We start from the raw sequence: 56,469 nt of genomic DNA, 5'->3' as shown, positions 1-56,469 counted from the left end.
GGGGGGGGGTATTTCGACATAATCATGTATCCTCTCTGTTTTTTATGCGTAACGGTATCTCCGACAACTAGTATGCTGATCTTACAGGTGATCCAGGGATTCCTGTACGATAGCAATTCCTGTCTTATAAGATGATAGCAGGAATAATAGTACACTGTCAACACCAATCGAGAAAGGGCACTCTCACAGAGGCAATTTGAAAGGCGATAGAGGAACGCGTGCCGCCGAAGGCGCTGGAAGTGAACATTCAGACATTCGGGAGAGGAAGGGAACTCTTCGGGAATTAACAGGAAGAATTATAGACAGTTATCGGAACCTATACCTTTTATTGTTTCAAGGACTTCACTCCGGCTAATCGATGTACTCACTGTTCCATTTGCCGCCGGAGGTCAGAAGATCACTGTTCTTTCCGTTTTCTATTTTTCTGAATGCCTCTCCCAGGAAAGAAGCGATGTCGGTTGCGATAAGACTTCGTGCGGAAGAACTCTCTACGGCAATATCCGCTGCCAGACCGTGTGCGTACACACCTAGGATTCCGGCATTGAATGGTTCCATACCCTGGGCCATAAGTGATGAAATTATTCCCGTAAGAACATCGCCGCTGCCGCCGGTTGCAAGCCCGTTGTTACCCGCTGGAATTGTGCAGGAGCCTTTTTCCGGATGGAATATCATGGTCGGCCTGCCTTTGAGCACAACCGTTACTCCCGCCGATTCGGCAAGTTTGGCGGCTGCTCCGGATCTGCTTGCTATATTTGACGGATCGCAGTTCATAAGCCTTGACATCTCTCCGGGATGCGGGGTGATCAGTAATTTCCCTCGATACCTTTCCAGAATTGCAACAGGATTATCAAGGACGTTAAGAGCATCCGCGTCCAGAACCAGCGGAATCGTCCAGTGATTGATTACGTAGTTCACAACTTTCCTGGTTGCCGGATTATCTCCCATTCCCGGGCCGATGGCTGCTGCATGGAAATTCTCAGTATCAGGTATACCCGTAGCATCCCCCGGAAGGAAGTACGACGAAAGCGCTTCTGGAATGCGTCCTGCTATAAGCTGATGGGCGGAAAGAGGTACCGCAAGGGTAACAAGGCCTGCTCCGGAACGCAAGGCACCTAGTGACATCAACTGTGGGGCACCGGGCATTGCCTCCGAACCACCGACAAGCAACAGCTTTCCGAACGTTCCCTTGTGTCCGTCCACAGGTCTTTCGGGAAGAAGCTCGTAAGCGTCTCTAAGACCGGGGATCATGCGGTTTTTCGTCTTATCAACATCTATGCCGATATCAGCTGTGAAAATACTTCCTGAATAGCCGCAGCCCGGAGGGAACAGAAGCCCTGCCTTCGGAGCGGCAAAAGTGACGGTTGCGTCCGCTTTTAATGTAAGGGGATCGGTTTCACCCGTTCTTCCGTTTATACCGGAAGGGGTGTCCACGGCAAGTACTCTGCAGCCATAATTTCTAGCTTTTTCAAGGCATTCAGCGAATATACCCTCGATCTTTCCCTTGAAACCCGTTCCCAGAAGGGCATCGACGATCAGAGAGGGGGAATCAGGTAATCTGTCCATCTCGTCCGGTGGCACAACGATACCGCCATCCTGCACGAATCGGCTCAGATTTGCCTGGCAGTTATGTGAAAGACTCTTCCCCGGAACAGTTGCGAGAACCACATGAGCGTAATACGATTTTTCACGCAGTCTTCTCGCTAAAACCAGTCCGTCACCGCCGTTGTTTCCCGAACCCGCGAATACAATGACCGGTCCTTGGTCGGGGGCAGTCATTTTCATGGCTCTCTCGGCTGCACAAGTTCCAGCTTTCTCCATCAGAACGTCTCCAGGAGTTCCACTCTCAATGGCCCTCCTGTCGTATTGAGCCATTTCCTCAGGTATTACCCAGTATTTCATAACCTTCCCCCTGTTCTTCAAGTAAAACAATTGCTACCGCGGTGGTTTCTGTCCGGGAGACGCTTACAAAAACTTTTCTGCCTCTAAGCAGTTCCCTGGATTTTCCGCTGATAACGGGACTCGGACAGGTATTATCTTCGGGAGGGAGGAGGAAATCGTGCCACCGTACTCCCCCTGTAACCCCTGTTCCCAGAGCCTTGAAAAAAGCCTCCTTTGCCGCGAATCTGGTTGCGAGAAAACCTGTGTCTTCCCGCATGTCCAGTTCGCCGCCATCGAATATCCTTTTCAGAAAAGCTTTACCGCTTCTTTTAAGAGCTTTTTCGACACGCTTGATGCTGACAGAATCAACACCATGAGTTTTTAAAGCAGCTGTCATAAAATCATCTCCTGAAGAGTAATAACCGCTTTATTATATATTATTGATCTCTTGAGGTCAGCAGCAAGTTATTGGAGAAAGATTTTTTCCCGACCATCTTGCGAAAGCGTTACAGTAAAGAGGTGAAAATGCCTCAGGATCTCGTTCAAGAATGGCCGCGGCGGCACGTCCTACCATTAGCGCATTATCCGTGGCATGCTCTTTGTCAGGAAGAAACAGATTCAAGTTACGTTCCGAACATTCCTTTCGCAGAACCTGTCTCAGAAGGCTGTTGGCAGAAACGCCACCCGCTGCAAGAACACTTTGCGCGCCAAGTTTCTCACTCTGGTACATCAGTTTCGATACCAGGATATCCACAATGGTCTTTCTGAACGAAGCCGCGAGGTTACAGCGATCTTCTCCTTTCTCCCAGAGGAGTTTGGCCGCTGTCTTAAGACCGCTGAAACTGAATTCGGGCAGAGACGGATCGGCCAGCGGGGAGGGCAGGCGTACTTTGTCGGGGTCTCCCCTGTCGGCGGCAAGATCAAGAGCAGCGCCCCCCGGGTAGCCGAGACCGGTCAGTTTCGCGGTTTTGTCAAAAGCCTCTCCGGCAGCGTCATCCCTTGTTGAGCCGAGAAGAAGAATCTCCTCCCATGAGTTCATTGTAAAAAGGCTGGTGTGACCACCGGAGACAAGAAGGGCAACGGCTGGAAAGACAACATGTCGATTTCCTCCATAATGAATGTAAAGATGTGCCGCAAGGTGATTTATCCCCAGGAAGACTTTACCGGAAGCCCATGCGGCCGCCTTGGTCCAGGCAAGACCTACAAGTAAAGAGCCTGTCAATCCCGGACCTGCGGTAGCAGCGAAAGCATCGATTTTTTCGAAACTGTTCATCCCTCCGGCATGCAGAACTTCTTTCACAAGCTCCGGAAGTACCTTCATATGATTCCGTGACGCCAGTTCGGGGACGACACCCCCGTGTCGCGAGTGTATTTCCTGGCTGTGGACGCGTTCAGCGATTACACTGCATCCATCGAGCAGTGCAACCGCTGTATCATCGCAGGATGTTTCTACTGCGAGAATTCTCAAAGGGATTACTTGTTCTCTTCGGGGAGAATCCTGACCAGTACGTCTGTACGGATGTCTCCGTAAATTTTAATGGAGACAGAATACTCTCCCGTTTTTTTAAAGTGCTCATCGAGAAGTACCTGTTCAACATCTATATCGAAGCCGGATTCGTTGATAATCTCGCAGATGTTTCTTTCACTGACACTTCCGTAAAGATGTCCGGTGTCATCCGCAGCGGCTGTAATCTCGACAACAAAATCCTTGAGTTTATCCGCGAACTGCCTGGATTCTTCGGATATTCTGACCTGTTCCTTCAAGGCTTTTGTCCTGTAGATTTCGGTCGATTTAACGGCAGCGGGAGTTGCTTTTACCGCGAAATTTCGAGGGAAAAGGTAATTCCTGGCGTATCCATCGGCTACATCCACAACATCCCCCCCCAGGCCGAGGTCTTCCACACTCTTTATAAGTAGTACTTTCATTATGAATTTTTCCTTTCATCCATTCTGTTTAGACGTGTTCTGAAATCAAACCATGTATCAAGGATACCGGCAATCATGAGCAATCCAACGGCAATCGGAGGGAAGATTATTCCCACAAGGATTGCCAGTATAAAGCTCTGGGGATAAATAGACAGTACTTTTCTGCACACAGCCAATCCCACAGCTGAGTAAGGTAGAATCATGAAGATCGAAATATTCACGGCAGCCTGCTGAAGGTACGGGGGAAAACTGCTGCCGGTGAGATTCACCGCCAGGGCCGCTATCAGTATCCAGGCGGGAAGCAGACCCAGCCTCAGGGAATCTTCACGGGGCAGATCCGGCCATACGCCTCTCCTTCTGCTTACAAGCCTGGCTGCAACTGCTGAGGTGATAACACCTGCCACTGCCCACAAAGCCAGAAGGGCCGGCAGTATATAGAGTAACAGGTCCATTACGAAAAGTATTTCAGATGAGCTCATTCCCGCCGAACCGTAGAACTGCATGAGAACCTGAACGTTCTCGCTGGACAGCATGGACTTCTGCAGAAGAAGCAAAGTCCCGAAAATGCAGGCCAGCGCCGTAGCTGCCGCGGCAACTGTCAGAGAGAATCTGAAACTTCTGCCGGACCTTACAAAGGTAACGATGATTCCTGATCCGGTCGCCGCGATAAGAGCACCCGAGAAGTCGGAGATAAGAAAAACCACAAAAAGAGTCGCAAGCGCCATGGGCAGACCGAATTTAGAGTTCCGGGCAACCATCATGACCGACATTATGGTCATTCCAACGAATGGAACCCCCATGAGAACAAGAATTATCCCAACGGCGATGATACCGAAGAATCCATTTCCTGCTCCTCCCGACGTCTTTTGCATCTCAGGTATGCTGCAGGTTTATCTGTAGTGTTCTCTAACGTAGGGAACAAGGGCAAGGAACCGCGCGACCTTGATGGAGTTGGCGACCATTCTCTGGTGTTTGGCGCAGTTGCCTGTAACTCGTCTTGCTACGATTTTTCCTCTGTCCGAAACGTACCTCTGAAGCATCCTTTCGCTCTTGTACGATATTTCCAGATTAGGATTTCCGCAGAAACGGCATTTCTTTTTACGTCCGAATTTGCTGCTCTTCTTTTTCATCCTTTTTTTTGCCACTTAATCGATTCCTCCTGACGGTCTTTATGATCAGGTTCCTAACGCTGTTACGTCGGATGCCTTTACGACCATTCTATGGTGTAATCCTTTTGATCTGTCTTCGTAAGTTCTGCTGACGAGACTGCCCTCGATTAATACGAACATTCCATTTGAAATACTGCGGTCAATTCTTTCCGCCAGGTTTCCCCATGCTTCAATACTGATGACGTAGGTTTTCTTACTTTCTTCCGAGTTCGCGTCACTATATGAAACGCAGTTTTCTACATCGAACCTTATTACGAAAATGCCGTAACTGGACGATTTAAGCTCACTCTTCTTACTTATCCGTCCGGTTATGACGATGTAGTTCAATTCAGGGGTTTCATGAAGGTCAGTCATACTGATTAGAACGGGATATCGTCATCCTGCGCCATTGAATCCGACGCGGAATCGTTCTCGTTACTACTCGAAGCTCTGCTGGATTGTTCCGGAGAGTCATCCGTGTAGGAAGAACTTTGACCACCCTTTTTCTCGAGAAACTGTATTCTCTTGGCGTTTACTTCCAGCCTGCTTCTTTTACTGCCATCCCGGTCTTCCCAGGAACTGTAGATAAGCTCCCCCTCAATCAATACAGGGGAACCCTTTCTGCAGAATTCGCCTACCAGTTCTGCGGTTTTTCTCCATGCTACAACATTAACGTAGCATGTCTTTTCCTGCCATTCCCCACTTCTGTCGCGGTAGCGCTGGTTGTTTGCTATGGACATTTTTGCAAGGTGAGTTCCGTTCTCCAGAATTCTTGTATCCGGGTCACGGACAAGATTCCCGGAGATTATGACCTTATTGATGCTGGGCATTCTCAGATCCATTACTAATCCCCGCTCTCCATATCTTCTTCCGCATTTCCATCATCAAAAGAACCATCGGAGGCAGGTTCTTCGAGGTCAGTTCTAAGGGTAAGATACCTGAGGCAGCTGTCATTGATCTTCAGGGTCTTCTCTATAGCAGCTGTAGTATCACTGCTGCCGGTCCATTTCATAAAATGGTAAATACCCTCGGTCTGTTTCTTGATGGGATAGGCAAGAATGCGGCGGCTCCATTTGTCAGAACCAATGTACGTGCCTCCGTCATCCTTGATGATCTCGACAACACGATCGTGTTCCTTTTCGATTTCAGCTTCGGGGATGCTGGCACTCCAGATTATTACGGTTTCATAGTCTCGCAAATCAAAAACTCCTTCCTGAAACGGTTAAAACGCTATTTAACCCGACCGGAAGGAGTACACTATTTAGAGTACAAACATCGTTTCCGGTCCGGTAACATGCGTTACTTCGGGCTGCGCAACTGTTGCGCAGCAAACGACAGGGCAATCATCGGAAATATTCTTCTCCGGGTCAAGTCCTCAAATCAAAGAACCTTTGAGGATAAGCTCATATTCTCAGTTACCGTAGAGCCTGTTGCTTGCGAATAGCGGGTCGCATGTCACATTAATACCCAGTGTTCTCAGACCACTTTCATCCCCGGACGCAGGCATATGGGTAAGATGGGCTTCGCAGTTTCTCAGTTCGGGAAGCTTCGCCATTCCATCCGCGGCAGGGGCGAAGACGGCGGCGTTAACGCTAAGCGCGACAAGAACTTCCTCAAGATCAAGTCGAAGGGGAAATGATTTCACGGCTCTCTTCAGCTTTCTTATCGATTCAATGGTGGCAGGCGAAAGAAGGTGAATATCTTCACTGATTCCGGCAAGTTTCTTAACAGCGTTGAGAACAACGGCAGCGGACGCGTGCATGAGCTCCGAACTCCTGCCTGTTATTACAGTCCCGTCTTTCAGCATCAGTGCGGCTGCTTTCGTGAAATCTGAATTATCCTTTGATTCATTTGAACAGATATTGCTTCGGGCAGGCTCAACGACCGGCCTGCTTTCAGGAGTCAGACCGTAATCGTTCATGAGGAGTTCAGCTTTTTGAACCGTTTCCCGGTCGGCAAGACCCATGACGTACTCGCAGCTGTACCTGAAATACCTTCTGACAATTTCCTGCTCTGCGGCTTTGCGGACAACAAGATCATCGGTTATTCCGAATCCGGCCCTGTTCACTCCCATATCCGTGGGAGAAGCGTAAGGGGACCTGTCGCCAATAATCTTCTCAAGGATTCTCTTGAGAAGAGGGAAAGCCTCCACATCCCTGTTGTAGTTTATTGATACTTTGCCATAGGCCTCAAGGTGAAAGGGATCCACCAGGTTCACATCGCGAAGGTCAGCAGTTGCCGCTTCGTACGCGGCGTTCACCGGGTGATTTATAGGAATGTTCCATATAGGGAAGGTTTCGAACTTCGCGTATCCGGCGTGTACTCCTCTTTTAAAATCATGGTAGAGCTGTGAAAGACATGTGGCAAGCTTTCCGCTGCCAGGCCCTGGTCCGGTAACAACTACAAGAGGCTTTGAGGGTTCGATGTAATCGTTCCTGCCGTACCCTTCCTCGCTTACGATTAGATCAACATCGGTAGGGTAGCCTTTGGTGTAGTAGTGCCTGAAGACATCGACACCTCTTCTTTTAAGGCGGTTTTCGAAGGAGATGGCGGAGGGCTGCTCTTCGAACCTTGTAATTACCACTCCTCTGAGGTTGATCCCCCTGGATCTGAACCCGTCTATCAGCATAAGGGCATCCGCGTCGTAAGTGATGCCAAAATCACCTCTGATCTTTCTCTTCTCGATATCTCCTGCGTATATGCATAGTATGATCTCAGCCCTGTCACACAGTTTCTCAAGAAGACTGATTTTTACGTTCGGGTCGTAACCTGGAAGAACCCTTGCGGCGTGATGATCGAACATCAGCTTGCCGCCGAACTCCAGATACAGCCTTCCTCTGGAATTTTCCACTCTTGACAGAATCTCCCCGGACTGCTCCTCGAGGTACTTTTCGTTGTCGAACCCTTTGTTCTGCATACTATCTAACCTTTTGATTTATGTAATGTGGTCAGTGCGTATTCCGTTTAATGAGAACTATGGTCATGTCGTCGTCCTGTATGGCTTTACCTGCGTGCAGGACAACCGCTGAGTGTATTAAATTTACAACTTCATTCATGCGAAGCATGCTGTTATCACTGATTATACCAATGGTTCTATCCACACCGAACTGCTCCCCGTTGTTATCTACCTGTTCGAAGATACCATCGGAGATAAGAGCGAAAATATCCCCTTTATCCATGCAGATAGGTTCCGGAGCCTCAAGGGGAATATCCGGCATTATACCAAGTGGCAGAGCCGATGCCGTCAGGATGTCCACTTTCCCGGTTGAACGGTGGTAATGAAGCAGAGGCGCCTGTCCGCAGGCATGGTACCTGATGGTGTTATCCTCAGCGTTCAGCAGACCTATGAAAGACGTAATGAATCGTTCCGCGGTAAGGTCTTCTACAAGCTGGTTATTCGTATGACGGTGTAGACTCACGAGATTGCTCTGTAGACGGAAAGCCATCCTTACCATCGCAAGAAACTGGGTTACGGAAAGCGCGGGGCCGAGCCCATGTCCGGACGCGTCGGCGAGAAGCAGCAGAACGCTTCTATTGTCAAGGCTGATAGCGTCGAAAATGTCACCGCCGGTCTGATCCGCGGGTTCGTTCCAGCCTGACAGATCGTACCCTTCTATTTCGGGCATACTGTCGGGTAGAAGCTCCCTCTGGATTTCTCTGGCAAGGGCCAGGTCATGCTCTATCTTCTGCTTGATAATGTATTCCCGCAACAGTCTGGCCCTCTGAATGGCAACAGCGCACTGGGAAGCCAGAACCTCCGCTACCCTTTCATCTTCCGTGCTGAAGGAACCTTCGGTTTTATTGATAAGCTGAAGGACGCCGACAAGCGAATCGTCCAGTCCAACAAGCGGTACGGACAATATGCATCGGGTCAGGTATCCCATCCTTCTATCGATTTCCGGGTTGAACCCTCCATGGGAATAGGCATCGGGAACGTTAACAATGCTGCATGTACGGGCACATATGCCGGCTATGCCCTGATCGGCCGGAAACCTGATTTCCTCAACCTCAAGACCGGTGCCGACTTCCGCGAATAGTTCATGGTTCTCTTTATCGTAAAGGAAGACAGTTCCGCGCTCTGCCCTTAGAACATCACGGGCAACATCAACGACTTGAACGAGCATATCGTCCAGCTTAATCGGGGTGCTGAGCTGACGTGTGACATCCAGTATCCGCCACAGGATATCAGCGGTGAAATTCAGTTCTTCAGTCAAATTTACCCCTCAATGTACCGGGACTTATCGTGTCAACACTTTAGTATACGCCCTTAAGAGGCAGCTGAAAACCTTCAGTCCTATAGGAACGGTACTTAACTTACCTGATGACCATAACCTGTCTTGAAACGGACCCGTCTTCAGTATCCAGCTTGACGAAGTACACTCCATTGGAAACAGATCTCCCGGGATTCCATTCAACCGAGTGAGTTCCCCCTTCAACCTGTTCGTCGAAAACCGTTTCCACCATTCTTCCGGCGACATCGTAAACAGATATACGAACGCTTCCGCCCGCGGGTACTCCGAACGCCAGAGACGTTGCCGCCGTAACAGGATTAGGCGAGGGATTCCCAAGATGAAGAACAGTACTATTTCCGGACGAACCCTCTATTCCTGTTCCTATCGTAACCCATTTGATGTCGTACCTGTAATTATGAAGATAAGCTCCTGTGTAGACGGTTCCGCTGGAGGGAACGGTAACGTTTATGGTAACCTCTCCCGAGGAGTTGGTTGTTCCCTCTTCGTAGAAAGTCATACCGCCACCGTAGTTGTCAACGCCGTCTGTAAGAGTAACGTTAACGCCTTCTACGGGGGACCCATTATCTGTAACGGTGATGGTTATGTCCTGGTTTCCCGGAAGAATAATCGCGGGTTGGGAGATATTCAATTCTCCCGGCTGTCCCGCGGAATCGAATGTCCAGATATCCATTGCCGGGTCTCCGAACCACATGTAACACCTGGCATTTGTTAGAGCAAGGCCGCCATGCTGGATTATGGTATAGGTTGTGGCTTCCATGATAGCTTCACATACGCGATAAGTTCCCGTATCGTAAAGCGCTATATAAATCTGTTTCATGTAGTCATGATTTGGCTCAGTGTAGGAACTTCTGGTTGCTCCCAGATTGCCGCTGGCTCCGTTCTCGGCCCATTGCCATGCCTCGCTGAGACATGTCGTGCCGTATTGATACATGCCGTTGTTGCAGGCGATATTGAAAACGGGCGGCATATAGCTGTTGGTGAGGGCATAAACGATCGAAGGCACCCAGCCGGGGGACCATTGCCAGGAATAAAAACTGCCATGTCCCCTGTAGCCTACCGTCCCGACACCCCCGTTTATGGCGTCAATAACATCATTTCTTGTACCGCCTTCATCCGGAAAGACTTTAGTGAAAGTAATGTTGCAGAGGCTGTAGGAATAGCCGGCTACCTGATTACAGCACAGAGTATATTTGCCGGGATAATCTTCCTGGTGCGCGGCGAGAACAGTTTCACTTGGAATGATGCCAGGGGTTCTTAGAACACTGAAATCGTAGTCGGCGTAGCCATCGATAATTTTCTCCACCTGGTGTACTATCTGTGCAGAATCGCCCGTTATGCGTCCTACCGATATATCAGGATAATTTCCCGCATCCATAAGAGCGTAGTAATAATCCCCCTCTACACCAGCGTAGGAATATGAAGGCATCTCATCGTGGGTCCCTACAATACAGGCGAAACGCGTTACGCCGCTATGGTAGTTGCTTGAAATGGCACTCTTTATCTGGGTGCACGTGGCAGGGGCCGCCAGGGTTTCCACAATTGTATGCAGGCCGAGGTAATGATGGGTTTCGAAGAGCTCGCTGACCCATTCTACATTATCCTCTGTGCACACGAAAATGTACTCTACTCCGTCATCCCGTGAAACGTCAATCGGATTCGCCGTGATCTCAAATACATCCCAGTTAAGCACATATCTTTCCATTGCCGGAACCATCGAAGGGTTCACCGGGCCGGCCATGTGAGAAGCGGTTCCCTCGAAGTCAATCCTTAAAGTAATGCTGTTTACAACTTCCAGGTTTCCGGTGGAAGGATTGTAACTGAACGGATTTAAAACGAGTCTCGCCACATTCAGTCCCGACCAGGAGCCCTCGTTGTCAATGTTTGCCCATGAAGAGGGATAACTCTCACCGTTCAGGTAGAAATCTTCGCTGATAACGAATTGGAACGATTCGCTGTCCATTTCGGGGGTTTGTCTTGGAAGGATTTCCATGTTAGCGTAAACAGTCGAAGTGACTCCCCCTACAGTAACCACAGCTTCCGTTCCGAATGGAAGGGCGAACATCTCCGTTACTGATGGCAGGTCAGGCAGGCCAACGGGGCCCTGAGAGTAGCAATCCGGAAGTTCAACGCTGTTCCATATTCTGCCACCGGCAGGGGAATCGTACAGATTGAATCCTGGAAGATTCACCTCTACAACCATATGGTAACTGTCCGATTCAAGAACTGTCACCTCAGGAATCTCACCGGCTGAGCCACCGAAGGATTGCCAGCTGGAAACACTTCCGGGTCCGGTCGCGAAGGCAAAAGCGGTAACGATGAAAGCGGAAAAAAGAAATCTCATACAAATCATCTCCATCATGGAAAAGTGATAAAGCGTTTTCCTGAAATCCAATACAGCATGAACCCTAACTGATTTGGGCAGGCAAGGTCAAGCACATAAGAAAAGGCGGGCCGTAACAGCCCGCCAAAGTTCGAAGTTCTGCAGTCAGCCTGCTATCTGATGATCATAGCCTGCCGCGTGAGGGTTCCTCCCTCGGTTGAAAGCCTGACGAAGTAGACGCCACTGGCTATTTCAGCCCCTGGAGCCCACGTCATACTGTGGCTTCCAGATTCGACCGCGCCGTCAAGGATGGTTTCAACCATTCGGCCTGACAAATCGTAGACCGCAAGCTCAACCCTTCCGGATACGGGAACGCTGAACCCGAGGGACGCATTTTCCATAATCGGGTTAGGGTAAGGGCTGTCAAGGGAAAGGATAGATGATGCTCCCTCTGACGCGGCCACACCGGTGCCGATGATTACTTCAGCGATGTCGTAATTGTAGTCATGAAGGAACGCTCCGATATGTACGGTTCCACTTGAAGGAGCTGTGATATTTATGGTTACCTCTCCAAAGGAATTGGTTGTGCCCTCTTCGTAGAAGGTCATGCCGGTTCCGTAATTATCAACTCCGTCGGTAAGGGTAACGTTGGCTCCCGCTACTGCGGAACCGTCATCGGTCACTGTAACCGTAACGTTCGAGTTCCCGGGGGGAATGCTTGCGGGGGGTGATATCTCAAGCACGCCGGGCTCAGAGGCGGTATCGAATGTCCAGATGTCCATTGCGGGATCGCCGAACCAGATGTACATTTTGGCGTTCGAAATACCGATACTGCCCTGATTGTTTATCGTATAGACGGTAGCGGCGTTTATCCCCTCACCGATACGGAAAAGCCCCGTATCGAAGATTTCCTTGTATATCTGCTTGATATAAACGTGGTTTGCTTCTGTATAGGAAGGATCGGTAGCCGCGAGGTTCCCGCTGGATCCGTGAGTGGCCCACTGCCAGGCTTCCGCAAGGCAAGTTCCCCCACCGGTGTAATCACCGCAGTAACATGCGATGTTGAAAACGGGAGGCATGAAAGTATTGGTCAGTGCGGTGATATTGGAATTGTTCCATCCGGGGGACCATGTCCAGGATGTCTGGCTTCCATGGCCTCTGTAGGTAACTGTGCCTATTTCGTTGTTGATACCGGTTGATACCATTGCAGCGGTTCCGCCCTCAGGGGGGAAAACCGTCGTGAAGTCGAAATTGATAAGGCTGTATGAAAACGCAGCGAGTTCATTCATGCAGGCTGTGTACTTGCCGGGATATTGTTCTCCATGGGCGGCAAGTATGCACTCGCTTGGAATGATGCCGGTGGTAGGCGTATCATCGAAGTCGTAATCCATATAACCGCCGATGATCTTTGCTACCTGATTTTCGATCTGAGTCTGGTTACCGGTCAGTCTTCCAACGGCTATCTCGGGGAAATTGTCGCTTCCGATGAAGCAGGCGTACCAGTAATCACTTGTAAATCCGTCCCAGATGTGAGAAGGAAGCTCCGCATTCGTACCGACAATACATGCGAAGCGAGTAACACCAGTATCATAATTATCAGTTATGGCAGTTTTTATGGCACCAGAGGTTGCGGGAGCAGTAAGGGTTTCAACCCTTGTATGAAGCCCCAGATAGTGGTGTGTTTCTATGAGTTCTGAAACCCAGTCCACATTGGTATCGGTACATACAAAGACATACTCAACACCGTCATCGCGGGAACCGTCAAGCGGGTCCGCCGCGAATTTGAATACGTCCCAGTTGATTACGTTCTGTTCCATTGCGGGAACCATCGATGGATTTACCGGATATGCGAATTCTGTCGCGTTTCCTTCAAAATCCACTCTCAGGATGATGCTGCTTGCTGCTTCCAGGTTTCCGGTATAAGGATTGTAGCTGAACGGGTTTACCACGAGTCTCGCTACATTGAGTCCCGACCAGATGCCCTCGTTGTCAATATTTACCCATGAAGAGGGATAATTCTCGTTACTACGGTAAAATTCATCGACGATGACAAAGGGGTAAGGTTCGTGGTCCATGTCAATTTCGGGGGTCTGTCTTGGAAGGATCTCCATGTTACCGTAAACAGCTGAATTTACTTCTTCAACCGTTACAATCGCCTCTGTTCCGAAAGGAAGGGCGAACATCTTTGTTACGGATGGCAGGTCAGGCAGGCCGATTTTTCCCTGTGAGTAAAAATCAGGCAGGTCGATACAGTCCCATATTCTGCCCTCAGCCGGGCTGTCGTAGAGCCAGAAACCCGGGATGGAGATTTCCAGAACCATATGGTTCTGGTCCGATTCAAGAACAGTCACTTCAGATATTTCGCCAGCTGAGCCGCCGAATGACTGCCAGCTGGAAGCATCCCCCACTCCAGAAGCGAAAACCGCAGCCACTGCCAGTAAAAGGATAAAGAAAGATCTTTTCATATTTCGTTCCTCCTTTATAATAGTGAAAATTGGAAATACACATTATTACAATAATACATTATACTTAAAGGTACAATGCACAGAATGTTAGGAAAACCGTTAATCCTGTGCCGGGTTTAAAGCAATAATCGAAAGGAGCTGAATGTGAACAAAATTATGATATTGATGCTCATCTGTGGCATATCAACTGCGGGGGTAAGGTTCGGAGGCAGGATAGGCTATTACAATGGAAACGACCCCAGAACAGGCCAGAGCGCGTCAGGCGCTGTTTTCGGCGGACAACTTAGTTTTCCTCTCCTGAGCCTTGTAGAACTTGAAGTAAGCGGTTCGTACGCCGGAAGCGAGAGCGATATTACGATGGAACAGTATCTGGTGACCTATATCGAAAATGAATACGGCCAGAATTTTCGGGAAGATACCACCGGTCTTTATCAATACCTTGAGAACGAATGGGGATGGTCTCCCGACAGCATCGAAAGCCAGATGCTTGGCGGTTACACGGCTACCTTTCATGATATAGATCTCGGCGCAACCATGAAAATTAGAATACCTATCGGGGCTCTTCCCCTGAAACCGTACATTGGCGCGGGAGGAGGAGCCCATATACTCTTCAGTGACGCTGATGTTCTGCTTCAGGTTATCAACGAAGAAACCGGCGGTTCTGTGAGCATCGATCCTTACGATCATGTGCATCCGGGAATTCATGGCGTTCTGGGAGTTTCCTTCGAACCTCCATTGGTTCCCCTGAGCGTTTTTGCCGAGTACAAGTACACCAAACCCATTTCATCGGATAAAGAGGTAGACGGCATCAGCATGTTCTACGGAGGCGTGAACCTGGGCTTCTGACAGTATAGCCCCGGATAGACGGCGACAGGTGAAGCCGATCAGATTCTGTTTCACCTGTCCTTTCTATTGTCCGATTCCCAGGAGCATTTTATTGTGAATTGGCCTGCCTGAAGCTACCGCTCCACATGAGGCAGGGGACCATTTTCCCCCTTCGTATGCGGATACTTCCCCGCCCGATTCTGTTACAAGAAGATAACCCGCGGCCATATCCCAGGGCTTCAGATGTTCTTCCCAGAAGCCATCCAGCCTCCCGCAGGCTACATATGAGAGATCAAGAGCCGCGGAGCCACCCCTTCGTATTCCCTGAACTCTTCCAAGGAAATACTTGAGGACTTCAAGATCAAGGCCAAGATTATTCTCTTTCCTGTGGTAAGGGAAACCTGTTGCGAACAGGCAGTCCGACATTTTTTCTGTCACGGTAGAGAACACCTGATGCCCGTTCAGCCATGTTCCCGATCCCTTTGAAGCTGAGAAGGTTTCTTTTCTGCCAGGGTCGAATACGCAGCCATGCTCTATTTCACTCCCGTTCCAGTAGGCTATGCTCACGGACCAGACTGGGTGACTGTGGGCGTAGTTATTTGTGCCATCCAGCGGGTCAACGATCCAGAAAGGAGGTTCGGGAAAATCTCCTTCCCAGCTCTCCTCCCCCAGAAAACCGGCTTCCGGTTTTATTTCCTGAAGACGATTTTTCAGGTGCTTCTCCGAGAGCAGATCCGCTTTGGTTACCAGTTCATGATTGTTTTTCTTCGTTACTTCCATATCCCTCCCGGCTGCGTCAAGAAGGATTGATCCGGCCTCATGGGCCGCCCGAATTATATCATCGATCATATTCACATCAGCCTTTCTGAAAGCCTTTCGATAGTATTTCCGCAGGAGAAAGCGGATTATGGGTCAGTCTTGTTTTTTCTCTATTAGTTTGATACTTTAATTAATACTTTCAAACAACGTATTCAGACAGGGGTTAAAATGAAAAGGAAGAATCTTATTTCTCACAGTCTTTCAATCTGGCTTTCCTGGGTTCTCGGTGTTATTGCGATAGTAGCGGGATCCACGATAATTGTCGTGGCATTTACCGCCTGGGGGCCGGTCAGGGGTAGCCTTGTATCAATAGCGGATGGACTTCACAGCGCTAACTCAGCGGTGGAGCTTATAGGGAAAGATTTCGGCACATCATCTTCTCTGGTAAGCGAAGTGAGCAATTCCATAAGAAGCACGAAGGATATAGTCCACGAAACCTGGATAACGGTAAACAACATAAAAGAAACCACGGAGGAGATAAGGGGTCTGGTGCTCATAGTGGGGGAAAGCCTCGAAAACCTGCCCGTTACGATTACTTCGATGATAGGCAGAAATTACTTCTCAGAAGCTGTTTCCAGCCTGAATAACACCTTCTACGCGTCGGGAGAAATGATAAGTCAGATGGAGCATCTTTCCGCCACGCTTGAACCACTTGAGCCGGTTCTTGAAGAAGTTGCCGGCGGGGTAGATTCTCTTGCGGGCGACCTTTTCACCACCGAGGAAGCTTTCAATAGAGCCACACAGCACCTTTCGAAGGCAGCCGGAGCCATCGAGAACGCCGCGGATTCCAGCATTCTTCCTCTGATAATCGCAGGAACGGGTCTTATTCCGCTGCTTGTGGGCTTCTACCTGACAATCCAGGGAGTAGCTCTTCGAAGGTTATATTCAGCCGGTGCTGCTGAAGTGGATAAAACTGACTGAATGTCCAGGAAAACCCGACGGATTCCATTGAGGTATTTTGTTCTTGCGATTCCGCTCACGTTCAATTCGCTGTATGCCGGAAGCCTGGCTCTGTTGCGGCAGGAAAGCCTCGAAATCCCTGTAGCCCGGTACAGGACCGTCAATTTTGTGCTGCCGGAGCATAAATCGGACAGCGCAAGCCTTATTGGGACTGTACAGATATTTCCTGACACAGCATCCGTTGAGTTGATACTGCTTCACGTGGATGACTATCTGAGGTGGCGTAACAACGTAGAACCTGTTGATACCCTGGAGTTCATGTCAGTATCCTCAGGTTCATTTGAATTGGAAGTGCCCGGTCTGGGCAGTTATTCTATTATAGTAAGCAATAGAGGCAACTATCGGCCAGTTACAGTTATCCTTGATCTGGATGTTACCTTTGCCGGCGCGGGAAAAACGGGAGATCCCCTTCCTTCCGCCCTGAGACTAGCTCTCGTTCTGATGATGGCGGGAACGGTAGCGGTGGCAGTGGGAAGCGTGCTGTCAAAATATCTCTACAAACGAAAACATGTTACTTGACGCAAAATAATATCTGAATATACTCATATTCCTACAGGAAAAGGGGGAAATATGCTTATTTCTACGAGAAGCCGGTATGCCCTCAGGGTTCTTGCCCGCATGGCCAGCATGATGGGTAAGGATGACAAACAGCCCATATCTCTTTCGCTGTTATCGGAGCAGGAGCATGTATCTGTGCGTTACCTTGAGCAGATATTCGGTCTTCTCAGGAGAAACGGAATAGTTAAGGGGAAACGTGGGCCGGGAGGAGGGTACGTTCTCGGGTTGCCTCCGGAGAAGATCAATCTTTTCAAAGTTTTTGAAGTTCTTGAAACCAATTTTCTTCCGGCGAGCTGCATGTCCGGAGAAGCGACGTGTTCTCCGGAGAACCTTTTCGGCCAGGAACACTGTTCTCTTGAGGATACATGTGTAACCAGACCGTTGTGGGTGAAACTCAGGAACATGTTCTGTTCCTATATGAGCGAAAAAACTCTGAAAGACCTTATAGAGGGGAACATATAGGAGAAATATCCGATGTGGAAGTATTCAGAAAAACTCATGGATCATTTCATGAATCCAAGGAATTCAGGGCAACTGCCCGATCCGGATGGGCATTCCGAGATTGGTTCTCCCCAGTGTGGCGACGCCATGACCCTTGATATCCGGGTGGATGACGACAATAGAATCGCGGATATAAGGTTCATGACCTTCGGCTGCGCTGGAGCCATTGCCGCGGCCTCCGCCCTGACGGAAATAGCCAGAGGAAAAACGCTGGAGGAAGCTCTTGAGATCACAAACGACCGGATAGTTGAATTCCTCGGCGGAATGCCGGAGGAGAAGTACCACTGCTCCGTAATGGGGCATGAGGCGCTTTCTGCGGCGGTTAGCAATTTCAGACATCGAAGCGATAACGTTGCTGAACATCTCAAAGCCATCATCAGTGAAATGCCTGAAGACCTTGCAGAAGCCGCCGGGAACGGAGGGATTTCGATCACACATGTTCATCCGGAGCGTGTACATGTCAGGCTTGCGGGAGGTGACTCTATATCCGTCATCACTATTCTGGAAAGAGAAATGCGTAAGAGAACGGGAAAAGCAGTGAAAGTGAGCGTCACCGAATGAAAGTATATCTCGACAATAACGCTACCACAAAAGTTGCTCCTGAGGTTCTCGACGCGATGCTTCCATTTCTGACGGAGAGGTTCGGAAACCCATCCAGTTTTCATTCTTTCGGAAGCGATATAATGGAAGATATCGAAAAGGCCAGGAATAAAGTTGCTGAACTCATAGGAGCCGATGCCGAAGAAATTTATTTCACGTCAGGGGGAACCGAAAGCGATAACACAGCTCTGATAGGCGCTGTCGAGATCAATCCTCTGAAACCAGGCTTTGTTACATCCAGGATCGAGCATCCGGCAGTGCTTGAGACAGCGGAACACATTGCTGAAGAGAGACATCTCGTTGCCTTTTCCGAAGTTAACAGTGACGGAACACTGGACATGGATTCTTTTGACAGTTGTATCAGCGAGAAGACCGGTCTGGTTTCAATAATGATGGCCAACAACGAAACCGGCGTTGTAATGCAGGTAGAAGAAGCAGCTCGCAAAGCCCACGAAGCGGGAGCTTTGTTTCATACGGACGCTGTTCAGGCTGTAGGAAAAATAGCCGTGGATGTAAGATCAATCGGAATAGATATGCTCAGCCTCTCCGCTCACAAATTCCATGGACCGAAGGGAGTGGGAGCCCTTTACATCAGGAAAGGGATAAAAATCCCTCCGCTCATGCTTGGGGGCCACCAGGAAAAGGGAATGAGGGCCGGCACTTTCAACGCTCCGGGAATTGCGGGACTCGGAAAAGCAGCAGAACTTGCGGTAGAGCACCTTTCGGAGAAGATCGATGAAACAGGATTACTTCTGGAAAGATTGGAGAAAGGCATACTTGATAACTGTTCCGGAACTGTCATAGCGGGCGCGAACGCAAGGAGGCTTCCCAATACAGCTACAGTGATGTTCGGGGGAGTTGAAAGCGAAGCGATAATGACCATGCTGGACGTAGAAGGTATTTGCGTATCTTCCGGTTCTGCCTGCAGCACCGGAGAAGGAACCCCCAGCTACGTTCTTTCGGCTATGGGGATTGACCCGGTTGATGCCAGCACCGCTATTCGGTTCAGTTTGAGCAGATATACAACCAATAGAGAGATAGATTACGTGATGGAGATTCTTCCTCCAATCATTGAAAGGCTCAGAAGAATATCTCCCTATGCGAAGTAACTTTAAAATCCCGACAAAGTCCAGGATGCTCCCGCTGAAAGTCTGAACGATTCCCCGCCGCTCAATCCCGCTCTCAGGGCTCCGAACAATGAAATACTGTCGAAGATATAAATAACTCCGGAACCACTCAAACCGAGGTCACCGAATGTGTTCCCGTCCATACCGCAAATTATCTGAACATCTTCCGCAACGTAACTGGCTCCTCCAATAGAGAAATTCATGTAATCGATGATACTATTCTCAAACGGGTTCTGACCTCCGTTCAGTACGTACGAAGCGGAGCACTGAAGGCGGAAAAGGCGGAAGGTTGTGCCTGTTGATATTCCAAAATCAAGCTCTGAACCGCGATCGCGACCCTCTCGGCCCGCAGGAAGCCTGAGGTGTCCATTCAGAACAAGGGATGACCCCCCCCTGGCGGTTTCGTACAGCCAGGCGCAGCCCAGTGTAATATCTCCCAGAAAATGACTTTCATCAGCGGAATCATCGAGATAGAATGGAATCTCTCCTCCAAGTTCAAGCCCTTCCATACAGCCCCAGGTGACATTCAGCGGAAGGATAAGGTAACTGTTGGAAGAACCTTTCATATCCATGTAATCAAAATGTCCCTGGATACGCAGCTCACCCATTTGCAGAAGATCGCTTCCGGGCAGAAAAAGGTACCCGCTGAGCCCCCCCTGTGTTGATGTTCCGTGAGCTGAATCTCCAGTTGAAGTTCCAGCCACTGAAAGAACAAGAACGGTAAGAAATACTTTTATCATGATACTCCCTTTATATTTCAACTTGACTTGACATACGATGAAGAGAATCTTCTTTCTGTCAGAAGTTTGGCAACCTGGATGTACCGGAGGAAAATAATAGAAAATGAAATTGAGTGAAATAGGCCTTATCCTTCTTGCCGTAGCTGCGGTGATCGGATTACTTTCTGTCGTCACAGCCGGGCAGGATGTTGTTGAGAACGATAATGAATTTCCAGAGGAGACCGATCCTCTGATACTTCTGGAACATGACTTTGTAACTATCTGCATCGGGTCGGGTTTAAGAGATGTGCCTTCATCATCGGCGGATACTGTTGTAAGGTCCATGGATCTGTTGGATACGATTTCGTTACATCAGGCTAATCTGCATATAACCAGAACAATTCGCGATCACGGTTTTGATCATGAGGTAACATACCTGGTGCCTGATAAGGGGTTGTCATTTCTTTGTCATACACTTGAGGGAGAGCCTCTTCGATTCGAATTGAATAATACGAGCAGATAAAAAAACAAAGGAATTCACCTTGTTGACACATTCTATTTCAGTCGCTATTCATCAGTTCCCGTAGAATTGTTATATTCCAGCTGATTTGAACTGAATTAGAGAATCACATAACGGCAGGTTATCGGATACCAGCCGTATTTTCTCGGTATGTCAAGATTGACTGACATCTGATGAATGTTCCCGGAGGTTATTACGTATGACTAAGTCCGCCAATTGGCGTAACTGGAGTTCGATTGCTTTATTTGTAGTGTCAATCCTTATGGTTTGGCCGACTTTTCACTGGTATACACTGCCAACCGCTGAAAGAGACCGGGCGGAGGCCAGCGTTCAACCTGAAACAGACAACCCTCATCTAAGGGCGGTACTTGACACCCTGCAGAGCCAGGGCGGAGAAAGCCTGCTGGAGGAATACAGGAACCTTTACCGGACCAGTGAAGGTACAATAAAACTGGGGCTTGATCTCCAGGGCGGAATGTACCTGTCCTACATGGTTGTCCCGACTCCCGGCCTGGATGAGGAAGAAGCTATCGACCAGGCTCTTGAGGTTATAAGGAACAGGATAAATGAGTTTGGTGTTTCAGAACCCTCAATTACCCGTCAGGGCAGCGATAGAATAGTAGTACAGCTGCCGGGAGTTCGTGATCCGGAAAGAGCCAGGGCAATTGTAGAGCGGCAGGCTATGCTGGAGTTCAAACTCGTTGCATACCCTTCGGAGGAACACCCCACCGTATCCAGCGTGCCGGTTCTGAGGCAGGTTGACAACTTCCTGACCGGTAAGGAGGAGGAAGAACCCGCATCAATTGACAGCCTTATTGGCGAGTCCTCCGATACAACAGGAATTGAAGCCACTGAAATTTCTATTCAGGACACAGATTCATCAGTTCAATTCGATTCACCGGAAGGATTTTCTCTTCCTCAACGGGAGACCGAGGGAGAAAATTTAGCGGATGAAATCACTATTCCGGAAATGGAAAGGCCTGGAAGCCTTGCCAGCCTCATCGAGATGGCATCAGAAGACATTTCATATAGCACTGTCGGAATAGCGCCGGGCGACTGGATCGTTTACGTTGGCGACAAAATGGATAGGTTAAATGACGTTATCAATACACCGGCCGTTGACTCGATCATGGCTGAAGCCAATCTCAGATTCGTTTTCGGCAGGTTGGAAGAAACTCCCCAGGGATCACTGAGAGCTCTGTACATACTTCCCCGTGACATGACCCGTGGCTGGGAACGCCAGATCGACGAAGTGAGGGAAGAGTATCTTCTTACGGGAGCGAGTCTTACCGATGTGAGAATCCGTATGGGAAGCGCCCAGTCACTTTCAAACAATCCTTATCTCATTCTGGAATTCGATTCGGACGGAGCCAGGAACTGGGAACAGATTACAGGTAACAATGTAGATAAGCGGGTAGCCATAGTACTTGACGGCACAGTATACTCCGCCGCGACAATTCGCGAGCGGATATCCGGTTCCGGAACCAGGTTGTCCGGAGGGTTCTCAACGGAAGAAGCAAGAGACCTGAGACTTGTTCTGAAAGCCGGTTCACTGCCGGCGGAGCTTGTAATCGCCGAAGAACAGACCATAGGCCCGAGCCTTGGACAGCAGTCCATCAACAACGGCATGCTGGCGGGAATAATCGCGATATGCCTGGTGGCTGCCTTCATTATCATTTATTACGGAACGGGCGGGGTAATAGCAATTCTGGCACTTATCTTCGATATGCTGATTATCATGGGAGTTCTCTGCTTCCCCGGTCCACTGGCTCAGCTGGGAGTCAAGGGTCTTAACGCAACCCTTACTCTACCGGGAATAGCAGGAATCATTCTGACCATAGGCATGGCCGTTGATGCCAGCGTTCTTATTTACGAGAGAATCAGAGAGGAAAAGAGAGCCGGCAAGGGTATAAGGGCAGCCGTGAGGTCAGGATATTCCAGAGCCTTTGTTACCATCCTCGACGCTAACCTCACCACTTTGATTACAGCGCTTGTGCTGTACAAATTCGGAACCGGCCCGATAAAGGGATTTGCCGTTACTCTTTCAATTGGTATTCTGGCCAGTATGTTCTGTTCGCTTGTTTTCTCAAGGGCTGTTATAGAACTTCTCCTCAAGAGCAAGAAGAAAAAAGACCTGAGTTTCGGGAAATTTTCTGTTCTGGGCGACAGACATTTCTCCTTTGTGGAAATGCGGAAGAAGACGTACCTGATTTCTGCCGTAGTGATTCTCATAGGAATGGGAGCATTCTTCATCAACGGTGGCCTTGATCTTTCGATTGACTTTACGGGCGGTCTTGAAACGAACGTAATCAGCAACACCGCCTCAACAACCGGAGAACTGAAGGAAGCGCTCACCGAAGACGGCCTTGGGGATGTGCAGGTTCAGAAACTTATGGATTACCAGGGGGATGGAGCCGCCGCATTCGTTGTACGGACTTCGGAGGTAGACAAGGATATTGTCTATACCGCTCTGGAGGAGAACGGATGCGTTCCAATGGAACTGGAGGCTGATACCGAAGGGCTTTCCTTCATCAAGCAGATCGGTCCCAGGGTGGGAGAAGAACTGAAAGCCAAGGCGCTTAACGCCATTTTCATGGCCATGATATTCATCATCTTCTATGTCTGGTACCGATTCCAGTTCAAGTGGGGAGTAGCGGCGGTGGCCGCCCTGGCACACGATACCATTATAACCATAGGTCTGCTTGCTCTTATCAGGCTTGATATATCACTTACCATTATTGCGGCTATTCTGACGATAGTGGGTTATTCGATAAACGACACCATAGTAGTTTTCGACAGGATCCGTGAGGATAGAAGGCTCAGAAAGGGCAAAACTCTGGCGGAGACGGTGAACATATCAATAAACGAAGTTCTGAGCAGAACTGTGATAACATCTCTTACAACGTTCGTGGCGGCATTCATACTCTTCATAATATCGGGAGGAGTCCTGTCCCGATTCGCGCTTACACTCATGATAGGGATAATTGTAGGGACCTACTCTTCAATATTCATTGCCAGCCCGATACTTGTCGACTGGCACGCGAAGCTCAAGAAGAAGTAGAACTCGGGCACTGAAATACTGAAGTGGAAGCGGAACGGGTTAACGCCCGTTCCGCTCAGCTATGTATGATGTTCTTCTATTGGTACAGGCAAATCTGATTCAATTTCAATAACGGCTTCGGCGCCTCCCAGCTCATCGCTTGAACCGAAGAGCAGTTTCCCTCTGTGCAGGACTATTATTCTTTTGGCGATGGCCAGTCCCAATCCCGTTCCTTTACTTGAGTGACCCTTTGTGAATGGTTCTCCCAGCCTGTCGATAATCCCTGCATCGTAACCCCTGCCGTTATCGGCAACCGAAACCCGGACACTCCCGGAGGAAAGATCATCAGCTATACTCACTACCACCTTAGATTCGGCATGGTTCACCGCGTTACGGATGAGGTTGCCAACTGCCCTGCCGAAAAGGGAGATATCTCCCTTGCAGCTACCTTTGCCGCGAAGCGTGATATCAATTCCATCTCTGGACCAGGACTCAGCTTGAACCATCTCCCTGCAGACCCCTTCAAGGTCAATATGTTCAAGGTTGATATGACTTTCCCTCCTGAGTTTGTTGAAATCCAGAAGTTCCGTTACCAGGTTATCCAGAGAAATGAGATCCTTTTCCATCCTGTCGATCTTGGAGAAGTTCTCCTCCCCTGAATCCTCCCTGATAAGCTCGAGAGCCAGCCTCATCCGGGCCATAGGTGTGCGCAATTCATGGGCAACGATTCCAAGAAGTTCCTGGTGCGATTCGATCAGAGATTTGATCTGTTTCGCCATACTGTTGAAAGTTCTACCAAGATTATCTATGAGATCTCCCTTTTTCTTCACCTGCAGCTTTATTCCAAAACTGCCGGAACCGATTTCAGAGGCAGCCCACTGAAGTTTCGACAGCCTTTTTCGAACAGGCTGGAGAGATACGAAAAGAACCAGCCCCTCCGTAAAAAGGAGTATCAGCACTATCTGCCAGAAGCTTTTCCTCACAAAACCCGCCGGACCTCCCCGGGGACCACCCGACAGGTCTATCCTCCATGGATAATCCCATGGCAGCGCGGGAAGAGTATAAAAACCTTCCTGTGGAGGAATACGGCGAAGGTGTCCTGCGTTGGGATATACAATTATCTCAAGATCCATTGATTCCGCGACAGCGATGATGGAATCCTTTTCGAGCGGATGCGACGCGAGCAGCAAATCCCTGAATTCCTCTACATTTGCCCTGTGGGCGTTTAACTGTGCGGGAATGATTTTCATCATAGCCACTACTGACAGAATCAGTGTCATTACAATGCATATGGCCAGGGGCATGTAAACCTTAAGAAAGAGTTTATGCATCAGTGTTCCTCCGGAATTATCATCAGGTAGCCTATTCCACGGACAGTTTTAATCAATTCCCCGGATGAAGGGTCTTCAAGCTTTCTGCGGAGGCGTGAAATAATTACATCCACGGTTCTGTCAAAGGAATGAAAATCGATTCCCCTCAGTTCCTCAACAAGCTGGCTTCTTTCCTGAACCCTTCCCGCTCTTCTTGCCAGAAGGACAAGCAGATCGAACTCAGTGGTTGTAAGATCAACGGGATTGCCTTTTAACGTAACCTCCCTTGAGGGAACGTTTATATGAAGATTTCCCCGTCGAATGATTTCAGCCTTCGCATCTGCGGAACCCCTTCTTAGAAGAGCTCTGATCCTGGCGAGCAGAACCCTGGGAGTAACCGGTTTACCGACGTAATCGTCCGCTCCGACTTCCAGCCCTACAACGATGTCAGCGTCGTCCTTCATGGCAGTAAGCATGAGAACGGGCCCCCTCCAGGAGGATCTCAGTTCCCTGCAGATATCAAGGCCGCTGGCATCGGGCAGCATCAGGTCTAGTATTACAAGGTCGGGTTTGGTTTCCAGAACGGTTTCAACAACATTGGAACCTTTGTAGAGAAGACTGACTATGAATCCATGTCGCTGAAGGTATTCCCGCAATAGAGACGCAAGGGCCTCATCATCTTCAACAATCAGAAGTTTGTTACTGTTGCGCATAGGATTCCTTTCTGTTGTTGACAAAAACGAAACTACTTCTATTCTATTGTGAATCCGTAAAGATGCCAATTAAGAAAAAAGGACAGTAAAATGCTTACAATGCTTACAATAGTTGCTCTATCCATTACAGGTTCCGAACAGACCGAACCTGTATACGTCCTCGAAGCGCCCGGAGTAGCGTTCGGCTTGCTTCCCGAAGAATTTGATCCTCCTGTTGAAGGAACGCTGACCGATGAAACCGGAGTCATAGCAAGCAGTCCCAACGCAACCGGGGTTGAATATCATCTCCATTACTGGAAGGAAAACCTTGAGCCCGACACCAGGAAGGCTGACTGGCTTGAAGCAAGGTTCCGAAATATCATCTCTCCCGATATCTTACCGTCCCTTCTGATAAGCGATCCTGAATGGATGGAGGGAAGCACCGATTCCCCCCACTGGGAAACCAGTTCTATAGGTCTTGTTACGGTACTGAGTTTCAACGTGATAACTGAACGAGGTAATATTACCGGCAAGGGTAGAGCCTGTGCGATATTTACGGAAGATCACTCGATACTTTTCTACATGATCACTCCGGCCGACGCCTCCACCGATGTGGCAACAGGGTTTGATAATGTAGTTTCACATATGTATCTGGCCGGGGAATAGCTACCTTCTCTTCGAACCTATATCGAAAAGTATCCTGCCCAGTATAAGAACAACTACCGAGTGTAAGATAAGAACTATCGTCTGAATAAGGCCCTGCGGATATATAAGCCCCAGGGTCATTATTCTTCCGACCGGAGGAATAAGGAAGTAGACCAATTCTGGAAGCCTTACGATTGGAAGCCCGGTCAGGAATCCAAGAAGCAGCAATGCTGTGAAGAACATCGAGCCTGCGGTGCCTTTTGTAAGTATGCCCAGAAACGCTCCGATGGATACGGCCCAGACTACAGGGATATAGGATTCCGCGATTATCTGCAGGAGAGGATATCTTCCAGGTTCAGGAAGAGCTGCCGCCACTGCTCCAATTGTCAGTATGAAGATGATTGATACAACCGAGAGCATCGCGAGATAGGGTCCCCAGAACCCGGAGGATCTGCTGACCGGAAGTGACAAGGAATTTCTGAACCATCTGGATTCCCACATTTCCGAAAAGAACATGCAGGACTTGATACCGGCAAAGAGAGTGAGAAGAAGGGAACAGTTCCAAATAGCCAGTACGGTTCTCTGTTCCAGATTGAATATTCCCGTTACGCCGTGGGAGGACAGGAACGCTTCCGCATATACCATGAAAGCAAGCATTGGCGGAATAAGAAGGTATGGACCGATCCACTTCGTTTTAAGAAGAATGCTTATGCTTTCCCTGAAATGGTAGGTGTTCCTGCCTTTCATAATAGGTTCACCACCCTGTCAGCTCTCTTAACCAGAGGAGATTTGCTTTGCACCAGCGCGAGCACGGAAGCATTTTTTTCAAGCAGAGACAATATGATGGAAAGAGCCGAACTGATTGAAATTGACGACATATTTACCAGAGGTTCATCAAGTACGGCTACCAGGGGATCTGTAAGAGCCAGGGGAGCGAGTGAGAGCATCTGGAGTTGAGAGCGGTTCATCTGCTGGGGAACGTATTGAGCAATTTCTGTTAGCTCCATTTCCTTACACCAGTTCTCAATATCCATTCGAACATCCCTTACCGGGACCCCGCGAAGGAGAGCTATTCTGCGTTCAAGTTGGGTTCTGACAGCTAAATCCGGAGCGAAATTGAAATTCTGAAAAACAAAAACAGCTTCCTCTCGGGCTCTCATGGAATCTGGTTTAGCCCCCATAATTCTGATGGAACCCCCGCTTACGGACCTGATACCCGCAATGGATTTGATTAGATTACTCTTACCGCTTCCCGGACAGCCGACGAGAGCTACAAGCTCTCCTTTGCCTGCTTCAATGGAGAGGTAAGATATCCGGGGCGGATCGGAGTAACCGCCAATGGAAATGTACGGAGGCATATGTTCCTTTCAATATTCAGCAGAAACGAATAAATACCCCATGAAAACAATTGCGACCACCCTCATGCTAACTATGCTGATTGCGGGATGTGCTGAAAAGGAAAGATACGCTGAACGTTACCTCGATACAATCGCTCTTGTAATTCACATGGACAGGCCTGCTGAAGTTGCCGGGCTTCTCAGACAGGGAGCCTCTCTCTGTCATGCGATTGAGTATCCCGATCTGTCAGGAATAAGCCGATTATCATTCAACTGCGGATACGAGGATTCCACAGAACTTCTTAAGCAGCTGCCTGACGCTGAAATTCCATTCAGAGTCTCAGCGGGAGCATACAGCGGCTATCCATCAGTTGAGTACTGGCAGGAGGGAATAACCTGGCAGCCCTTGTATAGCTGGACTCTAAGTGAGAAGACCTGCGAATTTGCAGCGACAGTCAAGGTAAGTAACAGTACAGGCAGGGAGTGGTTCTCACAGAACACGATAATGAAGGATAACTCGGGCAATCCTGTCTGTATGGTATCTGATACGCTGATAATCAGGAATGGTGACATGGAGCTGGGATGGTGGAATGCAGCGGGGGAAGTACTCCCTCTTACATTGAGATACGGATGGCCTGTTAATTCTCAGTGGAATCAGCTTGTGCCGTGCATTGTTCCGAATTCGGGCGACCTTCTTGCGGGAACAAGAGAATGGCCCCTCAGAACTGGAGATACGCTTTGGGTTCAGCCGCACAGAGAGATAGAGATAACGGAGACCATTCATCAGAACACAACCGGGTACGAGTGTACCCTCATGATCTATAATCAAACCGGGAAATACACGGAAATCAGAATATCGCATCCGGAGACAACGCCGCGGGGGGCCATCTTTCAGAGGGAGGAAGACTTTCCGTCATTTGTCGGCCTGCAGCCGGGTGATGTGGTAATTCTTGAATACAGAATACTTTACAATCGATCGTCTTGACCTTGGGGCATTTGATTGGTTAGAATAGCCGTCCAACCCTTGTTCTATGTGCGCCCGTAGCTCAATTGGATAGAGCGTCTGGCTACGGACCAGAAGGTTCCGGGTTCGAGTCCTGGCGGGCGTACCAGTTAAGCAGAGAAGGGGGTCGGACTTCACTTGCGACACTTGCAGACTTCTACAAATAGATTCTCCCTGCTGAAGGGGGTAGGACGCCACTTGCGGCACTTACGAAAGAAAATTAAGCTGAACCCGTGTTCTTTCATAGTAAAAGTTCATTGATGTGCTGCATGGAAGTTCTATAGCAAAAGGAGATCGCCGTCGGTCCATGAAAATTTTTCCTTTATCACTGCCCAGGTAACGGTCTCCTTGTTTTCCGAAAGATCGTACCACTGCCATACATACCACTCACCAGTGGAGTCCTGTCGGCATACGAAAACGGAAGAGCCCATGGCCCTGTAATATCCTGCCTGAGCTTGTTCGGTATACACTGTGAGTTCAAATACGCGTTGAAGCGCATATGACTGCCCCGTTGAATCACCCGTCCAGGGAGTCACATGATTACCATCAACTACAAGTTCAATAGAATCTGTAGACTCGAACATGTTCTGGTGGCACAGCTCTTCGAACTCGTATCCCCAGCAGCTGTCCTGTCTGGCAGACTCGCACCACAAGGAACCCACAAGTAATGGATGAAACTCAAAATCTTCCCTGAAGCAGCTCATATAAAGATCAACATCCCTGATATTGTACGAGAACTCAAGATTGTCGATAATCTTCCAGGAGCTATCGACGGGTGACCACGGTGGTCCCTGAGGTGCTTTTCCTACCGGTCCGGTGGTGTCGGTGCAGGCTACCGAAATCAGTATAGCGGATACTGTTGCAGAGATAATGCCAAAGGAGTTTATTCTTTTGCCTCTCATGATATCTATCTTCCTTTCAGCAAGTGCGGATTACAGATGATCCCTTCAAAAAAGACCCTCCGCCGATTCCGCACACTTGTGTCATGCACTTCTGAAAGAATAATAGTCTCAGAGAAAACCTCCCCGGATAGGGTTGAAATACATTAACAGAAACCTCAACCAGTTTAATTACGCTATACAGTTGTCCTTCAGTCAAGATTTGTAGGGATCTATAGCTGATCATTCACAATTTCAGTTGTTTATTCCATAATCGGGGCCCAGTATGGTTACCTCATCATCGTCTTCCGCGGGGGGAGTCGACTTCTTGAGTTCGCGGGTTGAAATCCCCTGTGAATCATTGCTTTCTATAACGCTCTCGGAGAATCCCAAATTACGTATGGTCTCCTTCAATTGCTGAATAAGATATTTATCAATTTTGCTTTTCTTTAAGAAACCGCCCTCCACTTCATGCAGCAGTTTCTTCAGCACCGGTAACTCGTTCGCGTCCCCATATCTCCTGATGACCTGTAACGCCCCGGCGATAAGCTCAGGATCATCGTCAAGCATATCAGAAAGCCCTTTCTTGAGGCATTTTGATATGAATTCTATAACAGCGTGGTGTTTTCCGAGCATACTGAAGGATTCCATAATCTCAGGCCTGATATCTTTGTTCTTCCTGTATGCCTCTGTTATTTTTGGAACGAAAGCAGGATTCAGCATGGCTCGCTTTGTGAGGATATCAAGGGCTATCTCAGCGACTTCACTTTTCTTGTCCATGATCAGGTACATCGAAAGGCTTTCCGCGGTTGTTGCAGATACTTTTGTCAAAGCCAGGAGACATTCGCGCCTGATTCTGTGATCAGGAACTTTACAAAGTTCTGCGAGAATGCTTTCACTTGTGGGAGAGCCAATGTCGCGGAGAACCTGTATCATGTTTCTTGCTTTGTACCAATCTGTTTCCGGGAGTGAATAGACCGCCCCGCTTTTCAGAGAGTTGAAGGATTCTACCGTCTCGGAGAGGTTTCTATGGATAGCTGTTAATCCTCTGTTGCCCATTTTAAGAAGCATGCGAAAAGCCCTGGCTCTGAGCCTCCTGCTATCCTCGTGGAAAATATTGACCAGTTGAGATACAAGATTATCCTGGGGGGCTATCATCGCGAGACGGCGAGCTTCCCTGGAAACAGTTTCGTCCTCTGAAAGGATCTTCTGAACAAGAACCTCCGCAGCGTCTATAGTGTCCATCTTCCTCTTGGCTTCTATCAGAGATCGCTTTCTTGCTGCCTCCAGCTCTGTCCTGGAGAATTGCATTGACTCAAGGTTCAAAAGGATCTTTCCAGCCTCAAGGGCTATTGCCATCATTCCTCTGGAAAGAAGAGCTTCCATCAGTGAAGCGATCAGGATTACCCCTTTGTATAGAACGTCCGGATCCTGTTCCCTTTTAAGGAGCATGGAAATACTATCGATTATCTGTAAAGTCGAGTTTTCCTTTCCGCGCTCTACGGCCAGCAGAGACATATCCTGCAGCTTGCTCACCGCACGGTGTCTTGTGTCCGGATCGGGAGAAGAAAGACTTGTAAGAAGCCTGTCAATGATTTTACGGATGGCTTTCCAGGCCATTCCCCTTTGAATTATGCGGTTTGAAAGAAGGCCCTTTTCAAGGAGAGTTGGATCAAGAGCAATTACAAATCTGGCTATCATCTCCCTTTGTTCTTCCTTATTTTCCTTTGCGGCGGCAAGTACTGATTTCAGGGCGTCACCGATTTTGCTGCCCGGAAAGGAATCTATGCTCTCTCCCCGTTCAAGCCTGTCTATCAGCTCTGAAAAAATAGCGTCCTCAATTGTAACTTCTCCCCGCGCGAGAGTCTGTTCTGAATCTCCATCCTCTGAGATCAACTCGTAATGAAAACGGTTAATGGAAATAGAATCAAGCCCTCTGAGTTCAAGGAGCCTGTCCATACCGCCATGCTCAGAAATGTACACGGGAGGTCTGTTGAAGATCTTGGCGAAGGTCTTTACGTTTTCAGCTGTTACCCCGGGTTCGAAAGTCAGGCTGCTCATTCTTCTTTCAGTAAAGGCCCTGATGAACGCGCTCATCCCGGGGCTTTTTTTTTCCACCCTTATGTCGTTAACCATGACGGTATCACCCATTACTGAAATTGTAACCTGTTCCTTCTCTTTATAGAATTTGGATAGGGTGCTCAGGAAAGATTCCGTTGAAGGATCTATTGAAGGATGACCTGAGGGGAACATCTGAAGAACCTTTATAAGTAGCTCAAGTCTTTTTACGAGATTCTCCGCGTTCCGCTGGGCTACGGCCTGGGACATCTGGCCCGCTCCCATGTGAGCTAAAAGATTACTTCCGGAAGAGTATTTATCAAGTGTTTTAGAACTCAGCGCGAACTGCCATGTACCGGGGGTTTTTTCTATAAAATCAAGCTCGGCAAGAATATCCTTCATGAATTTACGCATTTCTACAGGATAGGAACTGAGTTTTATCCTGAAGGTTGGATCTTCTTTGCCTGCCCCCTTGAGGACGGTAAGCGCGATGTCAGCACCTGAACAGTCAATATCTAAATCGGGATCAAGGAGGTCATCGTCAATTAGCATGAAAATAACCTCGGTAAGCATGGATATCTTGGCAATAACGTATTTGGAGGCTCCTGAAGGAACCTGGTCGAAAAGGTTCCATGCTTCTTCGAGGTTGGTTTTTGTGAACCAGTTTTCCAGCCCCACCCAGTTCCAGTCCGGAATAATTTTTTTCAGGAGAGGTTTGTTAATAAGAGAAATGAAAGTTATGCCAGCTTCCATGCGCTGGGATGAATCCGCCACTATCGACCCCAGGACGGGGCCGATTATCCCCGGTTTGTAGCCGGAGACAAATTTGGCAAGCGCATTGTTACGATCCTCAGGGGTTTCCTGGGAAGAAACTGCAGTTACCAGCCTTGCAGCTATCCTGTCCGGATCACCAGAATTCTTCATGATTCGCTCCTTATACACTGAACATAATCATATACGATAAACAAAACGTATAAAGAAGGTCAACGTTTAAACGAACGATCTAAAACCGGCGATAGAGTCCTATTCCTGTATAGCGGTTATCACGAACGTATAGTTGTTGTTTAATGTCCAGTGAAAATTGCCCTTGTAAAGGTCGTCGATTGCCTGAATCAGCGCCCGGTCTCTGGAAGTAACAGAGAATCCGAGTATCGTTCCTGTCCAGGGGTACCAGGGATTTCCGGGTGATCCCCATTTATCCCAGTCGTACCTCGCGTCGAGTTCAGGTCGAAGGTTATACTCGAAGCCCTCGGGGAGGTAATCCACGAGTTCCGGAACCGGCCTGCCGGGATACTGGTCTCGAGGGTATTCTCCCGAATCGAGATGGTAACTAAAAAGAGCTGTCTGAAACATGCTGAAATCGCTGATGATCCTGGCTGCGTGAGCTTTTAGCGACATAGCGGAGAATTTAGGGATTGCAATAGCGGCGATGATACCGATGATAATTACGACTATCATTAGTTCCACAAGAGTGAAACCGTTCTGTTTTTTCATTCCCGCCCCTCTCCGAAAACCTCTACTGCGAGTTCTTCGCTGACCAGTTCCGCGGGATCATCGGTGGAATAGAAAACCAGAGTAGTATCCTGGGATTGGTAAGTAAGAGTATATAAACCATCAGAATCAAGATCGTATTCCAAACCGTAAGTTTGCATCTCAAGATCGAGTGTATCCGGAAACCCTCCGTTGATCTGCCTGTAGTTTTCCAGTTCAAGAGACAGGAAGAACATACTGGTCCTGGCATTCTCAATCTGTGTTATCACAGGTACTTCGGGATTGTGAAGCTTATGCATTTCATTAAGGGAATTGATGATAACAAGAATCAGTACGATAACTCCGACCGAGATGAATATAAGCTTCCACTTCATGGGCTTTTTTTCTGAGTTTCTCATCGATGTTTCGGAAGAAGCCCTTTCTTTAAGAAATTTGTCTTCAGCACTGCTGAGATCCTCAGCCTCAGTCTTACTGTAATCAACCATCAGATGATCTCCCGTCACATCAAAAAATTGTATTTATCTATCCAATATTATCAACATAATTACATGAACCTGAGTACGCAATCCCGCCTCTTGTCCGGTATGTAGAAAGGGAGAGAAGGATACACTCCCTCTCTCCCCGTAAAGCACAGAAAACGCTATCTGGCGACGATTATGGAACGAGTTTCCAGTAACTCGCCGTTCTGAAGAGTAACAATGTACTGTCCGTTGGGAAGGGGTGTGCCATCACTACCCACTGCCCCCCAGAAACAGTTTCCGTTACTGTTCGGCATAATTGATTCGCGGAACACAACGCGTCCGCTTAGATCAAATATCTTTACCAGTCCGCTGGATTCACCTGTGAATATCCACGCGCCTGCAAGAACAGGATTAGGATAAACGCTTAAACCCTGTACCTGAATTCCATCCGGGCTATCACCTATAGCAACCGGAGGCGCGTATGACGTGTTTCCAGAGAACCATATCTCGTGAGCTGAAGAACGCGCGGCTAAAGAACCATGACCTCCAGCGGAGCCGTCACTGTCAATCTTCGTCCAGGTAAGGTCAAACCCCGGACTTGAAGTTCCGGCCTTCTTGGTCGCTTCGGACGGGAAGAAGTCGTCATGATCCGGGTCGTTGGAAATGCATGCCGGTACCCACGGGAAACCACCTATAACCTTGGTTGCCTGATAGATATCGTAATCACCACTGACCAGCATGTTCTGATAAGCTACGTATAGATTGTTGTACTGATCGACAGCTATGGAGGGGAATTCCTCGTCGCCGATTACACCGCTTACGGTCTCAAAAGGAGACCATACAGCGCCGAGTCTCCAGCTGTAAAGGATGTAATTGAGATAAACCCCGTACATTCCCGGATCCGGTCCGGGAAAGCTGTTTACAACGGCAGGATCAACGCCGGGTGTATATGGACCCGGGTTATCCGGATCACTTGGCAAAAGGTATGTCATCCATGCCACATGAGGAATATCATCTCTGTCAACAGTGAGAGTCGGATATCCATCGCTTCCGTACGCTCCCGAAATAAAAGTTACGTCCTCAAAAGGCATCCAGGATATTCCGGCGTCGGGGCTGAATGTGTAAAGAATATGAGGAGGTGACGAAGTATCATAATCGTCGTTCCATACGACATGAACAACTTCCGAACAGTAAGTGTACTCCGATGGAGCTTCAGGGAAATCGATGATCGTGGCGACGTCCGGCATCTGGCTGTTTGCCTCCAGCGTCATGCTTATGTTCGTGAAAGGGGACCATGAGCCTCCATGATCCGGACTCTGCGAATAGTAGATCTCAGAGAAAGGATCGACATCCTCTTCCTGCCAGACGACATGAAGTATGTTGCCAAGGGAACAGTCTATGTCCGGAACGAGCGAATTATGAGCACTCACATGTAGAGGTGACGCAAGCCTCCAGGCATCGGGAGGGGGAACCAGGGCGTTGGGACTGGAGCAATAGAAGATATCGTATACACTGCCAGGCTCTCCTTCATTGTGCTGCCAGACAACGTGAAGCATGTCGTTGTCATTGGAAACCCCTGCGGAACCATGTTCTATCGCTATTGACGGGTAGCGGTCATCGCCGGGGAGATTGACGATTTTAACGGCAGGAGCCCAGTCAGCGGAAATCGTAGGAGGAGCCGGGATCAGCGTATGCGAGTACCAGATATCGCAGGGTCCGCCCGGAGAGGAATCCGGATTGTCCTGTGTGTGGTAAACAATATGGAAGTAGCCATCGGCATCTCTGACCATGGCCCGGCCGTTGTTGAACCCGGTTGCTTCCCACTCACTGGTCAGATCGGTATCGACCTGATGCATGCTCTGAGCAAGGAGTAAAGCGGGAAAGATCATGAGAAGAGAAAACAAAAATAAACGCATAAAAATACCTCCTGTATATTTCGCATGTACAAATAAATGATACATGCATTTTAGAATACTACCATTATCATTATAAAACTTCCGGCAATTACTGTCCATGGTGAATTTTGCTTATGTAAGTACGATTACCATTTATGAAACAGGAAGTGCAATTCTTATCAGTGCTCTGTACAACATATCGATCAAGTTCAGATCAGAGAAGAAACGGATTTCCAGATTCCGGAGATAGCGATTGAGGATGGCGCTGAAGGGTCGAATGCATTCACCGGAAGCCCCTTTGACATAGATCTGGTGACGGCGGGATCGTAAGGAATTCGCCCCAGTAGAGGGATTTTATCTTCTATGCAGAATTCCTCGATTTCACGGGTCTTATCGGGATTGATATCGCTTCGATTGATGCAGACCGCGGGCGTAATTCCGAAGTGCCTCACCGTTTCAAGAATACGGGTCAGGTCGTGAATAGCCGATACCCCCGGTTCTGTAGATATCACGGCAAGGTCAGCGCCTGCACAGGCCGCAATTACCGGGCAGCCTATACCCGGAGGGCCGTCAACAAGAAGGATAGATTCACCGAGTTCTCCGCACTTTTTGATAGCTGCATTCTTGACGGTAGTAACCAGCTTGCCTGAATTCTCTTCTCCCGCTTTCATCTCTGCGTGGTAAAGGGTACCGTAGACGGATCTGGACACAAACCATGCTCCTGCAGTTGTTCTCTCGCTTGTTATCGCATTTATAGGACACTGGTAAACGCAGGAGTTGCATCCTTCACAACTGATCCTGTCGATCCTGTAGTTTTTTTCCAAAGAACTCGGAGGAATAACCGCACTGAATCTGCAGACATCAGAACATACCCCGCAGTTAGTGCACCTGTCTTTATCTATCTCAGCTTTGTATCCACCAATGAATATGAACTCTTCAGTCTTCTCCGGTTTCAGCAATATCTCGAGATTAGCAGCGTCAACGTCAGCGTCCGCCAGAACAAGTGTATGCTTATCCGCAGCTATATGAGCCAATGCCGCGGTTAGAGACGTCTTTCCCGTCCCGCCCTTTCCGCTGAGGATTACTATTTGTTTAATTGTTGAACCTCTTTCCTGACGGCTGCAAGAATATTCAAGAATACTTCTGTGTATTCGGGAAGGCCTCTAAGGAGAGGAATTCCATTGGAAAGCATCTCCGCGATCCTTCGGTCCATAGGGATACGAGCAAGAATCGGCAGATTCTCGCAGTGACAGTACTTCTCAACATCGCTGTTTCCAATTCCGTCACGGTTTATGATAACCCCTGCGGGGATATTCATCTGGTTGACCACTACATCCACAGCTGCCTTGAGATCATGAAGGCCGAATGGCGTCGGCTCAGTCACGAGAATAACAAAATCACTTCTACTGACAGCTTCCACCACCGGGCAGGATGTACCGGGAGAAGAGTCTATGATGACTGTGGAACTTGCCGATTTAGGGAGATACTCGTTAAGAACGGATGTGATTACCGGAACGGGCATCGCCTGGCCTACATTTAGAATTCCTCTGGCAAAATCAATGGAACCATCCGTTCCTCCTTCTATTCTACCTGTTACATGGGTTATCTCACTGATTGCATCTTCGGGGCATACAAGGGCACAACTGGAGCATCCGTGGCAGAGATCGCGGAAGACAAGCACCTTTTCCCCCGCGACTGCGATAGCGTTCCATACGCAAACCTCGGCACATCTACCGCAAAAATTGCATTTATCAAGATCGACTTCAGGAACCAGTACGCCGGTATCCTTCCCGGAAGTATAGTCTATATCGAGGAATAAACCGGAGTTAGGTTCCTCAACATCGCAGTCAAGGAGCAGTGGTTTTTCTGAGGATTTCGGAGTGGCGGCAATGGCAAGACTTACAGCTACCGTTGTCTTGCCGGTGCCACCTTTACCGCTTGCCACAGCAATAATCATATCAGTGATTTACTCGCGGGTCATTCTAGTCCCGCACCTGGAACAGGTAAGGCTGTTACACGGAGTACCAACCTGATGCTGCTGTTTGTTTCCACATTTGGGACAGACGCAGTTACCGCCAGGTCCCGCAGCGTCTGGTCCCCCGCCGCGGCCTCTGCCGCCTGAGGGATTCCTTCCCTGTCCTCTTCCTCCTCCTATGTACATGAATCTGTCCTCCTAACCAACTATTTTTACCTTTTGTCAGGCAGTTTGACGATTATCTCATCAAGCTTTTCAAGTAGGGCTGCCGCCTCTTCCCTCAGGCGCCCGACAGGTTCCTTTTCGTAGCTTGAATCGTCATGGGCATGTTCAATGCTCTCGCGGCAGGGAGAGGCTCCGGGTAGATTGTCTGCCATGTAATTGTCAATAGAACCTTTTACAGTACCGGCAGCTCCGGTTGAGCATTTTATTCCGAAGCTGTCGAAGATGGATATAGCTCTTCCCCCCATGCCTCCGGCAAGCATTACGTTGGCGCCAAGCTTTTTAATAAAGGATGGGACCTGTCCTGGTGAATGTGCGCTGAAGTATGGGTTATCCACAGATTCTACATTGACGATACTGTTTCCTTCGATATCCACTATTGTGAAGTACGGGCATCTTCCGAAATGATGGCTTACGGAACTGTCAAGTTTTTTGCTGCTGTCCGATGATACGACGATTCTCATGAGGATTGTTCCTCCATGATTCTATCAAGCTGCTTCAGAATATCAGCGACCTGGCCTCTCAAATCCCTGAGCCTGGCAGACAACATTTCAAGGTCATCTTTTTCTCCGGTGGCGCTTTCCGAACGGTTGGCCGAGCTTCCTGCCATCCCCGCATGGGAACCCGCATTCGCTGCTCCCATCATTTTGAGGTCACCACCATTGAAAGCCTCTATTGTCTCCCGTGCAGTTCCGTCTTTGGCTATGTAGCAGGATACGGAACCCGCAGAGAGGACTTCGTAGGCGTTGGGACCGACATTCGAAGATATCACCGCGTCGGGATTCTTTTTCAGAATGAACTGTGCCGCCTGTATTCCGGCTCCGCCGCTTTGAGTTACCGCGGGGTTCTCGAAGCTCTCGAAGGAGAAGTCCTCAGTATTCACAAGAAGGTAGAACTTCGCCCTGCCGAACACCGGGCTGATTACGGAATCAACATCACTTCCGGTTGAACTCACAATTACTTTCATCGATTATTCCTTTTCTGTTTTTCTTTTCAGAAGCTGATTCACACGGTAAGCGATCTGTTCGATAGTGTCCGCCACAAACTGAACCTGACTTTTCAGCGATTCTGTTTCTGTTGGCTCCTGATTGTACATGGGACCGTCATACTGTGGATATCTGCGCCATTGAGGGAAACCTGTCTCGTAGTATCTGTTCCTGAAGCCTCTGCCTCCGCCGCCTCTTCCGAAAAAACCGTATCCGCCTCCGCGGCCCGGAGCGGTTGCGTATCCGTTTGCCGGATATCCGGCGCACCTTCCCATCGCTCTTCCTGTCAGGGGTCCTTCTCCCCTGGGTCCGGTTCCATCTCCTGCCGGCATGATTACTCCTTTCCTTTAATGGTTTTCCTGCCGTTACTGTGATGCAGTTCCATATGATTCCGGTATTCACTGAAGAAGCGGTGCAGTATTCTGTCGGTTTTCTCAAGATCGCTCACCCACATCTGGAGGTATCCGTCACCCGCCGGCGAGAGAGAGTAAACCCTTCTTGCCGGACCGGAGTCACCTTCGGCCCATCTGGAAGTCGCGAAACCTTTTTCCTCAAGGCTTCTGAGTATACGGTATATGGTACTTGAATCCGCGGGGTTTTCGCTGAATCCGAAGCGTTCAAGGTTATCAAGTAACTCGTAGCCGTGGGATTCTCCCCCATGGAGCAGCAGAAGAAGGCATGGTTCAAGGAACCTTGTTATTCCTCTCCTACAGCGATTCTGCGCTCTTCTTCGTCCAGGCAAGGTGTCTCCTTCATCTATATGCAACCTGCACCTAGATGATAGTAACAAATACTAATTTGTCAAGAGCAATCCCGCGAAGATGAGGACTGGGAACTTCTCATAGTATTCTTATGTTAGCAGTAAAGGCTTTATATTGCGCGGAACAAACGTATTAGTTAAGACACATTGAGTTGTAGGAAAGCTTTTTTCGCTTATATTGCATTGTATATTAATTATCCGGGAGAACGTTAATGCTGCCAGACAAAAACACAGACAGCATGGCTGAAACAAATGTCCTTGCTGAACTTAAAAATGATCTGAGGCTGAGCAGGTCAACCCTCAGGGCGATATTGCAGATCACAGAGAACATCATAGTTGTTTTGAACAAAAGTGGAACAATTGTCGAAGCCAGCAGCCAGGTTGAGAAGGTTTTTGGGATTTCTCTCAAAGATGCCATTGGAAAAGTATCATGGGAGAAATTCATCGCGGATGAAGATATAGACCGACTTAGAGGCTATTTCTTGGATAGGGCCAGCGGAACGGGCAACCCTCCTTCTACGTATACTCTCAGAGTTAAGATTTCCGTGGATGAATCACGTTTCATGCGAGCCAACGTGGGTTTTATCCCCGGAACAGAGGAAAGGGTTGTCATACTCAAGGATATGTCGGAAGTTGTTCAGGAAAAGCAGAAAACCGCTGAAAGTGAAGAAAGATACCGCAAGGTTGTCGAGAACACAGAGGATGGAATACTTATATGCAGTGAAAACCGGATACTTTTCGCGAACAGAAGTTTCTGCATAATGACAAGTATTGAAAGAGAACGGATTTACAATTTCTCTCCCATGCATTTTTTTCATGAAACGGACAGAAACAAAATTGAATCCCTTTTCCTGAAGCCCGGTAACAAAAAACAGGGAACGCTGGTATTTGAAACTGAAATTAGAAAAAAGAAAGGTTATTTGCCCGTAGAACTTTCATCCACGCCCATGATCTATCGTGATACCGAGGTAATACTGATTTCAATAAGGGATCTGACGCAGCGTAAAGAAACGGAGAAGAAACTCAAGGAAAGTCACAGTCTAATGAAGGCCATTGTTGATAATTTTCCCATTGGCATATCCGTGCATGACAGAAACGGTACACTGCTTATGGCCAATGCTTCATGGCGCACTATTTGGAACAAGAATCTGGAAGATCAGAAGGAAAAAATGATTCCCCGCAGTGAACTCCACATGGATGAGAAAGATTCCTATCTTGGAGAGTACCTTGATGATGTGAAGTCTATCTACGAAAATGGCGGGGAGCTTTTCATCCCGAAACTGAAATTACCCAATCATTCCCCCGGAGGAACCGAGTTTATCTCCCATTACTTCTATGCGCTTATTGATGACAAAGGAAAAGTAGATAAAGTGGTTATTCTCACTCAGGATCTAACGGAATCATCGAGAACAAGGGTTGAACTTGAAGAGACCAGAGATCAGTACAGGGAACTCTATGGAAACATACCTGTGGCGGTATACAAAACAACAATGGAGTCCGGAGGAAAAATCGTATCCGCCAATCAGGAAATGTACAGAATGTTCTATGGAGAGGAAAAGGGAGATTTCAGTAACGTAACAGTGAAAGATCTTTACGTTAATCCGTCACGAAGAAAAGATCTTAAGGAAATACTTGCTGAAAACGATGAAGTGCATTGTTTCGAAGCCAAACTGAAAAAACTCGACGGCTCTACCTTTCTGGCCTCAATTTCGGCTAAAAAGGTTATCGGAAGAATCGAAGAAGAGGAATATATAGAGGGAATAATTCGGGATATTACAGATCAGCGCCGTATAGAAGAAGAGCTTCAAAGGGTCGAACACCTGGAGCTGATAGGAACCCTTGCCGGAGGAATAGCGCACGATTTTAACAATCTGCTCATGGCAATTCAGGGTAACGTATCTCTTGCGCAGACAGAAAAAGATCCATCGAAACTCAGCATGTACCTGAATCAGGCAGATATTTCCATCGAAGAAGCCACTGTTCTTACCAGTCAGTTTCTTACATTCGCTAAAGGAGGAGTTCCTGTTAAGAAGTCAGTGGACATAGAATCATTTATAAAAGAAACGGTTCTTTTCTCCCTGAGAGGTTCTGACGTAGAAGCGGTTTTCGAATTTGGGGATAACATTGAAAAAGTAAAAGCCGACAGGGAACAGATTGCCCAGGTGATTCGTAACATGATATTGAATTCCATACAGGCTATGACAGGCAGCGGCGAGATTACAGTGAGCTGCAGCAATACCGAGATCAATGCTGATTCCAACATTCATCTCAAATTTGGTGATTATGTGAAAATCTCCATAAAGGACACGGGAAAAGGTATACCTCCCGATGATCTGAAGAAAATATTCAACCCGTATTTTACCTCTAAACCGTACGGGTCAGGTCTGGGGCTTTCGACCAGCTATTCCATAGTAACAAGGCATTCCGGAACAATAAAAGTTTTCTCGGAAGAAGGCAGGGGAACGGAATTAGTGATTTACCTTCCAGCCCGGGAACACGAGATGAAAGATAATGTGCCGGAAAAGGAAACCGATCCCGTAGAAGAAATTGAATCGGCGCATATACTGATAATGGACGATGACCAGAAAGTCAGGCAGGTTCTTTCGGGTATGCTGAAGGTTCTGGGGCACAAAGTTACCGAGTCTGCTGATGGGGCCGAAGCAATAGAACTCTACAAAGAGAAATTATCCTCGGGGGAACCCTTTGATGCCGTTATAATGGATCTTACCATCCCCGGTGGAATGGGAGGAGAGGCTGCCATTAAAGTACTAAAAAAAATCGATCCGGATGTGAAGGCAATTGTTTCCAGCGGGTACTCCACCAATCCGGTACTGTCCAATTATTCCGATTATGGGTTCAGAGGGGAGCTTGTAAAACCATTCAGAATTTCCACTCTTGAAAAGGAACTGAAAACGCTTCTTGTTCGATAACCGATGAAACGTACATTTTAACAGTATTCCGGAAAGAAATAGAATGAAAGCTTTCAAAGCGTACGATATCAGAGGAGTTTACGGTAGAGATTTCGATGGAGAGACCGTATACAGAATAGGTTTTTTCCTCCCCGGACTTCTCAAAACTGAGAAAGTTCTTGTTGGTTACGACTGCAGAGAATCCACCCCGGACGTTTTCAGTCACCTTGTTCAGGGTATCACCGATTCCGGAGCTGATGTTTACGACATGGGCGCGGCAACAACACCGATGGTCTACTTTGCGACTGCTACTCATGGATTCAGAGCATCTGTACAAATAACGGCATCTCACAACCCGAAGGAATACAACGGGCTGAAAATATCCCGTTCAGATGCTCTTCCGGTAGGTTACGATACGGGCCTCAGAGAGCTTGAGAAGATGGTTGAGAAAGGCAGTATTCAGCCTGCTGTTTTCAGTGGAAAGGTCATGGAGCTTCCCGGAATAAAAGGGGAATATGTTACTTTCCTTGAAAAATTCTGCGGGAACCTGTCGAACCTTGATTACGGAATAGACTGTTCAAACGGAATGGCTTCTCTGCTTGCTCGTGATGTCTTCGGCGATAAACCTGTGTATCTGTACGACAGTATGGATGGTTCCTTTCCCAACCACCCTCCTAACCCGCTTGACGAGCGGAATACGACGGATCTGAAAAAAGTCGTCATTGAAAATCATCTTAACGCGGGGGTGATATTCGACGGAGATGGGGACAGGGTGATGTTCATCGATGATAAGGGAAGATTCGTACGTCCTGACCTTATCACTGCCGTTCTCGGGATACATTTTCTGAAGGATAAAAATGACAGAGTACTTCATGATATAAGAACCTCAAGAGGAGTAATCGAGTACATTGAAAAACTTGGGGGCAGGCCTTTCATGTGGAAGGTTGGACATTCCCACGCCAAGTTGAAAATGAGGGAACTGAATGCCGTTTACGGAGGCGAACTGGCCGGCCACTATTACTTCAGAGATTTCTTTAACTGCGATTCGGGAATGCTGGCGGCGATTCTTGTTCTGAATATTTTATCTGAACTCAAAGAAAAGGGAAACACATTTTCCGGTCTTATTGATTCCATCTCCGCATACTCAAATTCAGGGGAAATCAACTTCCATGTGGACGATAAAGAATCGGCAATGAAAAGCATCAGAGATTATTTCACCTCATGCGAATCCCCCACGGCAACGTATGATTTTGATGGATACAGAGTGGAATTTCCCCGATGGTGGTTCAATATCCGTCCTTCAAATACCGAACCTTATCTAAGGCTTGTTGCTGAAGCCACAAGCCCCGAGCTTCTGAATGAGAAACTGAAAACAGTCAGAGAATTGATCAGGAAAGCCGGAGGGCACGAATAATCGTACCCCCCGAATCGTTGTATCTACCTGGCGAGAATCACCTTTCTGGTAACTGTTGAATTCTCCGTCCATACCCTCACAAAGTAAATTCCCGAAGTCATGGTGTTGCCCCTGTTGTCTCTGCCCAGCCATGAAACACTATGAGAGCCTGCTGCGAATTCCTCTGATGTAATTGTATTGATCTGTCTTCCCGAAAGATCGTAAACAGAGATATTTACCTGTCCGCCCTCCGCGAGAGCGAAGGGAACCGTAACCTGTGATGAGAAGGGGTTGGGATAAACAGGATCTACGGATAAAGGCAGCAACGTTGCCTCTCCACTCTCAATTCCTGTCTGCGGGATTGTATATATCTCTACGTCATCGATATTCCAGCCGCAATAGGTCCAGCCGTTGTCAGTGCTTCCCATGGTCCATCGGATATATACGTGAGCCTGGTTATCGGCCACTGAAGAGATGTCGTAGCTCTGCTGTACCCAGCTGTCATCCTCAATATAATCATCGTTTGCCCATATATCCGTCCAGTCGGAACCGTTGTTGCTGACCCGTATATAGGCATGATCGAATTCGGGTTTCTCAACTCCCAGCCACCTCCAGAACACAAGCTGAGTGTTGTAGTGGCCGAACAGGTAAAGGGATTCCGTGGTAAGATTCCGCTCCGGCAGGCTGTTCGGATAATCGCCATACAGATTGTAACCGTAAACATTCGTTCCTGTGTGCCCGGATGTGGGGTCAGGGGATCCATGCTGTCCACCAGAACCGGTTGGAATTCCGAACTCCCAGTCACCCTCGGTTGTCCATCCGGGGTCACTGCTCATGTACCAGCTGTACTGAATCGCAGGGTCCCCAACGGTAAGAATAAAGTCTCTGTAAGTATCACCCATGTGTGTTGTTGTGTTGGTGAAATTGACCCTTACGGGGTAAGCACCCGCCGCAAGACTGCTGGCAGAACTGCCTATAGAGAACGTCACATCAACTGGATCGAAGGGGGAAAGGCTTCCGGACGGAGCGGAAATGTCAAGCCAGTCAGCTGTACTTTCCTTTTCAATCTCGTAATTGATGGATCCTTCTCCCTGGAATTCCAGTGTGTAGTCAGTGCTTAAAGGAGTGAATGGACCGCCAACATCCCCGCTGGAGATGAACCCGCCAGCCGGAGAGACACATAGGCCTGCAGGATTGGACAGGGCCTTTATGCAGAAATTGGCGGTTGTGTCTACTGTGGTAAGGTCAATCCAGGAAGAACCGCTAAGGTAGAAACTCTCACCAGGATTGGCTCTTGATTCCACAATGGTTCTGTACGATGCGCCAAGCAGGACAGGTACATCCGAAGTGCATCCGAAGGGCTGTCCTCCGTTTAACAGTTGGAGGTAGACGTAGAAATCATCTCCCGTATTAAGCATTACCGGGCTTGCAAGGTCAACAGTGTGAAATCCCGCGCAAAGCACCGTGCCCGTAACGGACGCAAGCTCATCGGTAAGCTGCCCTCCTGAGAAAGAACCGTAAATTTTCGCGGTATAATCAACGCTGTCTTCCACAGAGAAGAAACTCACAGCCTCAATAACCTCGTCCCGTTCGGACACAAAGGCATTAAAAGCCTCCGATGCGGAGGTAAGAGTATCGCGCCAGCCGTGGTAATCGTGATAGTACACGTTGGAATACTGCATGAATTCAACGTCCCGAAGGGATACAGCTCCCATGGTTGGATTCTGGCAGGAATGCTTGTCGTAATAGGATATCCAGAAGTAACCGGCATATCCCCAGCCCGTTCCCCAGCTGTTCTTGACGAGCCACGCTCCGGGGTTGGGAGCGTCGGTCACTCTGTAATCATCCCATCCTACAATCGATACGGCATGGTTCGGGTCGAGAGAACTTGTCGGTGGCTGATAGTGTTCGTAATCGCTGTTTAGGAAGCTTGAGCTGGAACACAAACAGGTTCCCATTACTCCGTAATCAATTATTGCCTGCTTGATGACATCGATATTTTCAAGGTTGCTTCCGGCGATGTACCAGGCTACCTCGCGAGGGTAGTAATAGTGGTACGAATCAAGGTGTCTGACAGGAGGGGTTGCAAAAGACTGCCCGTCAATATCACGTACAGCCCCTTCTCCCCTTGAAAGGTAGGCTGTTGTTACGAGGTAATCTCCACCTTCGTGAACGACGAGCCCGCTTCCTGAAGGAGGAGTCAAATCATCGTTGTTATGCTGGTTGAAACCGTTCCACCAGTCAAGATGGTATTCGGCCAGGTTCGGCTCACCCGTTTCTCCGGCGGCTGCCCAGGCACCTGTCATAAGCAGGTTTCCCTCTATTGAGGCCATTGCCCCATGTGTCCAGCAGGTGCCCCCCTGCTGGCTTTTAACTGAGGTTACATAGTTCTCTCCCCCCACATCTCGGAGATCGTAAGTTGCTGGCGGGTCAGCCATTGCGATTGACACAGCGAACAATAGAATGGCCACGAAAATACATTTTTTCATAGTAACCTCCAGAGAAAACAGGTCTATAAAAGATTTCAGTATATAAACATGAAAAGCAGAAAATCGTTCCAATGATAATGCTCTCAAAAAAAATCCAGGTCAAGGGAAACATATGAAGATATCATCATGTTAATATGCTTATGTATAGAGATACTCTTATATTCACTGATTATGAAAAAACTGTTGTACGGTCTTCCTGTTGAAAAGTTCGAAGGGAGTTCTGATGATTGATAGACTTAAGTCCATGATAAGCGGAGTTGAAGCTGATTTCGTTGATATCAGGTACGAAATCAAGACGGAGACCAATATTGGTTTTACCGGCAGGGAAATAAGAAAAGTCGGTTCAAACAGAACCGATGGCTACGTAATCCGTGTGGGGAAGAACGGAGGTTTTTCCACTGCTACCGTAACCAGAGAGAAAGACGTTTCCCGCGCAATAGAGCTTGCAATCGAGGGTGCGGAAACAATAGTTGCGACGGGCGGGAAGAAATCGGTTCTGACAGAAGTTCCTGTGGTAGAAAAGACCATAAGGCTTGTTCTTGATGGTGATCCCGGAGAGATCAGTATAGATGATAAAATAGAGCTTACCAAGAAATACAATGACCTGATGCTGGAACAGCCCTCAATCGAGACTACCAACATTACTTACAGGGAAATAGGCAGAGAGAAACACTACGTGAATTCCGAAGGAACCGCCGTTTCGGAAGAGATACTCACAACGAATATCATGGGTGAAGTCATAGCCAGGCGCGGTGATCTTCTTCAGAATACCAGGATATCCATTGGAGGAGCCGACGGATACAACAGGCTGCTTGACAGGGAAGAGAATTTCATTGAAGAGGCACAGATAGCCGGAAAGCTTCTCGACGCGGAACCGGTAAAGGGCGGCACCTATAACGTGATACTCAGTCCCCTGCTTGCCGGGGTTTTTACCCATGAGGCTTTTGGCCATTTCAGTGAGGCCGACATAATAGAGGATAACCCCTCCCTCAGGGAGAAGATGTCACTTGGAGAGAAACTTGGTTCCGATGCCATTTCCATCGTTGCGGACTCAACCATTCCCAATCAGATAGGCTACTACGTATACGATGACGAAGGAGTAGCTGTGAAGCCGGTTACACTGATGGATAAAGGCGTTCTGACCGGGAGGCTTCATTCCCGGAGAACCGCAAGCGCGTTTGGAGAACCTGTAAGCGGCCATGCTGTAGCGGAGGACATGCGTTACGAACCCATTGTCAGGATGGGAACCATATACGTAAAACCCGGAGAAAAGAACCTTGATGAGCTTCTGCAGGAACTTGGGGACGGGCTTTACCTGGTCAATGGCAAAGGCGGACAGACCAGCGGAGAAAATTTCACATTTGGAGCTCAGTACGGATTCAAGGTGAAGAATGGTGGAATTGGCCCGATGATAAGGGATATCAATATAATGGGTAACCTCTTCACGACACTTCAGAACATAAAGGCTGTAGGGAACGATCTTGAATTGTCGGAACGCGGCGGCTGCGGAAAAGGGCAGCTGAACATCAAGTCCGCTCTGGGGGGGCCGCATGTTCTGATCCACAATATGGTAGTTGGAGGTGTCTGATATGAAAAAACTGCTGGACATGGCGGCTGAAAAATCCGATCAGGCTGAAGTATTCTTCATCAGAAACGATTTCAGTTCCCTTGAAATGAGGAATGAAAAAACCTCGGACATGTCGGCGACTATTCAATCGGGCTACGCTCTTAGAATCCTCAAGGACGGTAGAATCGGAACTGCGTATACAAAGAACCTTCTGGACAGGAAAGAACTTGTTTCAAACGCGCTGAATTCTCTCAAGGGTAATGTAAAAGCTGGATTCTCCTTTCCCGGGCCCTCGGAGATTCCCGCGGCCTGGGTGCCTGACGGCTCAGTTTCCCGGATGGGTTACCATGATCTCCATTCCCGTTCTGAGAAAGTTCTTGATTATCTGAGAGGAGAAGTTAAGGGACAGATCGACGTTAACTCAGGAAGGGGAGTGATGGACGTAGCTGTCATGAATACCGGGGGGCTTGATTTCTCAAGAAAATGCTCCTCCATGTACATTATAGCTTCGCTTCTCTTTCCCAACACCGAGACAGCTGTCCGGGAAATGTACCAGAGCAGAGAGATCGGGAATTTTCCCGATAGCGATCTGGAAAAGCTGGTTAAACTGTACAACTCCGGCCTTCCCGAAGTAGATATCCCAACCGGAAAAATGAAGGTGGTTTTCACTCCGAATACAATGTACACTCTGCTGTGGAGGATTTCAAAAGCGACATCCGGAGGAGCTTTCTACAACAAAGTATCTCCTCTCCAGGATAGACTCGGCGAAAAGGTTCTTTCCGAAAAATTCACCCTTTACGGAGACCCCACTGATCCGGAGGAAATCGACCAGCATTTCTTCGACGATGAAGGGGTTCCCACGAAGAAGCATACGGTCTTCGAAAAAGGAGTTTTCCAGAATCTGATACTTAACCTCGATTACGCGGATAAACTCAACAAAAGCCCTGTCGGTACAGGATACCGCAGCAGTATGTGGGGAGGGGAAACCATCGCTCTATCTCCAAGTCCGTCTCTTGAGTGCAGCCGTATCGCTACCGGTGACGTTTCCTTTGAGGATATGATATCGAACATAGACAGGGGAGTAATAGTACTTGGAATTCTCGGCGCTCATTCGGGTAACATCCTCAACGGTGATTTCTCGGTGGGTCTCAATCCGGGTTACTACGTAGAGAATGGCAAGATAAAAGGCAGGGTCAGGGACGGAATGGTGGCCGGTAATGTTTACGATGTTCTACAGAATATCGAATCCGTGGAAAACCGCCTGCACGATTCCTTCTCTGGAGGCAAATACCCTTCGATTCTTCTTAACGATGTCAGTGTAGCCGCTAAATAGAAAACGAGATAGAGGCAGGCTCAGGCCTGCCCTTTATCCGAATACTCCTCAATGAACCAACCGAATCTTTTAGTCTGGGCTTTGCAGACGTTCCTTTTTTTAAGGACTCTGTAGAGTGGGTTGAAAAGGGACAGGAGCCATTTGACAGGAACTGATTCCATGACTGCGGCGAATGGTTTCCATGAAAAAAACCTGATTACGCGGTTGTGAACCCTCTTGTTAACCAGGAGAAAAAGAAGGTTCAGATAAGTGAAACCCCTGTCATGATCTTCCTTGAGATGGGAAGCATCTGATCCGGTTATAATTCCATCTTCCATGGCCTTGTTGAAAACCGCCGTGCCCGGAAAGAACGTAAGAGAAAAAAGCTGAAGAACAAAGGGTCTTGGAAGCTCAAGAACACCCCTGAGAGTGATGAGAACATCGTTCACGCTTTCCCACGGGTTTTCCAGTATCACATCGTATGTGGGGCTGAAATCGGGAGGAAAGACCTTTTCCACTGTCCCGGCAAGCTTAAGAAGTTTTTCCATGGAGAAGAACTCCCTTCTGTACAAGCGGTTTGTGGATGGAGAGAGAGACTGAATGCCTATCTCGGTCCGTCTCAGGCCGGCGTCGAAAAGTATAGACAACTTCTCTTCTCCGGAGGACAATACGCTCAGAAGGGAGAAGAAGGGACAGTTGATTTCTTTCTTATATCTGTCTCTGAAGTGCATGAGTTGTTCGTTGCTGGCACTCGCGAAATCATCGTCCATGAAGTTTATCCTGTTGAACCAGGGGAATTTTTCGCGAATGGACCTGATTTCCCCGATAAGGTTATCCACACTTCGCCGTCTGACCGTCTTGAATCCGCTGTAAAGGGTTCTGTAATGATTATTGATACAGTAGGCGCAGTGATGAGGACAGCCACGGGTCCACATCGTTTCGTAAATTAAATGATGCGGTTCGTTGAAATGAACTCGGCCCCTTACCATCTCCTTAAGAATGTCCTCGCTAAGTGGCAGAACTTTCTTCCCCACGAGAACGTACTGATCTTCAATATCGTAGTCCGGAAAAGGGATGTCATCAAGATTGGATATGGGTTCCCGCACCGGATTTCGGCATTCACCCTGCTCGTCGCGGAACCAGATGTTTTTAACGTGGGAAGGCCTGATTCCATTCTGAAGACTATCCGCAAGCTCCTGCAGGGCTTCTTCCCCTTCACCGATACAGATATAATCAGCGATATTCAGACATTCTTCAGGGGCTACGGTAGGGTGTATTCCCCCCCAGATAATCGGAATATCTATTCTTTCCCTTATTCCGTGGGTAAGATGTGTCATTTTTATGAAGTAGTTGGTCATTAGAGACATTCCAAGAAGATCAAAATCATCGGCAAGTTCTGCAATCTGTTCGACTACTTCATCTGGGTAACAACCTTCAAAATCGATGCCGTTTTTCATCATGCTTTCAAGATCAGGAAGAAAGACCTGCGCCACGGAATGCCCCCCGGCCTTGAGATAGGACGAAAGCTGCCGGGTACTCAGTGATGTGATGTCGAGGTAGGGAGATATCAGCATTATCTTCATAGAAACCTTTTCCAAATCAATAAAATGTAAAAGTCTTACAATTAACAAATAAGACGGAATGATAACAAATAAACCTGTAGTTCAACAACATCGGAAGGAATGTCGCTAATGTAGAAATTCCTTCATAGTAACGGGTAACATAGCAGATCTTAATGATTTTGACAGAGTAAGGTTATCCTCGTTATTGTTACATTCAGAGGCAGGTCGAAATGGAACATGGGAATTCAATATGTTTAAGTAACTGTGCGTCGATTGAAAGCAGCGTAGTTTTCTACTTTTTAGATGGAGGTAGCGATGACATCCCGCGGGAAGATTGAGGATCGAGCCTCTATTGAGAAGAACCTCGAGCAACTCATGACCCTGTGCGGCTCCAACCCCGCTGACGCCGAAATTCTCGCCACTGATACACTTGCCGGTGCCCGTAAACTGAATGATTCCGCACTGATAGGTACCTCGCTCTGCCTCCTTTCCAGAGCTGTGTCCCTGTTACGCAGCTCAAGCGAATCAGTCGATCTTGCCGCCGAAGCGGTTGAGACACTACGTCCTCTTGATGATATGAAAAGTCTTGCAACAGCTTTGAACAACATGGGTAACTGTTACCGAAGAACAGGTAAGCCGCTGAACGCGATAAAATGCTATGAAGAAGCTCTTGAGATACAACAATCCGTCGAAAACAGAAAGGGTGCCGCGGTAGTTCATAATAACCTCGGGCTTGCCTTCAGGGACATAGCCTCGTACGAAAGGGCTTACAGCTCTTTCAGACAAACAGTGGACATCGCCGATGAACTGAACAATCAGCTTCTCAGAACAACAGCGCTCAGCAACATAGCTGATGTCCTGATTGATCAGGGAGAGTACCGGAGTGCCAGACAGCACCTTAAGGATAACCTGAGGGTAAATAGAGAGATCGGCCGCAGAATCGGAGAAGCCTACTGTCTCTGGGAGCTGGGGCGCCTGGAGCAGAAGCAGGGCCGGTTCGGAGACGCCGAAAAGTTCCTGAGGGAAAGCATTGTTCTGCGAAAAGAGCTGGGAAGCTACCAGATCGGGCAGTGCATGTTCGATCTGGCAGAACTTCTCGAAGAGGACTGTCGGCCACAGGAAGCGGAAAAGGTTCTATTGGAAGCAGTCGATCTGTTTAAGAAGGTTGATAACAGTCCCGATCTTTGTCTGGTCAGGGCCGGCCTATCCATCCTGAGGATTCATATGGACAAACTGGAAGGAGTGGAGGAACCACTTACAGACCTCCTTGTTGTTCTGTCTGAAATGGAAGGATATCCGGACAGAGATCTTAGAGCGCAGGTTCTGAAAGCACTCTCGGAATGCAGCGAGAAAAAGGGTGATCTTCTGAAATCCCTTGAGTACAGCAGGGCATATGCCGAGGAGAAGGAGAAACTCTTTCTTCAGAGACAGCTGCAGAATATTACCAGGCAGAAACTGAGAGCTGACTTCGAGAAGAGTGAGAACGCAAGAGAACTGCTGGAACAGAAGACAGTGGAACTGAAAGAGACGAATATCAGGCTTCAGAGGGCAATGGAAAGGATTAAATCCCTTCAGGGGATGCTTCCCATATGTGCCCGATGCAAGAAGATCCGAAAGGATGACGGTTACTGGGAGCAGATAGAGCAGTATATCACAGAGCATTCAGACGCGACATTCTCTCACAGTCTCTGCCCGGAATGCACGCGGGAACTCTATCCCGATTTTTGTGATGAAACCGACGAATAGAATTAGTTCTTATACTATATTCCCGATACAGTCATCGAAGGAGATAAATTGAGAATACATGACCTCGCTGAAAAAAACAGATCGGTCAGGCGCTTCAGGCAAAAAAACAGAATATCGGAAAAGGAACTGCTCTGGTTTATAGATTCAGCCCGTCTTGCTCCCTGCGGAGGGAATCTGCAGCTTCTTCGCTTCACTCCGGTTACGGAAAGCGTACATTGCTCGCGCATTTTTCCCCAGCTTGCATGGGCAGGCTATCTTGAGGATTGGAACGGCCCTGAGGAGGGCGAAAGACCTTCGGCGTATATAATCATTCACACGCCGTTCGGGGAAAAACGTCATATTCCGGTTGATGCGGGTATAGCCGCCGCGTATATAGTGCTTGCCGCAAAGGAATCTGGCTACGGGTCATGCATGATAATGAGCTTCAACCAGAAACGGATAGAGGAAATCACAGGCACCCCGAAGGGGTATTTTCCCTTTCTTGTTATCGCCCTGGGAACATCCGGAGAGGAAACGGTGCTTGAGAAAGCCGAGGGTGATATAAGGTATTACAGAGATTCGAAGGGCAGGCACCACATTCCAAAGCTTGACCTTGATGAAATCATTACCCCAATTAAGGAATAACGGAGGACAGTATGTTCCGTTCAGAGGTCTATGCAAATCGCAGAAACAGATTAATCGAAATAATGCCGGAGGAATTTCTGATCGTAGTTCCCCCATCCACATCGAAATCCACAAGCGCAGATGGTCAGTATCCTTACACCCCTAATCTCAATCTTGTTTACCTTACGGGCATCGATCAGCCCGGGACATGGCTTGTCATCCACCGCAGAAAAGCGATGGATGCCCGGGAAGATCTTTTTATAAATGCTTACGATGAAACCCATGCGAAATGGTTTGGAACAGTACTGACAAAAGAGGAAGCCACAGAAAGAAGCGGCATAGAAAAAATCTCATTCAACAGCGGAGTGAAGAAATGGATAGACAGAATAATAAACCGATGGGGAATAGAGAATGTATGGGTCGATTTTCCTGTTGCAGGCATTACGCGGGACAGCGGCAAGCGGCTGGAATTCGCGAACGATCTTATATCCTCGTACCCTCAATTGAATTTCAACAGACTTTCGGGTGATGTATTCCGCCTCCGGATGATAAAAGGACCTGAAGAACTTGAAACCATGAAGAAGGCTATTGCCCTTACGCGGAAGGGATTTCTACGTGCTTTGAAAGCCCTGAAACCTGGAATGCTCGAGTACGAATTCGAGGCGGAGCTTCTTTACGAATTCATGAAAAACGGCGAGAAGACTCCGGCCTTCCCGGCGATTGTCGCAGGCGGAAGCAGGGCCACGTGTCTTCATTACGTTGATAACGACAAACCCCTGGACGACGGGACATTGGTTCTTCTGGATTTCGGCGCCAGGAAAGACTATTACAACGCTGATATATCGAGAACCTTTCCCGTCAGTGGCAAGTTCACTGAAAGGCAAAGGGAGCTTGTTGAAATGGTCATTGGTATTCAGGAAGAGGCGATTCGTCTTTTAAGACCTGGAAAACTCCATTCCGAATGGAACAGTGAAGTGAAGAAATTCTACACTGAAGTTCTCATGGAAAAAGGCATCATTGAAAACGAAGAGGAGATAGAGAAGTTCTACTATCATAATATCGGCCACCATCTAGGGCTGGACACACATGACGAGAACGTTATAAGTGATGAGCTCAAAGCGGGCATGGTACTTACCGTTGAGCCGGGCTTCTACTCCGAGGAGGAGGGAATAGGAATAAGGATAGAGGATGATGTGCTGATAGGCGAAAGGCGAAACACCGTGCTTTCAGCGGACATTCCGAAGTATCCCGAAGAGATAGAAACGGTAATGAAGGAAGGGGAATAAAATTAGCATTTCCGAAATTGACAGATACTGGATGAAAATAGCCCTTGAAAAAGCTGATGAAGCCTTTCAGGCGGGGGAGGTTCCGGTCGGAGCGGTTCTGGTAGAATCATCAGGCAGGCATTTCGCTGACCGTAACCGGACATCCGAGACAGGAATGCCCACTTCCCATGCTGAACATCTTGTCATAACCGCGGCAGCGGAGGACAGGGGAGACTGGAGACTTGAGGGCTGCATACTTTATTCAACACTTGAGCCCTGCCTTATGTGCGCCGGTCTGGCGGTGCTGTCCCGGATACCAAGGATAGTATTTGGAGCTAAGGATAAACGTTTTGGAGCATTCGGGTCAGTAACCGATGTTCTTGAAATGCCGAATTTGAACCATTACCCTGAGGTGTTAAGCGGATGCTATGAAGACGAAGCGGCAGAGCTTATGAAGGAATTTTTCCGCAAGGGCAGGGAAAAGAAAACAGAAAAAGGGGATTAAGATGACGATGTTTCTTATCCTTCTCGCTTCGTTCCCGGTAAGGATAGCGGTTCTGGGAGACAGAACGGGAAGACCGGACGACACCGAGTTTGAGATAGCCGTCGACGCGATAATCGAGATGTCACCGGATATCGTTCTCTCCGTTGGAGATTTCGTTGAGGGTGATGGTAACGTTGAAACGGCTGTTGAGGATTGGGAACACATCCTTCCTGTACTTCAAAGGCTCACCACCGCATTCCCCTTCGTATACACGCCTGGAAACAACGATATCTGGAACGATGAGACGGCCGATTACTGGAGGCGGTACACCGGGACCGAGCCTTCAAGAATCGAGGAGATATTCGGCATAACTTTCGTAGTGTGGGATTCTTCAATTGGAAACGTACTTACCGCGGAAGACGTGGAATCCATAGAGAATTTCGTAGACGGAATCGATCCTGAGGAACCATGGATCTTCGTAACCCACAAGCCGTTCTGGTTCATGGCATGGCAGGATTCGGTCATTATCAACGATTTCAAGAGTCTCATGGAGGAGAAAAGCCCCCTTGCGGTTGTTGGAGGACACATTCATCTCTTCGCTGCCCAGCGCGAGAACGGAATTCTGTACGTATCCGCCGGGCCGTCCGGCAGCGCTGTCCCCGAGCCCGACACGGAGAAGGGTGATTTTACACAGCTGGGCTGGATGACAGTCTGGCCCGACTCGGTCGCCTTCACCGTGATCGATGCGAGGGGAGTATACCCCGAGACAATCAATACGGGCGAGGAAATGAACCTGTCGTATCTGTACACGAGAAATCTCATAAAAGCGAGACCTCTCGAGCAGGAGCTGGAATCCGCAACCATTACTCTGGAACCGCTTGAAAACCGTTCCCGGACTGTTACGTTGAACATCGATCCCGGGAACTGGAATCTGCGACCTGAATCACTGATTGTTGAAGTTGAAGATCAGCCGGTAGACCTGGTTTTCACCCAGTCCCCTGCGGGAAGCCCGTACCCTTCGCCTGAGATCTCCGTATCCCTTGAATACGGCAGCAGGAACAAGGAGCTGCAGTTCGATTATTCATGGCAGGTTCTCCGCAGAGTAAACGCTTTCAGAACGGAAACTTCGCTGGATGGCGAGAATTCGGAGGGAGAGTACAGAGGATCGCTGCAGACGAACTTCGCTGATAATTCAGGTCAGCCGGCATCGATTCCCGAAACGGTATTCACGACCGCCACAGACGGAGAAAAGTTGTACATTTTCATGGAGATGGAGGACTGTCCGCAGGAGAATGAGGATTACGGAGGCTTCATATTCAACTCGACTGAGGGTTCTGTCCTGTGGCTGAAAGTATATCATGACGGTTCTTCGGAGGCATCGATATTTACGCCTGAAGGAGATCTGATCGACTGGGAGGCTGGCTTCGGCACCGAGGTCAGGGTTGCTGAGAACGGCTGGCGCATTGAACTGGCCGTTGATATTTCCCTTCTGGAGCTTGAGGACGACCATGCGTATGCTCATGTGTATAGATCTGCCGGTGATGATTTCGGAACCTGGATTTATCCGATTAAATTCAAACCGTCAACCATGGGAAGAATCTGGCTCCAGTAGGGGTCAGGTCTTGCATCCGGGCATTATTATCATATTATCTATATTAATAGATTATAATATAACAGAATGCTATTCATATGGTGATTACAACTATTCGGATTTTTCGAACAGTTATTAACCTGTGTGTCTGCCTTTTCTCCGATTATATCCCCCTA

At 48.4% G+C, this 56,469-nt stretch carries 52 protein-coding genes and 1 tRNA gene; 20 read left to right on the top strand and 33 right to left on the bottom strand.

The annotated features are described in order from the left end of the window. Window positions 1–351: 351 nt before the first annotated feature. From K8S15_10925 to K8S15_10865, 13 genes are all read right to left on the bottom strand, one after another. The gene (locus tag K8S15_10925; GenBank protein MCD4776545.1) at window positions 352–1,899 is read right to left on the bottom strand and encodes an NAD(P)H-hydrate dehydratase; all 1,548 of its coding nucleotides are present in this window, start codon (window positions 1,897–1,899) and stop codon (window positions 352–354) included. Next, a complete protein-coding gene (acpS, locus tag K8S15_10920) occupies window positions 1,877–2,275 on the bottom strand; it encodes a holo-ACP synthase (GenBank protein MCD4776544.1) in 399 nt (132 codons plus the stop codon). Before acpS ends, K8S15_10925 begins: the two co-directional genes overlap by 23 nt. A gap of 57 nt (window positions 2,276–2,332) precedes the next feature. Further along, window positions 2,333–3,346, bottom strand: a complete 1,014-nt coding sequence (gene tsaD, locus K8S15_10915; protein MCD4776543.1) for a tRNA (adenosine(37)-N6)-threonylcarbamoyltransferase complex transferase subunit TsaD — start codon at window positions 3,344–3,346, stop codon at window positions 2,333–2,335. A 5-nt stretch (window positions 3,347–3,351) separates the two neighbouring features. Then, complete coding sequence (rplI, locus tag K8S15_10910) at window positions 3,352–3,804, bottom strand: 50S ribosomal protein L9 (GenBank protein ID MCD4776542.1); 453 nt, start codon at window positions 3,802–3,804, stop codon at window positions 3,352–3,354. Beyond that, window positions 3,804–4,676 (bottom strand): hypothetical protein, encoded by an 873-nt coding sequence (locus K8S15_10905; protein MCD4776541.1) that lies wholly within the window; start codon window positions 4,674–4,676, stop codon window positions 3,804–3,806. Before K8S15_10905 ends, rplI begins: the two co-directional genes overlap by 1 nt. 18 nt (window positions 4,677–4,694) lie before the next feature. Next, window positions 4,695–4,934: a 30S ribosomal protein S18 gene (gene rpsR / locus K8S15_10900; GenBank protein ID MCD4776540.1), complete on the bottom strand. Its 240-nt coding sequence runs from the start codon at window positions 4,932–4,934 to the stop codon at window positions 4,695–4,697. A 45-nt stretch (window positions 4,935–4,979) separates the two neighbouring features. Then, complete coding sequence (locus K8S15_10895; protein MCD4776539.1) at window positions 4,980–5,300, bottom strand: single-stranded DNA-binding protein; 321 nt, start codon at window positions 5,298–5,300, stop codon at window positions 4,980–4,982. Between the two features lie 32 nt (window positions 5,301–5,332). After that, window positions 5,333–5,794: a single-stranded DNA-binding protein gene (gene ssb, locus K8S15_10890; GenBank protein ID MCD4776538.1), complete on the bottom strand. Its 462-nt coding sequence runs from the start codon at window positions 5,792–5,794 to the stop codon at window positions 5,333–5,335. 2 nt (window positions 5,795–5,796) lie between these two features. Beyond that, window positions 5,797–6,150: a 30S ribosomal protein S6 gene (gene rpsF / locus K8S15_10885; protein MCD4776537.1), complete on the bottom strand. Its 354-nt coding sequence runs from the start codon at window positions 6,148–6,150 to the stop codon at window positions 5,797–5,799. 213 nt (window positions 6,151–6,363) lie between these two features. Continuing rightward, window positions 6,364–7,869 (bottom strand): DUF1846 domain-containing protein, encoded by a 1,506-nt coding sequence (locus K8S15_10880; GenBank protein ID MCD4776536.1) that lies wholly within the window; start codon window positions 7,867–7,869, stop codon window positions 6,364–6,366. A 31-nt stretch (window positions 7,870–7,900) separates the two neighbouring features. Beyond that, window positions 7,901–9,166: a SpoIIE family protein phosphatase gene (locus tag K8S15_10875; GenBank protein ID MCD4776535.1), complete on the bottom strand. Its 1,266-nt coding sequence runs from the start codon at window positions 9,164–9,166 to the stop codon at window positions 7,901–7,903. A 100-nt stretch (window positions 9,167–9,266) separates the two neighbouring features. After that, window positions 9,267–11,546, bottom strand: coding sequence for a T9SS type A sorting domain-containing protein (locus tag K8S15_10870; GenBank protein ID MCD4776534.1), 2,280 nt, complete (start codon window positions 11,544–11,546; stop codon window positions 9,267–9,269). A 152-nt stretch (window positions 11,547–11,698) separates the two neighbouring features. Continuing rightward, the gene (locus K8S15_10865; protein ID MCD4776533.1) at window positions 11,699–13,990 is read right to left on the bottom strand and encodes a T9SS type A sorting domain-containing protein; all 2,292 of its coding nucleotides are present in this window, start codon (window positions 13,988–13,990) and stop codon (window positions 11,699–11,701) included. A 144-nt stretch (window positions 13,991–14,134) separates the two neighbouring features. On the opposite strand from K8S15_10865, the gene K8S15_10860 reads away from it, so the two are divergent. Then, window positions 14,135–14,836 (top strand): hypothetical protein, encoded by a 702-nt coding sequence (locus K8S15_10860; protein MCD4776532.1) that lies wholly within the window; start codon window positions 14,135–14,137, stop codon window positions 14,834–14,836. 63 nt (window positions 14,837–14,899) lie between these two features. Here the strand turns inward: K8S15_10860 and K8S15_10855 are convergent, their stop codons facing one another. Next, the gene (locus tag K8S15_10855; protein ID MCD4776531.1) at window positions 14,900–15,670 is read right to left on the bottom strand and encodes an inositol monophosphatase; all 771 of its coding nucleotides are present in this window, start codon (window positions 15,668–15,670) and stop codon (window positions 14,900–14,902) included. A 132-nt stretch (window positions 15,671–15,802) separates the two neighbouring features. Here K8S15_10855 and K8S15_10850 point away from each other — a divergent pair, with 132 nt between their 5' ends. Genes K8S15_10850 through K8S15_10830 form a run of 5 tightly spaced genes read left to right on the top strand, consistent with a single transcriptional unit; the run spans window position 15,803 to window position 19,362 of the window. Next, on the top strand, window positions 15,803–16,555 hold the full coding sequence (locus K8S15_10850; GenBank protein ID MCD4776530.1) for a hypothetical protein: 753 nt from the start codon (window positions 15,803–15,805) through the stop codon (window positions 16,553–16,555). 27 nt (window positions 16,556–16,582) lie between these two features. Beyond that, the gene (locus tag K8S15_10845) at window positions 16,583–17,113 is read left to right on the top strand and encodes a hypothetical protein (protein ID MCD4776529.1); all 531 of its coding nucleotides are present in this window, start codon (window positions 16,583–16,585) and stop codon (window positions 17,111–17,113) included. A gap of 51 nt (window positions 17,114–17,164) precedes the next feature. Then, on the top strand, window positions 17,165–17,614 hold the full coding sequence (locus tag K8S15_10840) for an Rrf2 family transcriptional regulator (protein ID MCD4776528.1): 450 nt from the start codon (window positions 17,165–17,167) through the stop codon (window positions 17,612–17,614). Between the two features lie 12 nt (window positions 17,615–17,626). Beyond that, a complete protein-coding gene (locus tag K8S15_10835) occupies window positions 17,627–18,214 on the top strand; it encodes an iron-sulfur cluster assembly scaffold protein (protein ID MCD4776527.1) in 588 nt (195 codons plus the stop codon). After that, a complete protein-coding gene (locus tag K8S15_10830; GenBank protein ID MCD4776526.1) occupies window positions 18,211–19,362 on the top strand; it encodes an aminotransferase class V-fold PLP-dependent enzyme in 1,152 nt (383 codons plus the stop codon). Before K8S15_10835 ends, K8S15_10830 begins: the two co-directional genes overlap by 4 nt. Before the next feature lie 2 nt (window positions 19,363–19,364). Here the strand turns inward: K8S15_10830 and K8S15_10825 are convergent, their stop codons facing one another. Then, window positions 19,365–20,120, bottom strand: a complete 756-nt coding sequence (locus K8S15_10825; protein MCD4776525.1) for a hypothetical protein — start codon at window positions 20,118–20,120, stop codon at window positions 19,365–19,367. 103 nt (window positions 20,121–20,223) lie between these two features. On the opposite strand from K8S15_10825, the gene K8S15_10820 reads away from it, so the two are divergent. Beyond that, complete coding sequence (locus tag K8S15_10820) at window positions 20,224–20,622, top strand: hypothetical protein (GenBank protein ID MCD4776524.1); 399 nt, start codon at window positions 20,224–20,226, stop codon at window positions 20,620–20,622. Window positions 20,623–20,818: 196 nt separating this feature from the next. After that, on the top strand, window positions 20,819–23,680 hold the full coding sequence (secD, locus tag K8S15_10815; GenBank protein ID MCD4776523.1) for a protein translocase subunit SecD: 2,862 nt from the start codon (window positions 20,819–20,821) through the stop codon (window positions 23,678–23,680). Between the two features lie 59 nt (window positions 23,681–23,739). Here secD and K8S15_10810 read toward each other — a convergent pair whose 3' ends face one another. Together K8S15_10810 and K8S15_10805 are read right to left on the bottom strand one after the other, a co-directional pair. After that, a complete protein-coding gene (locus K8S15_10810; GenBank protein ID MCD4776522.1) occupies window positions 23,740–24,990 on the bottom strand; it encodes a HAMP domain-containing histidine kinase in 1,251 nt (416 codons plus the stop codon). After that, window positions 24,990–25,682 carry a response regulator transcription factor gene (locus K8S15_10805; protein ID MCD4776521.1) on the bottom strand — a complete coding sequence of 231 codons (693 nt, stop codon included), beginning with the start codon at window positions 25,680–25,682 and terminating at the stop codon, window positions 24,990–24,992. The genes K8S15_10810 and K8S15_10805 overlap by 1 nt, the downstream gene beginning before the upstream one ends. Before the next feature lie 90 nt (window positions 25,683–25,772). Between K8S15_10805 and K8S15_10800 the strand changes: the two genes are divergently transcribed. Then, a complete protein-coding gene (locus tag K8S15_10800; GenBank protein MCD4776520.1) occupies window positions 25,773–26,327 on the top strand; it encodes a hypothetical protein in 555 nt (184 codons plus the stop codon). Here the strand turns inward: K8S15_10800 and K8S15_10795 are convergent, their stop codons facing one another. After that, entirely contained in the window at window positions 26,328–27,053 is a 726-nt protein-coding gene (locus K8S15_10795) for a hypothetical protein (protein ID MCD4776519.1), read from the bottom strand. It abuts the gene before it with no gap. Continuing rightward, on the bottom strand, window positions 27,050–27,664 hold the full coding sequence (locus K8S15_10790; protein MCD4776518.1) for an ATP-binding cassette domain-containing protein: 615 nt from the start codon (window positions 27,662–27,664) through the stop codon (window positions 27,050–27,052). The genes K8S15_10795 and K8S15_10790 overlap by 4 nt, the downstream gene beginning before the upstream one ends. A 40-nt stretch (window positions 27,665–27,704) precedes the next feature. On the opposite strand from K8S15_10790, the gene K8S15_10785 reads away from it, so the two are divergent. Continuing rightward, on the top strand, window positions 27,705–28,628 hold the full coding sequence (locus K8S15_10785; GenBank protein MCD4776517.1) for a hypothetical protein: 924 nt from the start codon (window positions 27,705–27,707) through the stop codon (window positions 28,626–28,628). Window positions 28,629–28,678: 50 nt separating this feature from the next. Then, window positions 28,679–28,755: transfer RNA gene (locus tag K8S15_10780), tRNA-Arg, on the top strand. Between the two features lie 169 nt (window positions 28,756–28,924). Here K8S15_10780 and K8S15_10775 read toward each other — a convergent pair. The 12 genes from K8S15_10775 to K8S15_10720 form a co-directional block, all read right to left on the bottom strand. Beyond that, window positions 28,925–29,548 carry a hypothetical protein gene (locus tag K8S15_10775; protein MCD4776516.1) on the bottom strand — a complete coding sequence of 208 codons (624 nt, stop codon included), beginning with the start codon at window positions 29,546–29,548 and terminating at the stop codon, window positions 28,925–28,927. Between the two features lie 231 nt (window positions 29,549–29,779). Then, the gene (locus K8S15_10770; protein MCD4776515.1) at window positions 29,780–32,506 is read right to left on the bottom strand and encodes a hypothetical protein; all 2,727 of its coding nucleotides are present in this window, start codon (window positions 32,504–32,506) and stop codon (window positions 29,780–29,782) included. A 99-nt stretch (window positions 32,507–32,605) separates the two neighbouring features. Then, window positions 32,606–33,076, bottom strand: coding sequence for a prepilin-type N-terminal cleavage/methylation domain-containing protein (locus K8S15_10765; GenBank protein MCD4776514.1), 471 nt, complete (start codon window positions 33,074–33,076; stop codon window positions 32,606–32,608). Continuing rightward, a complete protein-coding gene (locus tag K8S15_10760; protein MCD4776513.1) occupies window positions 33,073–33,558 on the bottom strand; it encodes a hypothetical protein in 486 nt (161 codons plus the stop codon). The genes K8S15_10765 and K8S15_10760 overlap by 4 nt, the downstream gene beginning before the upstream one ends. 155 nt (window positions 33,559–33,713) lie before the next feature. Then, a complete protein-coding gene (locus K8S15_10755) occupies window positions 33,714–35,450 on the bottom strand; it encodes a T9SS type A sorting domain-containing protein (protein ID MCD4776512.1) in 1,737 nt (578 codons plus the stop codon). A gap of 188 nt (window positions 35,451–35,638) precedes the next feature. Continuing rightward, complete coding sequence (locus K8S15_10750; GenBank protein ID MCD4776511.1) at window positions 35,639–36,526, bottom strand: ATP-binding protein; 888 nt, start codon at window positions 36,524–36,526, stop codon at window positions 35,639–35,641. Continuing rightward, window positions 36,514–37,386, bottom strand: coding sequence for an ATP-binding protein (locus K8S15_10745; GenBank protein MCD4776510.1), 873 nt, complete (start codon window positions 37,384–37,386; stop codon window positions 36,514–36,516). Before K8S15_10745 ends, K8S15_10750 begins: the two co-directional genes overlap by 13 nt. 9 nt (window positions 37,387–37,395) lie before the next feature. Next, window positions 37,396–37,590 carry a hypothetical protein gene (locus K8S15_10740; GenBank protein ID MCD4776509.1) on the bottom strand — a complete coding sequence of 65 codons (195 nt, stop codon included), beginning with the start codon at window positions 37,588–37,590 and terminating at the stop codon, window positions 37,396–37,398. Window positions 37,591–37,616: 26 nt separating this feature from the next. Beyond that, on the bottom strand, window positions 37,617–38,090 hold the full coding sequence (locus K8S15_10735) for a dinitrogenase iron-molybdenum cofactor biosynthesis protein (protein MCD4776508.1): 474 nt from the start codon (window positions 38,088–38,090) through the stop codon (window positions 37,617–37,619). After that, window positions 38,087–38,593: a NifB/NifX family molybdenum-iron cluster-binding protein gene (locus K8S15_10730; protein MCD4776507.1), complete on the bottom strand. Its 507-nt coding sequence runs from the start codon at window positions 38,591–38,593 to the stop codon at window positions 38,087–38,089. The genes K8S15_10735 and K8S15_10730 overlap by 4 nt, the downstream gene beginning before the upstream one ends. Window positions 38,594–38,596: 3 nt before the next feature. Continuing rightward, entirely contained in the window at window positions 38,597–38,944 is a 348-nt protein-coding gene (locus K8S15_10725; protein ID MCD4776506.1) for a DUF5320 domain-containing protein, read from the bottom strand. Window positions 38,945–38,946: 2 nt separating this feature from the next. Then, window positions 38,947–39,354 (bottom strand): helix-turn-helix transcriptional regulator, encoded by a 408-nt coding sequence (locus K8S15_10720; GenBank protein MCD4776505.1) that lies wholly within the window; start codon window positions 39,352–39,354, stop codon window positions 38,947–38,949. A 230-nt stretch (window positions 39,355–39,584) separates the two neighbouring features. On the opposite strand from K8S15_10720, the gene K8S15_10715 reads away from it, so the two are divergent. Then, entirely contained in the window at window positions 39,585–42,302 is a 2,718-nt protein-coding gene (locus K8S15_10715; GenBank protein ID MCD4776504.1) for a PAS domain S-box protein, read from the top strand. A 43-nt stretch (window positions 42,303–42,345) separates the two neighbouring features. Beyond that, the gene (locus K8S15_10710) at window positions 42,346–43,695 is read left to right on the top strand and encodes a phosphomannomutase/phosphoglucomutase (GenBank protein ID MCD4776503.1); all 1,350 of its coding nucleotides are present in this window, start codon (window positions 42,346–42,348) and stop codon (window positions 43,693–43,695) included. Between the two features lie 23 nt (window positions 43,696–43,718). On the opposite strand, the gene K8S15_10705 is transcribed toward K8S15_10710, so the two are convergent. Further along, window positions 43,719–46,163 (bottom strand): T9SS type A sorting domain-containing protein, encoded by a 2,445-nt coding sequence (locus tag K8S15_10705; protein ID MCD4776502.1) that lies wholly within the window; start codon window positions 46,161–46,163, stop codon window positions 43,719–43,721. 223 nt (window positions 46,164–46,386) lie between these two features. Here K8S15_10705 and K8S15_10700 point away from each other — a divergent pair, with 223 nt between their 5' ends. Further along, window positions 46,387–47,751 carry a TldD/PmbA family protein gene (locus K8S15_10700; GenBank protein MCD4776501.1) on the top strand — a complete coding sequence of 455 codons (1,365 nt, stop codon included), beginning with the start codon at window positions 46,387–46,389 and terminating at the stop codon, window positions 47,749–47,751. 1 nt (window position 47,752) lies between these two features. Next, complete coding sequence (locus K8S15_10695) at window positions 47,753–49,063, top strand: TldD/PmbA family protein (protein MCD4776500.1); 1,311 nt, start codon at window positions 47,753–47,755, stop codon at window positions 49,061–49,063. Between the two features lie 20 nt (window positions 49,064–49,083). On the opposite strand, the gene K8S15_10690 is transcribed toward K8S15_10695, so the two are convergent. Further along, window positions 49,084–50,625: a cobalamin-dependent protein gene (locus K8S15_10690; GenBank protein ID MCD4776499.1), complete on the bottom strand. Its 1,542-nt coding sequence runs from the start codon at window positions 50,623–50,625 to the stop codon at window positions 49,084–49,086. A gap of 294 nt (window positions 50,626–50,919) precedes the next feature. Here K8S15_10690 and K8S15_10685 point away from each other — a divergent pair, with 294 nt between their 5' ends. Genes K8S15_10685 through K8S15_10665 form a run of 5 tightly spaced genes read left to right on the top strand, consistent with a single transcriptional unit; the run spans window position 50,920 to window position 56,314 of the window. Then, a complete protein-coding gene (locus tag K8S15_10685; protein MCD4776498.1) occupies window positions 50,920–52,350 on the top strand; it encodes a tetratricopeptide repeat protein in 1,431 nt (476 codons plus the stop codon). A gap of 48 nt (window positions 52,351–52,398) precedes the next feature. Next, the gene (locus K8S15_10680; protein ID MCD4776497.1) at window positions 52,399–52,974 is read left to right on the top strand and encodes a nitroreductase family protein; all 576 of its coding nucleotides are present in this window, start codon (window positions 52,399–52,401) and stop codon (window positions 52,972–52,974) included. 11 nt (window positions 52,975–52,985) lie between these two features. Then, window positions 52,986–54,239 (top strand): aminopeptidase P N-terminal domain-containing protein, encoded by a 1,254-nt coding sequence (locus tag K8S15_10675; protein ID MCD4776496.1) that lies wholly within the window; start codon window positions 52,986–52,988, stop codon window positions 54,237–54,239. Between the two features lie 31 nt (window positions 54,240–54,270). After that, the gene (locus K8S15_10670; protein ID MCD4776495.1) at window positions 54,271–54,723 is read left to right on the top strand and encodes a nucleoside deaminase; all 453 of its coding nucleotides are present in this window, start codon (window positions 54,271–54,273) and stop codon (window positions 54,721–54,723) included. Between the two features lies 1 nt (window position 54,724). Further along, the gene (locus tag K8S15_10665) at window positions 54,725–56,314 is read left to right on the top strand and encodes a metallophosphoesterase (protein MCD4776494.1); all 1,590 of its coding nucleotides are present in this window, start codon (window positions 54,725–54,727) and stop codon (window positions 56,312–56,314) included. Window positions 56,315–56,469: the final 155 nt, after the last annotated feature.

The organism is Candidatus Aegiribacteria sp., assembly GCA_021108005.1.
Taxonomy (GTDB): domain Bacteria; phylum Fermentibacterota; class Fermentibacteria; order Fermentibacterales; family JCC-6; genus Aegiribacteria.
This window is presented reverse-complemented; position numbering and strand designations above follow the sequence as displayed.

Excerpts from the sequence above, each read along its gene's own strand:
- K8S15_10810 (MCD4776522.1), bottom strand. The coding sequence starts at position 24,990 with ATGCATAAACTCTTTCTTAAGGTTTACATGCCCCTGGCCATATGCATT.
- K8S15_10840 (MCD4776528.1), top strand. The coding sequence starts at position 17,165 with ATGCTTATTTCTACGAGAAGCCGGTATGCCCTCAGGGTTCTTGCCCGC.
- K8S15_10675 (MCD4776496.1), top strand. The coding sequence starts at position 52,986 with ATGTTCCGTTCAGAGGTCTATGCAAATCGCAGAAACAGATTAATCGAA.
- ssb (MCD4776538.1), bottom strand. The coding sequence starts at position 5,794 with ATGGATCTGAGAATGCCCAGCATCAATAAGGTCATAATCTCCGGGAAT.
- K8S15_10830 (MCD4776526.1), top strand. The coding sequence starts at position 18,211 with ATGAAAGTATATCTCGACAATAACGCTACCACAAAAGTTGCTCCTGAG.
- K8S15_10705 (MCD4776502.1), bottom strand. The coding sequence starts at position 46,163 with ATGAAAAAATGTATTTTCGTGGCCATTCTATTGTTCGCTGTGTCAATC.
- K8S15_10805 (MCD4776521.1), bottom strand. The coding sequence starts at position 25,682 with ATGCGCAACAGTAACAAACTTCTGATTGTTGAAGATGATGAGGCCCTT.
- K8S15_10850 (MCD4776530.1), top strand. The coding sequence starts at position 15,803 with ATGAAAAGGAAGAATCTTATTTCTCACAGTCTTTCAATCTGGCTTTCC.
- K8S15_10905 (MCD4776541.1), bottom strand. The coding sequence starts at position 4,676 with ATGCAAAAGACGTCGGGAGGAGCAGGAAATGGATTCTTCGGTATCATC.
- K8S15_10870 (MCD4776534.1), bottom strand. The coding sequence starts at position 11,546 with ATGAGATTTCTTTTTTCCGCTTTCATCGTTACCGCTTTTGCCTTCGCG.
- K8S15_10760 (MCD4776513.1), bottom strand. The coding sequence starts at position 33,558 with ATGGTTGATTACAGTAAGACTGAGGCTGAGGATCTCAGCAGTGCTGAA.
- K8S15_10715 (MCD4776504.1), top strand. The coding sequence starts at position 39,585 with ATGCTGCCAGACAAAAACACAGACAGCATGGCTGAAACAAATGTCCTT.
- K8S15_10665 (MCD4776494.1), top strand. The coding sequence starts at position 54,725 with ATGACGATGTTTCTTATCCTTCTCGCTTCGTTCCCGGTAAGGATAGCG.
- K8S15_10790 (MCD4776518.1), bottom strand. The coding sequence starts at position 27,664 with ATGCCTCCGTACATTTCCATTGGCGGTTACTCCGATCCGCCCCGGATA.
- K8S15_10745 (MCD4776510.1), bottom strand. The coding sequence starts at position 37,386 with ATGATTATTGCTGTGGCAAGCGGTAAAGGTGGCACCGGCAAGACAACG.
- K8S15_10880 (MCD4776536.1), bottom strand. The coding sequence starts at position 7,869 with ATGCAGAACAAAGGGTTCGACAACGAAAAGTACCTCGAGGAGCAGTCC.
- K8S15_10765 (MCD4776514.1), bottom strand. The coding sequence starts at position 33,076 with ATGAAAAAACAGAACGGTTTCACTCTTGTGGAACTAATGATAGTCGTA.
- K8S15_10725 (MCD4776506.1), bottom strand. The coding sequence starts at position 38,944 with ATGCCGGCAGGAGATGGAACCGGACCCAGGGGAGAAGGACCCCTGACA.
- K8S15_10795 (MCD4776519.1), bottom strand. The coding sequence starts at position 27,053 with ATGAAAGGCAGGAACACCTACCATTTCAGGGAAAGCATAAGCATTCTT.
- K8S15_10820 (MCD4776524.1), top strand. The coding sequence starts at position 20,224 with ATGAAATTGAGTGAAATAGGCCTTATCCTTCTTGCCGTAGCTGCGGTG.
- K8S15_10835 (MCD4776527.1), top strand. The coding sequence starts at position 17,627 with ATGTGGAAGTATTCAGAAAAACTCATGGATCATTTCATGAATCCAAGG.
- K8S15_10925 (MCD4776545.1), bottom strand. The coding sequence starts at position 1,899 with ATGAAATACTGGGTAATACCTGAGGAAATGGCTCAATACGACAGGAGG.
- K8S15_10700 (MCD4776501.1), top strand. The coding sequence starts at position 46,387 with ATGATTGATAGACTTAAGTCCATGATAAGCGGAGTTGAAGCTGATTTC.
- K8S15_10670 (MCD4776495.1), top strand. The coding sequence starts at position 54,271 with ATGAAAATAGCCCTTGAAAAAGCTGATGAAGCCTTTCAGGCGGGGGAG.
- K8S15_10755 (MCD4776512.1), bottom strand. The coding sequence starts at position 35,450 with ATGCGTTTATTTTTGTTTTCTCTTCTCATGATCTTTCCCGCTTTACTC.
- K8S15_10735 (MCD4776508.1), bottom strand. The coding sequence starts at position 38,090 with ATGAGAATCGTCGTATCATCGGACAGCAGCAAAAAACTTGACAGTTCC.
- K8S15_10785 (MCD4776517.1), top strand. The coding sequence starts at position 27,705 with ATGAAAACAATTGCGACCACCCTCATGCTAACTATGCTGATTGCGGGA.
- K8S15_10740 (MCD4776509.1), bottom strand. The coding sequence starts at position 37,590 with ATGTACATAGGAGGAGGAAGAGGACAGGGAAGGAATCCCTCAGGCGGC.
- K8S15_10775 (MCD4776516.1), bottom strand. The coding sequence starts at position 29,548 with ATGAGAGGCAAAAGAATAAACTCCTTTGGCATTATCTCTGCAACAGTA.
- rplI (MCD4776542.1), bottom strand. The coding sequence starts at position 3,804 with ATGAAAGTACTACTTATAAAGAGTGTGGAAGACCTCGGCCTGGGGGGG.
- K8S15_10800 (MCD4776520.1), top strand. The coding sequence starts at position 25,773 with ATGCTTACAATGCTTACAATAGTTGCTCTATCCATTACAGGTTCCGAA.
- K8S15_10710 (MCD4776503.1), top strand. The coding sequence starts at position 42,346 with ATGAAAGCTTTCAAAGCGTACGATATCAGAGGAGTTTACGGTAGAGAT.
- acpS (MCD4776544.1), bottom strand. The coding sequence starts at position 2,275 with ATGACAGCTGCTTTAAAAACTCATGGTGTTGATTCTGTCAGCATCAAG.
- K8S15_10825 (MCD4776525.1), bottom strand. The coding sequence starts at position 20,120 with ATGATAAAAGTATTTCTTACCGTTCTTGTTCTTTCAGTGGCTGGAACT.
- K8S15_10770 (MCD4776515.1), bottom strand. The coding sequence starts at position 32,506 with ATGAAGAATTCTGGTGATCCGGACAGGATAGCTGCAAGGCTGGTAACT.
- K8S15_10865 (MCD4776533.1), bottom strand. The coding sequence starts at position 13,990 with ATGAAAAGATCTTTCTTTATCCTTTTACTGGCAGTGGCTGCGGTTTTC.
- K8S15_10730 (MCD4776507.1), bottom strand. The coding sequence starts at position 38,593 with ATGAAAGTAATTGTGAGTTCAACCGGAAGTGATGTTGATTCCGTAATC.
- K8S15_10685 (MCD4776498.1), top strand. The coding sequence starts at position 50,920 with ATGACATCCCGCGGGAAGATTGAGGATCGAGCCTCTATTGAGAAGAAC.
- K8S15_10690 (MCD4776499.1), bottom strand. The coding sequence starts at position 50,625 with ATGAAGATAATGCTGATATCTCCCTACCTCGACATCACATCACTGAGT.
- secD (MCD4776523.1), top strand. The coding sequence starts at position 20,819 with ATGACTAAGTCCGCCAATTGGCGTAACTGGAGTTCGATTGCTTTATTT.
- rpsR (MCD4776540.1), bottom strand. The coding sequence starts at position 4,934 with ATGAAAAAGAAGAGCAGCAAATTCGGACGTAAAAAGAAATGCCGTTTC.
- K8S15_10695 (MCD4776500.1), top strand. The coding sequence starts at position 47,753 with ATGAAAAAACTGCTGGACATGGCGGCTGAAAAATCCGATCAGGCTGAA.